49 protein-coding genes (2 of these 49 cut by a window edge) are annotated in these 57,541 nt (G+C 71.4%); 31 read left to right on the plus strand and 18 right to left on the minus strand.

The window, feature by feature from the left end:
• Window positions 1-386, minus strand: partial view of a hypothetical protein gene (locus FHG10_RS01945; RefSeq protein WP_152351642.1) — the 5' portion only. It extends 109 nt beyond the left edge of the window; 386 of the gene's 495 nt are visible here — the first part of the coding sequence; the start codon lies at window positions 384-386; its stop codon lies beyond the left edge, outside the window.
• A gap of 235 nt (window positions 387-621) precedes the next feature.
• Between FHG10_RS01945 and FHG10_RS01950 the strand changes: the two genes are divergently transcribed.
• The 10 genes from FHG10_RS01950 to FHG10_RS01995 all read left to right on the plus strand — a co-directional run bounded on the left by FHG10_RS01950 (window position 622) and on the right by FHG10_RS01995 (window position 16,728).
• Window positions 622-1,542 (plus strand): Bax inhibitor-1/YccA family protein, encoded by a 921-nt coding sequence (locus tag FHG10_RS01950; protein WP_152351643.1) that lies wholly within the window; start codon window positions 622-624, stop codon window positions 1,540-1,542.
• 131 nt (window positions 1,543-1,673) lie between these two features.
• Window positions 1,674-3,158: a cardiolipin synthase gene (gene cls / locus FHG10_RS01955; protein ID WP_152351644.1), complete on the plus strand. Its 1,485-nt coding sequence runs from the start codon at window positions 1,674-1,676 to the stop codon at window positions 3,156-3,158.
• A gap of 822 nt (window positions 3,159-3,980) precedes the next feature.
• On the plus strand, window positions 3,981-6,059 hold the full coding sequence (locus FHG10_RS01960) for an endonuclease/exonuclease/phosphatase family protein (protein WP_152351645.1): 2,079 nt from the start codon (window positions 3,981-3,983) through the stop codon (window positions 6,057-6,059).
• 112 nt (window positions 6,060-6,171) lie between these two features.
• Window positions 6,172-6,468 carry a WXG100 family type VII secretion target gene (locus tag FHG10_RS01965; protein ID WP_152351646.1) on the plus strand — a complete coding sequence of 99 codons (297 nt, stop codon included), beginning with the start codon at window positions 6,172-6,174 and terminating at the stop codon, window positions 6,466-6,468.
• 230 nt (window positions 6,469-6,698) lie between these two features.
• Window positions 6,699-8,282, plus strand: a complete 1,584-nt coding sequence (locus FHG10_RS01970) for a hypothetical protein (protein WP_152351647.1) — start codon at window positions 6,699-6,701, stop codon at window positions 8,280-8,282.
• The gene (locus FHG10_RS01975; RefSeq protein WP_152351648.1) at window positions 8,282-10,081 is read left to right on the plus strand and encodes an AAA family ATPase; all 1,800 of its coding nucleotides are present in this window, start codon (window positions 8,282-8,284) and stop codon (window positions 10,079-10,081) included. Before FHG10_RS01970 ends, FHG10_RS01975 begins: the two co-directional genes overlap by 1 nt.
• Before the next feature lie 2 nt (window positions 10,082-10,083).
• The gene (locus FHG10_RS01980; RefSeq protein WP_152351649.1) at window positions 10,084-10,656 is read left to right on the plus strand and encodes a hypothetical protein; all 573 of its coding nucleotides are present in this window, start codon (window positions 10,084-10,086) and stop codon (window positions 10,654-10,656) included.
• A gap of 8 nt (window positions 10,657-10,664) precedes the next feature.
• Complete coding sequence (locus tag FHG10_RS01985; RefSeq protein WP_152351650.1) at window positions 10,665-11,393, plus strand: hypothetical protein; 729 nt, start codon at window positions 10,665-10,667, stop codon at window positions 11,391-11,393.
• Between the two features lie 2 nt (window positions 11,394-11,395).
• Window positions 11,396-12,292 carry a hypothetical protein gene (locus FHG10_RS01990; RefSeq protein WP_152351651.1) on the plus strand — a complete coding sequence of 299 codons (897 nt, stop codon included), beginning with the start codon at window positions 11,396-11,398 and terminating at the stop codon, window positions 12,290-12,292.
• Window positions 12,289-16,728, plus strand: a complete 4,440-nt coding sequence (locus FHG10_RS01995; RefSeq protein ID WP_152351652.1) for an FtsK/SpoIIIE domain-containing protein — start codon at window positions 12,289-12,291, stop codon at window positions 16,726-16,728. The genes FHG10_RS01990 and FHG10_RS01995 overlap by 4 nt, the downstream gene beginning before the upstream one ends.
• 16 nt (window positions 16,729-16,744) lie before the next feature.
• On the opposite strand, the gene FHG10_RS02000 is transcribed toward FHG10_RS01995, so the two are convergent.
• The 4 genes from FHG10_RS02000 to FHG10_RS02015 all read right to left on the minus strand — a co-directional run bounded on the left by FHG10_RS02000 (window position 16,745) and on the right by FHG10_RS02015 (window position 20,717).
• Window positions 16,745-17,596: a hypothetical protein gene (locus FHG10_RS02000; protein ID WP_152351653.1), complete on the minus strand. Its 852-nt coding sequence runs from the start codon at window positions 17,594-17,596 to the stop codon at window positions 16,745-16,747.
• Window positions 17,597-17,669: 73 nt separating this feature from the next.
• On the minus strand, window positions 17,670-18,092 hold the full coding sequence (locus FHG10_RS02005) for a hypothetical protein (RefSeq protein WP_152351654.1): 423 nt from the start codon (window positions 18,090-18,092) through the stop codon (window positions 17,670-17,672).
• 373 nt (window positions 18,093-18,465) lie between these two features.
• On the minus strand, window positions 18,466-19,395 hold the full coding sequence (locus tag FHG10_RS02010; RefSeq protein ID WP_152351655.1) for a hypothetical protein: 930 nt from the start codon (window positions 19,393-19,395) through the stop codon (window positions 18,466-18,468).
• 83 nt (window positions 19,396-19,478) lie between these two features.
• The gene (locus tag FHG10_RS02015) at window positions 19,479-20,717 is read right to left on the minus strand and encodes a glycoside hydrolase family 3 N-terminal domain-containing protein (protein ID WP_152351656.1); all 1,239 of its coding nucleotides are present in this window, start codon (window positions 20,715-20,717) and stop codon (window positions 19,479-19,481) included.
• 57 nt (window positions 20,718-20,774) lie between these two features.
• Between FHG10_RS02015 and FHG10_RS02020 the strand changes: the two genes are divergently transcribed.
• The 3 genes from FHG10_RS02020 to FHG10_RS02030 all read left to right on the plus strand — a co-directional run bounded on the left by FHG10_RS02020 (window position 20,775) and on the right by FHG10_RS02030 (window position 26,759).
• On the plus strand, window positions 20,775-23,024 hold the full coding sequence (locus FHG10_RS02020) for a prolyl oligopeptidase family serine peptidase (protein ID WP_152351657.1): 2,250 nt from the start codon (window positions 20,775-20,777) through the stop codon (window positions 23,022-23,024).
• On the plus strand, window positions 23,024-24,391 hold the full coding sequence (locus tag FHG10_RS02025; RefSeq protein WP_152351658.1) for an alpha/beta fold hydrolase: 1,368 nt from the start codon (window positions 23,024-23,026) through the stop codon (window positions 24,389-24,391). Before FHG10_RS02020 ends, FHG10_RS02025 begins: the two co-directional genes overlap by 1 nt.
• Window positions 24,392-24,977: 586 nt before the next feature.
• A complete protein-coding gene (locus FHG10_RS02030; protein ID WP_193636163.1) occupies window positions 24,978-26,759 on the plus strand; it encodes an HNH endonuclease signature motif containing protein in 1,782 nt (593 codons plus the stop codon).
• A gap of 86 nt (window positions 26,760-26,845) precedes the next feature.
• On the opposite strand, the gene FHG10_RS02035 is transcribed toward FHG10_RS02030, so the two are convergent.
• Window positions 26,846-28,309 carry a DUF2079 domain-containing protein gene (locus FHG10_RS02035; RefSeq protein ID WP_227487975.1) on the minus strand — a complete coding sequence of 488 codons (1,464 nt, stop codon included), beginning with the start codon at window positions 28,307-28,309 and terminating at the stop codon, window positions 26,846-26,848.
• Between the two features lie 155 nt (window positions 28,310-28,464).
• Here FHG10_RS02035 and FHG10_RS02040 point away from each other — a divergent pair, with 155 nt between their 5' ends.
• Window positions 28,465-29,301, plus strand: a complete 837-nt coding sequence (locus FHG10_RS02040; RefSeq protein ID WP_152351661.1) for an ABC transporter ATP-binding protein — start codon at window positions 28,465-28,467, stop codon at window positions 29,299-29,301.
• A gap of 29 nt (window positions 29,302-29,330) precedes the next feature.
• Here FHG10_RS02040 and FHG10_RS02045 read toward each other — a convergent pair whose 3' ends face one another.
• Window positions 29,331-29,909, minus strand: a complete 579-nt coding sequence (locus tag FHG10_RS02045; protein WP_227487976.1) for an LURP-one-related/scramblase family protein — start codon at window positions 29,907-29,909, stop codon at window positions 29,331-29,333.
• Between the two features lie 41 nt (window positions 29,910-29,950).
• Here FHG10_RS02045 and FHG10_RS02050 point away from each other — a divergent pair, with 41 nt between their 5' ends.
• Window positions 29,951-30,460, plus strand: a complete 510-nt coding sequence (locus FHG10_RS02050; protein ID WP_152351662.1) for an arsenic metallochaperone ArsD family protein — start codon at window positions 29,951-29,953, stop codon at window positions 30,458-30,460.
• On the opposite strand, the gene msrA is transcribed toward FHG10_RS02050, so the two are convergent.
• From msrA to FHG10_RS02095, 9 genes are read right to left on the minus strand one after another with little or no spacing between them, the layout of a single operon-like run.
• Entirely contained in the window at window positions 30,461-31,144 is a 684-nt protein-coding gene (gene msrA / locus FHG10_RS02055; RefSeq protein WP_152351663.1) for a peptide-methionine (S)-S-oxide reductase MsrA, read from the minus strand.
• A gap of 20 nt (window positions 31,145-31,164) precedes the next feature.
• The gene (locus FHG10_RS02060) at window positions 31,165-31,725 is read right to left on the minus strand and encodes a hypothetical protein (protein WP_152351664.1); all 561 of its coding nucleotides are present in this window, start codon (window positions 31,723-31,725) and stop codon (window positions 31,165-31,167) included.
• Window positions 31,725-33,080, minus strand: coding sequence for a DUF58 domain-containing protein (locus tag FHG10_RS02065; RefSeq protein WP_227487977.1), 1,356 nt, complete (start codon window positions 33,078-33,080; stop codon window positions 31,725-31,727). Before FHG10_RS02065 ends, FHG10_RS02060 begins: the two co-directional genes overlap by 1 nt.
• Window positions 33,077-34,090, minus strand: coding sequence for an AAA family ATPase (locus tag FHG10_RS02070; RefSeq protein WP_152351665.1), 1,014 nt, complete (start codon window positions 34,088-34,090; stop codon window positions 33,077-33,079). The genes FHG10_RS02065 and FHG10_RS02070 overlap by 4 nt, the downstream gene beginning before the upstream one ends.
• Window positions 34,087-34,608, minus strand: a complete 522-nt coding sequence (locus FHG10_RS02075; protein ID WP_152351666.1) for a hypothetical protein — start codon at window positions 34,606-34,608, stop codon at window positions 34,087-34,089. Before FHG10_RS02075 ends, FHG10_RS02070 begins: the two co-directional genes overlap by 4 nt.
• Window positions 34,605-35,321, minus strand: coding sequence for a DUF4129 domain-containing protein (locus FHG10_RS02080; protein WP_152351667.1), 717 nt, complete (start codon window positions 35,319-35,321; stop codon window positions 34,605-34,607). The genes FHG10_RS02075 and FHG10_RS02080 overlap by 4 nt, the downstream gene beginning before the upstream one ends.
• Before the next feature lie 5 nt (window positions 35,322-35,326).
• The gene (locus FHG10_RS02085) at window positions 35,327-36,601 is read right to left on the minus strand and encodes a THUMP-like domain-containing protein (protein WP_152351668.1); all 1,275 of its coding nucleotides are present in this window, start codon (window positions 36,599-36,601) and stop codon (window positions 35,327-35,329) included.
• Window positions 36,598-37,578, minus strand: coding sequence for an NADP-dependent oxidoreductase (locus tag FHG10_RS02090; RefSeq protein WP_152351669.1), 981 nt, complete (start codon window positions 37,576-37,578; stop codon window positions 36,598-36,600). Before FHG10_RS02090 ends, FHG10_RS02085 begins: the two co-directional genes overlap by 4 nt.
• 15 nt (window positions 37,579-37,593) lie before the next feature.
• Window positions 37,594-37,908, minus strand: a complete 315-nt coding sequence (locus FHG10_RS02095) for a hypothetical protein (RefSeq protein ID WP_152351670.1) — start codon at window positions 37,906-37,908, stop codon at window positions 37,594-37,596.
• A gap of 245 nt (window positions 37,909-38,153) precedes the next feature.
• Between FHG10_RS02095 and FHG10_RS02100 the strand changes: the two genes are divergently transcribed.
• The 10 genes from FHG10_RS02100 to FHG10_RS02145 all read left to right on the plus strand — a co-directional run bounded on the left by FHG10_RS02100 (window position 38,154) and on the right by FHG10_RS02145 (window position 49,780).
• Complete coding sequence (locus FHG10_RS02100) at window positions 38,154-39,140, plus strand: ABC transporter permease (protein WP_193636164.1); 987 nt, start codon at window positions 38,154-38,156, stop codon at window positions 39,138-39,140.
• A 4-nt stretch (window positions 39,141-39,144) separates the two neighbouring features.
• A complete protein-coding gene (locus FHG10_RS02105) occupies window positions 39,145-40,152 on the plus strand; it encodes an ABC transporter permease (RefSeq protein ID WP_227487978.1) in 1,008 nt (335 codons plus the stop codon).
• A gap of 14 nt (window positions 40,153-40,166) precedes the next feature.
• On the plus strand, window positions 40,167-41,936 hold the full coding sequence (locus FHG10_RS02110) for an ABC transporter ATP-binding protein (RefSeq protein ID WP_152351671.1): 1,770 nt from the start codon (window positions 40,167-40,169) through the stop codon (window positions 41,934-41,936).
• A gap of 218 nt (window positions 41,937-42,154) precedes the next feature.
• Window positions 42,155-43,852 (plus strand): ABC transporter family substrate-binding protein, encoded by a 1,698-nt coding sequence (locus FHG10_RS02115; protein ID WP_227487979.1) that lies wholly within the window; start codon window positions 42,155-42,157, stop codon window positions 43,850-43,852.
• A 186-nt stretch (window positions 43,853-44,038) separates the two neighbouring features.
• Complete coding sequence (locus tag FHG10_RS02120; protein WP_152351673.1) at window positions 44,039-44,947, plus strand: metallophosphoesterase family protein; 909 nt, start codon at window positions 44,039-44,041, stop codon at window positions 44,945-44,947.
• Between the two features lie 254 nt (window positions 44,948-45,201).
• Window positions 45,202-45,498, plus strand: coding sequence for a co-chaperone GroES (groES, locus tag FHG10_RS02125; RefSeq protein WP_152351674.1), 297 nt, complete (start codon window positions 45,202-45,204; stop codon window positions 45,496-45,498).
• Window positions 45,499-45,501: 3 nt separating this feature from the next.
• Window positions 45,502-47,091: a chaperonin GroEL gene (groL, locus tag FHG10_RS02130; RefSeq protein ID WP_152351675.1), complete on the plus strand. Its 1,590-nt coding sequence runs from the start codon at window positions 45,502-45,504 to the stop codon at window positions 47,089-47,091.
• Window positions 47,092-47,349: 258 nt separating this feature from the next.
• Window positions 47,350-48,036: a hypothetical protein gene (locus tag FHG10_RS02135; RefSeq protein WP_227487980.1), complete on the plus strand. Its 687-nt coding sequence runs from the start codon at window positions 47,350-47,352 to the stop codon at window positions 48,034-48,036.
• A 71-nt stretch (window positions 48,037-48,107) separates the two neighbouring features.
• Entirely contained in the window at window positions 48,108-49,019 is a 912-nt protein-coding gene (locus FHG10_RS02140) for a pseudouridine synthase (RefSeq protein WP_227487981.1), read from the plus strand.
• Complete coding sequence (locus FHG10_RS02145; protein WP_152351677.1) at window positions 49,016-49,780, plus strand: hypothetical protein; 765 nt, start codon at window positions 49,016-49,018, stop codon at window positions 49,778-49,780. The genes FHG10_RS02140 and FHG10_RS02145 overlap by 4 nt, the downstream gene beginning before the upstream one ends.
• Window positions 49,781-49,850: 70 nt before the next feature.
• Here FHG10_RS02145 and FHG10_RS02150 read toward each other — a convergent pair whose 3' ends face one another.
• Complete coding sequence (locus FHG10_RS02150) at window positions 49,851-50,489, minus strand: TetR/AcrR family transcriptional regulator (protein ID WP_152351678.1); 639 nt, start codon at window positions 50,487-50,489, stop codon at window positions 49,851-49,853.
• A gap of 76 nt (window positions 50,490-50,565) precedes the next feature.
• On the opposite strand from FHG10_RS02150, the gene FHG10_RS02155 reads away from it, so the two are divergent.
• The 3 genes from FHG10_RS02155 to guaB all read left to right on the plus strand — a co-directional run bounded on the left by FHG10_RS02155 (window position 50,566) and on the right by guaB (window position 54,623).
• A complete protein-coding gene (locus FHG10_RS02155; RefSeq protein ID WP_152351679.1) occupies window positions 50,566-51,786 on the plus strand; it encodes an ABC transporter permease in 1,221 nt (406 codons plus the stop codon).
• Window positions 51,783-53,030 (plus strand): hypothetical protein, encoded by a 1,248-nt coding sequence (locus tag FHG10_RS02160; RefSeq protein ID WP_152351680.1) that lies wholly within the window; start codon window positions 51,783-51,785, stop codon window positions 53,028-53,030. The genes FHG10_RS02155 and FHG10_RS02160 overlap by 4 nt, the downstream gene beginning before the upstream one ends.
• A 93-nt stretch (window positions 53,031-53,123) precedes the next feature.
• On the plus strand, window positions 53,124-54,623 hold the full coding sequence (guaB, locus tag FHG10_RS02165) for an IMP dehydrogenase (protein ID WP_152351681.1): 1,500 nt from the start codon (window positions 53,124-53,126) through the stop codon (window positions 54,621-54,623).
• 14 nt (window positions 54,624-54,637) lie between these two features.
• Here guaB and FHG10_RS02170 read toward each other — a convergent pair whose 3' ends face one another.
• Window positions 54,638-55,063 carry a VOC family protein gene (locus FHG10_RS02170; protein ID WP_152351682.1) on the minus strand — a complete coding sequence of 142 codons (426 nt, stop codon included), beginning with the start codon at window positions 55,061-55,063 and terminating at the stop codon, window positions 54,638-54,640.
• Between the two features lie 104 nt (window positions 55,064-55,167).
• Between FHG10_RS02170 and FHG10_RS02175 the strand changes: the two genes are divergently transcribed.
• The 3 genes from FHG10_RS02175 to FHG10_RS02185 form a co-directional block, all read left to right on the plus strand.
• Window positions 55,168-55,875 (plus strand): exonuclease domain-containing protein, encoded by a 708-nt coding sequence (locus FHG10_RS02175; protein WP_152351683.1) that lies wholly within the window; start codon window positions 55,168-55,170, stop codon window positions 55,873-55,875.
• 25 nt (window positions 55,876-55,900) lie between these two features.
• Entirely contained in the window at window positions 55,901-57,010 is a 1,110-nt protein-coding gene (locus FHG10_RS02180; protein WP_152351684.1) for a GuaB3 family IMP dehydrogenase-related protein, read from the plus strand.
• A gap of 169 nt (window positions 57,011-57,179) precedes the next feature.
• Window positions 57,180-57,541, plus strand: partial view of a biliverdin-producing heme oxygenase gene (locus FHG10_RS02185; protein WP_152351685.1) — the 5' portion only. 292 nt of this gene lie beyond the right edge of the window; the window shows 362 of its 654 coding nt (coding positions 1-362); it begins with the start codon at window positions 57,180-57,182; its stop codon lies beyond the right edge, outside the window.

A 57,541-nucleotide genomic window follows, 5' to 3' on the forward strand; every position in this document is an offset into this window, starting at 1 on the left:
ACGCCGGTCGTCGAGACCAGCGAGATGAGGAAGACGCCGCCCGCCGTGCCCAGCAGGCCGAGGTGGGCGGCCAGTGTCCACGCGCCCGCTGCCGTGCCCGCGCCGGTGACGAGCTCGCGCAGCGAGAGCGAGCGCACGGCGTGCTCGGTGCGCGCGGTGCGCTCCGGCCGCCGGGCGACGTCCGCCCCCGGTTCGGAGGAGGAGTCCTCGTCCACCGTCTGCGGCCCCAGGTCCAGTGCCCTGGTGTCGATCGCGCGCAGGCGCGAGGTCGCCGTCGCGGTCCGACGGGGGCGGTGGCGGGCGGGCGCTGCGGACTGCGCCGTGGAAGGAGACGTGGACGCGGAGGTGCGCGTCGGCAGCGGGGTCTCGAGGGTGGCGGTCGGCATGGGATCCACCCTCGCGTGCGCGCGGCGTGCGCGGGCGGACGATCGGTGGATCGTTCGTGAAGGAATCGCAACACCGGCGCGATCGCCCCGTGCACGCATCCTGTCGGCGCGGAGCGAACATCCATCCCGCGCCCAGGCGCGGGCCCTCGCCGCCCGGTAGGCTGGGTGGAAGCGTCCCCGGGCCTCCTCGCCTGCGCAGGGCGTCCCGGCCATCACGCACTATCGGAGGAGCGCCATGGCACACCACAACATCGTCTTCGGCAAGGACAAGGCCCTCTCGCAGGGCCAGGGCCAGTACGCCCCCTCGCCGGACTTCAGGAGCGACTTCCCCGCGACGGGGCAGGGAGCGCCGCAGGGCCAGTACGGCCAGCAGGCCCAGCAGACTGCGCAGGCGCCGGGCCAGCAGGCCCCGGACCTCGAGTCCCTCTACGCGCGCCCCGCCGCGACCGGCCACGACACCGGCCGCATGACCATGCGGGACGCCCTCAACGCGATCACCGCGACGCTCGGCGTCACGATCGTGCTCGGCGTCGTCTTCTGCCTGCTGCCCGTCGCCCTCGGCGTCGTCGGCGGCGCCGAGGGGGAGAAGCTGGGGTACGGGATCGCGATCGGAGCGATGGTCGTCGGCTTCCTCGGCGGCTTCGTCCTCGCGATGGTGAACTCCTTCAAGAAGCAGCCCTCGGCGGTGCTCGTGCTCGCCTACGCCGCTCTCGAGGGCGCGGCGCTGGGCGGATTCAGCGCCATGATGGAGCGGGTCTACCCGGGCATCGCCCTGCAGGCCGTGCTCGGCACGCTCGCGGTCGCCACCACGGTGCTCGTGCTGTTCCGCATCGGCGTGCTGCGCACCTCGCCGGTGCTCACCAAGATCTTCGCGGTCGCGATGGTCGCCTACCTGCTGTTCTGCCTGGTCAACATCGGCCTCATGCTGGTCACCGGCACTGACCTGCGCAGCGGCCTGCTCGGCCTCGTGATCGGCGCGCTCGCCGTCGTCATGGCGGCCTACTCGCTGGTCATGGACTTCGAGGACGTCCAGCGCGGCGTGCGCGCCGGAGTGGCGCGCAGCTATGCGTGGCGCTGCGCCTTCGGCATCACCGTGACGCTCGTGTGGATGTACATCGAGATCCTGCGGATCCTCTCGATCCTGCGCAACAACTGATGATCTGAGGGGTCGACGGACGGCCTCGACGGACGAGGGCCGACGGACGGGCCCGGCGCACATCTGCCGAGCCCGGACGCGCCCGTCGGCCCTGCCCGTCGACTCGGCCCCTCGGCCCACGAGGAGTGTGTGTGGAGACCTGGACCTGGCTCGTCGAGCACATCGTGCTCGTCGCGCCGTACGTCGCCCTCGTCCTCGACGTCATCCTGCGCGTGACCGCAGTGCTCGTGGTGCCTCGCAACCGCCGCCCCGGGAGCGCCTTCGCGTGGCTGCTGGCGATCATGGTCTTCCCTCTCGTCGGCTTCCCGCTGTTCCTGCTGCTGGGCAACACACAGCTGCCGCGCAAGCGGCGCCGGAAGCAGGTCGTGGTCAACCGCCTCATGAAGGTGCGCGCGCACGACATCCCCGACAGCGACCTCGACGAGGACAGCCCCAGCTGGCTGCAGTCCGCCGTCGCCCTGAACCGCGAGCTCGGCGCGTACCCGCTGACGGGCAACAACTCCGCGGACCTCGAGATCGAGTACGAGGCCTCGATCCGTCGCATGGCGGAGGACATCCGCACGGCGCGCGAGACCGTCCATGTGCTCTTCTACATCGCCGGGCTCGACGAGACCACGCGCCCCTTCTTCGACGCCGTCGCCGAGGCCGCGGACCGCGGCGTGAAGGTGCGCTTCCTCTACGACCACTACGGGTCCATGAAGTACTGGAGCGTCTACCGGCCCATGCGGAAGCTGCTGGACGCCCACGGCATCGAGCACTACCCGATGATGCCGATCAAACCCCTGCGCGACGGCGCGCTGCAGCGACCCGACCTGCGCAACCATCGCAAGCTGCTGATCGTCGACGGAGAGGTCGGCTGGATGGGCAGCCAGAACCTCATCGACTCGGCCTACGCGAGCGCGAAGGGCGCGCGCGAGGGCGTGCGCTGGCAGGAGACGATGATCCGCCTGCGCGGCCCGATCGTCTCCGAGGTCAACCTGCTGTTCGGGACCGACTGGTACCTCGAGTCCGGCGAGTCGATCCCCGAGGACCAGGTGGTCCGTCCGTCGCCGGACACGTCCGGCACCTACGAGTGCCAGATCGTGCCCAGCGGGCCCGGCTTCGTGCTCGAGAACAACCTGCTGCTGTTCAACCAGCTCTTCTACAGCGCCGAGAAGCGGATCACCGCCGTCAGCCCCTACTTCGTGCCCGATGAGTCGATGCTGTACGCGCTGGTCACGGCCGCCAAGCGCGGCGTCGAGGTCGAGCTGTTCGTCTCCGAGAAGGGCGATCAGTTCCTCGTCGACCATGCCCAGTGCTCCTACTACACGGCGCTCCTCGAGGCCGGCGTGCGCATCCAGCGCTACGAGGCGCCGAAGATCCTGCACGCCAAGCACGTCACGGTCGACGACTCGGTGACGGTGCTGGGCTCCTCCAACATGGACATCCGCTCGTTCCTGCTCGACATGGAGAGCTCGCTCATGGTGGGCGGCACGGACTTCATGGAGAAGATGCACGAGGTGGAGGACGTCTACCGCTCGCGCAGCCGCGAGCTCACCCTCGAGGAGTGGCGCACACGCCCCTTCTGGAAGCAGATCCTGGACAACACCTGCCGCCTGGCCTCCGCGATCGTCTGAGACAACCGGGGGCACGGTCTCCCATCAGGAGAGCATTTACCGCGACCGGTATCTCGTCATCTGTTGCTCAGAACGACACCCGGCTGTAAGGTCGCGTTAGTCATCCCTGCCTAATGTCGCATTCGGCGTTGAAATGCGTCCTTCGAATGATCGACCTGCTCTGCAGGACGGGGCATGGGCCCTTGCGGTTCCCCCCTCGACCGTTGTATACGCGATTCTGTGCGCACAGCACAAAGGAGCTTCATGTCCCCCCGACGTATTCCTCGTGCCATTCTGCCCGCGAGTGCCTGTTCGGCCCTCGTCGGCGTGCTCCTGGGAGGCTCTCCGGCGCTGGCCGATGATGCCCCTCCGGAGCAGGGTGCCAGGGGGGTGGAGATCCGCCAGGTGTACGAGCAGGGCACACTTGACCAGGACGTCAGCGTCCAGGGGTTCGTGACCGCCGACTACTCGGACCGGGGCATCGGAGGGTTCTACGTCCAGGCGCCCAATACCGGCGGGCAGCCGGATCCCGGCGTGATGACGCCGCAGGCGGTGCATGTCGCGGGTGCCGACGATGTCCAGGTCGGTGATTATGTCCAGATCACCGGGACTGTGCGAGAAACGAATTCTGGGCGAATTATTGAGACCAGTGCCGATAAAGTCGGGGGAGAGGAAGCGCCGGAGGGGAGCGAGGCACCGAAGCCGATTACCTCTCTGGCGTCCATCAAGGGGTCGTGGAATGATGCGGCGACCCTCGACCGCATTTCGGGCATGTTGGTCATGCCGGATTCTGGGTTTCGTGTCAGCGGTCTTGACCACTATGCGCTCCGGGGTGAGGCCGCGGTGACCGAGGGCGCTCAGTTCGATGCGGCTCGGAAGGACCCGTCGGCGAGCGGAGCCCAGGGTGAGAGGCTCATCCTGGATGACGGCGCCGCTGACGAGTACACGGCGAACGAGGAGACGCAGGAGCGTGTGCTGCCCCGCTGGGCAGGCGATCGCGCACCACGGATCGGCGACGACGCCGAGTTCACGGGCCCGGGCGTCCTGGAGCACGTCGCGGACACCCCGGGGCTCACGGACGGATGGCACGTCCAGCCCACGTCCCCGGTCACCGATCCCGGCACACCCCTGCCTGCACGGGTCGAGGGCACAGCCCCGTCGGCGGAGATCGCCGCACCCTCGGGCGACCTGTCGGTGGCCCAGGTGGATCTGGGCAACTACTTCTCGACGACGGCGGACAGCGCGGACACGAGCGGTGCGGGCTGCTCCACCTCCCGGACCGCTGACGGCACGGCGCTGGCCGTTCTCGGCGGTGGTGGCTGCCCGATCCTGGGGGCCGCCGACGGCGACTCCTTCGCGCGTCAGAGATCCAAGGTCACAGCGCTGCTGTCGGGCATGAAGGGCGTGGACGTCATCGCTGTGCAGGGTCTGCAGAACGATGCGCAGATCGGGAAGGACGGCTCCTCGAGCGCGGAGGAGCTGGCGGGGCTGCTGAACGAAGCCGGGGACGGGGACTGGAAAGCCGTGGCGGCTCCGCAGGGGGCTGTCGGTCCCCGCAGCAACGGCTTCGTCTACCGCGCTGATGCTGTCGAGCCGACGGGCGAAGCCCGCATCTCCGCGGACAAGGCCTTCTACGCCGCCTCGAGCCCCGTCGCGCAGACCTTCCGTGAGCGAGGGGGCACGAAGGCGGAGGCCACGATCGTCTCGACCCGATTCTCCGGGCAGTCCACCTCTGACTACGACGGCGATCTGGGGCAGGACCAGCTGGCGGGCCGGAACGCCGAGCAGCGCAGTGCCCAGGCCGACGCTCTGACCTCGTGGATCGACGGCCTCGGCGAGGAGTCGCTGGTCGTCACGGGCAATTTCGGCTCGCTCGACGGTGACTCTCCCGTGACGACGATCACCCGCGCGGGCTTCACGGATCTGGTGGCCGGTGCCGGTGCGCCCACCAGCCAGGGGACCAGGGCGAGCGGGAACCAGACCCACGTGTTCATGTCTTCGAACCTCGCGAAGAAGGGGAAGCCCGCTGCGAGGGTCTGGGACGTCTCGGCCCAGAGCGCTCCTGCCACGGGCTACGCGGAGTTCGGCCTGAACGGTTCCGACCTCGTGGACCTGGACTCACCTGAGCGCGCGACGTCCGAGAACCCCGTGGTGTTCTCCGTGAACCTTCCTCGGGCGGCGTCCGACGGCGAGGGCTCCAGCTCTCACGCGACGGTCCGGTCCGCGCCCGACTCCGGGGCCGATACCTCGACGACGAAGTCCCCTTCGGACGACACGGAGCAGGTCGACGAGAAGTCGACGGAGAAGACCGAGGCGAAGCAGGCCGACGCGAAGAAGGCGACAGAGGCCGAGAAGACCGAGGCCGAGACGACCGAGGCGAAGACGACGACCGAGGCGAAGAAGAATGACGCGACGCAGAGCGAGCCGACGGACTCCGGCGCGTCTTCCGCGCCCGGCGCCGACTCGACGGCGCAGACCTCGGGCACGAGCGGCGCCGGCGGTGCCGCACCTGCCTCGGGCGGATCCGGCGCGGCCTCGAAGACACAGGTCTCCAGCAGTGCGGGCAGCGGCGGCAACGCCCCGTCCTCCTCGGGAACCGGCGCGACGTCGGGCTCCTCGGGCGAGAAGCGGTCTTCGCAGGCGGATGCGAAGAAGAGATCGACGCCCCCGGTGTCCGACGGCTCGCAGGCCGGCTCGACGGCAGATGCGAAGGGGTCGGGGACGCCCTCCGGCAGCGAGAAGGTCGATCCGGCGCACGCGATCCAGCTGGGTCAGGGCGGCCAGCTCGACAGCGAGGGCGCCCGGGCGTCCGTCGCTCCGGCGGACAGCGCCGTCGTGCGCGCCGGGCTGGTGATCCTGGCGATCGCCCTGGCGGTCGGCGCGGCTGTCGCCATCGCAGTCCGTCGCCGGCGCAGCTCATGAGTCCCCGGGTCGCCGACCCCCTTGAGTTTTCGTGCCGCCCGGCATGGAATCCCGGCCGCTCGCGGTCGGGGCAGCGGTAAGCAGTGAACACACCACCATTGGAGGATTTGTCATGCCGAACCTCAACGTGACCTACTCGGACATGCGAGACGCATCCAGCCGCCTGCGTTCGGGACAGTCCGAGCTGGAGTCGAAGCTCCAGGAGCTCAAGTCCATGATCGACAACCTGGTCTCCTCCGGGTACGTCACGGACAAGTCGTCCGTCGCCTTCCAGAGCGCCTACACCGAGTTCAACGACGGCGCGAGCAAGACCATCCAGGGTCTCGAGGGCATCTCCGCGTACCTCGACAAGGCCGCCGAGGCTCTCGAGAGCACCGACTCCGAGCTCGCCAGCGCGATCGGCAAGTAAGCCCGGCAGGGGGCGCGCCCGTCCACCCGGCGTGCCCGTCGGTGCAGGTCCGCAGCGATCCGCACCCTTCGCGCTGTCGCCCCCTCGGGGGCGACAGCGCGCGACGCAGCGATGCGTGAGCACCCACAGTTCGAGCGAGCGAGGTCAACATGGCGCACGGCGCAGAGCCGCAGGAGCCCGGCACCGAGGAGACGGTGCGGAGCCGTGAGAGGACAGTCGGCCGGAGACCGGTGACGACCTCGCGAAGCGGCTCCGCGATCCCCACGTCGGCCGGTCTCATGCTGGGCGCGGCGGGCGGCATCGGCCTCGGCGTCGCGGCGAACTCCCCGGACCAGGCCCGGGGGACGAAGGACGATCAGGTCCTCCCGGCCGACCGGGGCGAGGTCATCGACACGGGTGACGGCGGCGGCTTCGATGCCGAGGGTTCTCCCTCGGGCTCGTTCGACGCGAACAGCAGCGTGCTCCTGCAGCAGAAGCATCCCGTCCAGGCCCGCGACACGCTGCTGCGCGCCGAGCAGCCCGGCGATTCCGACCAGGGCGGCGAGGACGGCCAGGGCTGGGCAGATTCGTCTCAGCACGAGGCCACAGGGGGTGACGCGGGGGGTTGGATGCCTGCGCAGGACGCGCTGTCCGACGACGGAGGTGGCTTCACGCCCGGCGGTGAGCAGCTGCTGGACTACGACCAGTTCGCCGCGCAGTACGGGTACGGCGACGAGCGCCTCCTGCAGGACCTGCAGGACGCTCCGGAGAGCGACGAGGGCGTGCAGGACGAGCCCCAGGAGACCGAGCCGGCGCACGAGGCCGAGGATGCGGGCTCCGACCCGTCGGATCAGTCGGACGACAGCGAGCTCGACGAGGTCTCCCAGCACGAGGACGAGCTGGACCAGGAGATCCTCTCCCACGAGGGCCAGGTCGACGAGGGCGAGCAGATCGCCGAGGACTCCCTGGCCGAGCGCGACGCCGACGACAGCGGCGGCGACGGCGGCCAGAGCTCGGCGAGCGGGTCCGGGCGCAATGTGCTGCGCATCGACGGCTCCACGTTGGAGACGCTGCGCACCACGGCGCGGAAGGTCGCGGACAACTTCGACAGCGAGGGGATCAGCGCCGCGAAGAACCGGGACCGCGAGGCCGTTCGCGGCTACCCCGATCTCGCGGGCGCCATCAAGTCCTTCTACGACAACTGGTCCGCCAAGCGCAAGGGCATCGTCAAGAGCGTGCAGACGTATGCCGACTGGATGGACAACATCTCCGAGGGGTTCGAGGACAGCGACCGCGACCTCGCCGCGAGCCTCGCCGAGGCGGGTGCCTTCGAGCAGGACCTCTACGGGAAGATCCGAGAGGGCAGGAACTCGGCGGGCGGGGACGGCGAGAAGCCCGACAGCACACCGGAGCGGCACTCCGGCGGTGACAGCGAACGGCTGGTCGCCACCCGGCAGTCCTCACCGGCGGCCCAGTACACCGCGCCGGCGCATTCGACCACGGACGTGCTGCGGACGATCGAGCGGATCGACGGCACGGCGGCCTATGCGGGGTACGTCGCGGACTTCCTGCTCAACTCCTCCGGGTTCGCCACAGCGGGCGGCTACATCGGGGGGAACCTCGGCGAGGACGCGGTCCTGGCCGAGGGGATCACCGCGCTGACCGAGCTCATCATGTCCGCGGAGCGGACGGGCCAGCTGCCTCAGGAGCTGGGCTTCCTGAGCTTCTCCGGGGTCATGGGCGACGGCGGGGCATCTGACGCCGACCGGAACGACCAGAGCGACCAGGATGGAGCGACGTCGGAGACGGCGCAGAACGACGTGGAGGTGGCCTGATGAGTGCACCGGCAGAAGGATGGACCCGGCTCGAGCACCCGGAGGGCAACCCGATCGACGCCGATCCCGACGGCGTCAAGGCCATGGGCGACGACTGGCGTGCGATCTCCGAGGCCATCGGGCGGCTGCACGACACCGCACAGCGCACCCAGGACTCCCAGGACATGCAGTCCGACGCCTTCGACGAGACGAAGAAGAAGGGGGCCGAGCTCGCGGAGAAGCTCGCGGACTACGAGACCCGGTACGACCTGGCATCCCAGGCCGCGCGCACCTTCTCCACACAGCTGGACACGGAGATCGACAAGGCGGAGACGGCTGCGCGCAAGGCGGCGCAGCTCGACAAGCTCGACGAGACGACGACCGAGAAGGGCTCGGACGAGGCCGTCCCGACGTCGGACGCCGAGGACCAGAAGGCCCAGCTCGAGCAGTACAAGCGCGAACTCGAGGAGGCGGTCGAGGACGCGCAGTCCGCGGCCGACTCCATGGAGAGCTCCATCAACGAGGCCAAGAAGAGCGGCAAGGACTCGTGCATGGACAAGTTCAAGGCCTTCCTCAAGAAGCTGCTGAAGGTCCTCATGATCATCGGCATGATCCTGAGCGTGATCGGCCTGCTGATCCCGGGCCTGAACGTCATCATGATCATGGGGCTCATTGTCGACGTCGTGACGATGGTGTTCACGACGATCAGCTTCGCCCTCGGCCAGTCCACCGTGCTGGACCTGGTGCTCGGCATCGTGGGCGTCGGACTCGGCGCCTTCAGCGCCTTCCGCTCGCTCAAGGGCCTGAAGGTCGACGCGGAGCGCGAGGGATACGTGAAGGGGCTCAACGTCCGCAACGGGTCCAAGCCGGGGACAGGGGGCCACCTGCGGCGGCCCATCGAGATGCCGTCGTGGAGCAGGGACCCCAAGGCGGCCCGGCGAGATGCCGCGGACTCGGCATGGGGCCAGCGCTCGAGGAGCCACGACGACCTGACCCGTCTCCGCGCCACCCGCGACCGTCTGAACCGCAGGATGGACGAGCTGCGGAATGAGCCGCTTCCCAGCGTCTCCGACCCGAGGGCCGTGGAGAGGATGGCCCGGAACGAGCGGGCGAAGGGACACGTGGACGCACAGCGCGATCGCGTCTACGACGAGATCGGCACGGCCCAGTCCAAGGTGCGGGGCGCGGACGAGTTCATGGACAGCCTGCGCAGCAGTTCCTCGCCCAGCAACGCGGCGAAGTACTTCTTCACCAAGGACTGGATGAGGCTCGACCATTTCGCCGGCAGGACCGGCTGGGTCCTGGGCGTCGGGCGCAAGCCGGGTGAGGAGATCATGTCCCAGGTGGGAGGCGTCACGAAGAAGTACCCGACGAGTTTCAAGGACACGCTCTGGCATGGCTTCCTCGACCGCATGTCCTTCCGCGAGTCCCGCGGCTTCCTCAGGGACTCGGAGAAGTTCAGGGATTCGATCGGCAATGCGCCCCTGCGGATCTCCGACGATCTCGGCGACCTCAACTTCAAGAGCGACGGGCGCATCCTGCGCGACCCGCTGAGCACCGTGGACGGCGGGAGCAAGGGCGTGCTCCTGGGCGGCCACACGGACAGGGTGGGGTGGTCGTTCGGCAATCACGACTACCTGATGGGCCTCAACGGGCTGGACTCCATCCGCAAGACCTGGGGCTACATCGACAGATTCGGTCAGATGTGGGAGTACGGCGACCCGAGCAACTACTTCGATCCCGCGGGTGAGAAGACGCGTCTGACGCCGTGGAGCGACTGGAAGGCCCAGCACCCCGGCAATCCGAACTATTCCGCATGATCATGTCCCGGACAGAGCAGCCGACCGCCGAGCGGGGCGCTCCGCCCTTCGCGATGGCGCCGCCGATCGTGCTTCGCACCCCGAGCACGCGCTCGCCGCTGCCCGCAGCAGGGGAGTGGGACGACCTGATGGCCGATCTCGCTCAGATGCACGACGTGCGGGTACCGAGCTCGGCGGAGCTCGCGGACATCGACGAGGGGGCGCCGGACTGGGGCGTCCTCGCCGTGCTGATCCCCGGCGCCGTCGTGCTGCTGTGCCTCTTCTCGAGCACCACGGCTCCGGAGGGAGGCCCCGCCGAGGGCGCCGAGGTCGTTCACGAGCTGCTGACGGCCGACATCGACGCGCCCTCCGTGGTGCAGACCCTCAGCAGCTCGGGCGAGAGGATCACCCTGGGCTCCGCGCTCCAGCTCGATCCCCGCGGCACCGTGCTCACCTCGTGCGCGATGGCGCTCGAGCGCTCGCACGACACTCTCGTCCTGATCAGCACGACCGACGATCCGGGGATCGGGGACCTGCTGCCGCGGATCCTGCTGACCCTCGCCGAATCCCCTGACCCAGCTACCCGGAACGACTGAGACCGCGCATGGCATTTCTGCACACGACGACCGCGCCCCACACGTTGATGGTGCCCGAGGGCTGGCACCGACTGGGGCTCGAACAGGACAATCAGACGCTGGTGCAGGAGGCGAAGCGGCTCGCCGCCGCCTCGGTCTCGCAGGAGATACCGCGGGACAGGCGTCCGCTGGCGATCGAGCAGGTGCGCCGCTATGTCGGCGACGCCCTGCAGGATGCCAAGGCGCAGGGGATGCTCGGGGTGACCCTCCCGGTGGGCGCCTATGCGCAGGGCAGGACGATGCCGCTGTCCGTGACCGACTTCGAGTACGACGCGAGCGACGACCGTGAGGGCGGGCTGACCCTGTCGATGCTGCGCGCGGGGATGCTCCGCGGCGGCAGGGACTCCGAGGTCATCCAGGTGACCGAGGGGCTGAGGGCAGTGCGCACCCTGGCCGTCGACCATGCACCGGAGATCGAGGGCGAGGCCCTGCGCGCGAGGGCGACGACCCTCCTGTTCGCGTTCCCGCTCCCCTCCCACCCCGAGCGATGGAAGGGCATCATGTTCTCGTTCACCGTCCCCGCCCACGCGGAGGACACCGTGGACCGGGCGTACATCGCGATCGCGGACGTGATGATCCGGTCGTTCCGGTTCGTCGACGACGGCGGAGAGGAGCCGTCGCGTCTCGAGGAGCGCATCGCCGAGCTCCTCGAACAGGGACGCGCGACGGGGCCGCGGTCGCGGACGGAGGTTCCCTGAGCATGGGCGACTCGCTGTCTGGAATCGTGTTCCTGGCCGTCATCGTGTGCGCGGTCCTGCTGGCCGTGACCGTCGCTGTGGGAGTGATGGAGTTCTTCCGCCGTCGGACCTGGTCACGACGCTTCTGGCTCGAGGCCCAGCCGTCCTCGCGGCTGGGGCTGCGCGCCGGCCATCGCGTCCTCCAGAGCCTCGCCCTCGCCTGCCGGGCCGAGCAGCTGACGATGCCCGCCGTCACGGCCCTGGCGGTGGACGAGCAGCGCGCGCAGGTCTTCCTCGCCGTGCCGAGCGAGCGCGCCCCCGCACCCTGGCGTGCCAGCGACGACGGCGTGCGCTGGACGGCACTGCTCGAGGACGCCGAGGGGCTCCCCGCCGGCGACGGTGGGCCCGCAGCGGATCACGACACGGCGCCGGCCCCTGAGCTCCTCGTCACGGCCGGTCAGACGGTCGGCGCCACGCTCTTCCTCAACCTCGCGGCCGCCCCGGGGCCGATCTCGCTCAGCGGTCCTCATCGGGTGCGGCGCCAGATCGTGCGGCGCTGGGTCGCTGAGCTCACCGAGCCCGCGTGGCGACTCGACGTGAACGCACTGGTGGTCGGCGACCCCACGCTGCTGTCCGGCCGGGCCACCGATGCCTCCGGGACGCTCAGGGCCGATTCCGCCCGGGACTTCCCGGGCGGGCTGCTGCTCGTGGGCCGGGCCGCGGAGGCGGAGCGTCTGGCGTCCGTGCACGAGCGCAGCGTCGTCGACGGCATGAAGAAGGTCGCGGTGGTCGTCGACGGACCGTGGAGCCGCGCGGTGTGGACCCTGCGGGCATCCGACAACGGCACGTTGACCTCGTCGATCTTCCCCGAGGTGGATTGGCGGGAGACTCCCGAGCTCGCGATCAGGGGGATGGCGTGAAAGCGATCGTCACCGTCAGCAGCGGTGCGTGGCGACCCCGCGACGTCTTCGTCGACGCGGACCCCGAGGTCCCCGCGCGGGAGATCGTCGACGAGCTGTCCCACCTGGTCGCCGCGGAGCCCGGGAGCGTGGCGACCATCGACTCGGTCCGCGGCCGCTTCGCCCTGGGCGGGGCCGCCGCCGTCGAGGACGACCCCGCTCCCCAGGCGCCCTTCGACGCCGGGATCGCCGACGGATCCACACTGGTCTTCGGCACGCCCCGGACCCGCAGCGACCCCGAGACGGGCGCGGTGGAGCTGGTGACCGTGAGCGGCCCCGGCACGGGCGCGGTGCAGGCCCTGCAGGTGGGCGAGACCACGCTGGGCGTCGGCCCGGAAGGCACGATCGTCGCGGGCGGCGCCGTGCACTCGCCCCTGGCTTCGCTCACCGTCGCCTACGACGGGACCACGGCCGTGCGCCTCTCCGATTCGGTGGACGGGTCGCGCTACCTCGTGGTCGCCCTCGAGGAGGACTCCGTCACCCACGAGTCCACCACGTGGGACTTCGGCAGCTATCTGCACGTGGGCTCGACGATCCTGCGGCTGCGGCGCAGCCCCGTCGGAGCGGGGCAGCTGCGGCCCGACAACGGCTCGGCCACCCTGATGTTCAACCGGCCGCCCCGGCTGACGCCGCCGCCGGTGCAGAAGCGGTTCACGATCCCCGCCCCGCCGAAGCCGCCCAACCGGGGCGTGATGCCGTGGATCATGGCGCTCGGCCCCCTGGTGATCAGCGTGATCCTGGCGCTCGCGCTGCGCCACCCGTTCTACCTCGTGTTCGGCCTGGTCTCCCCGGTGATGATGCTGGGTTCGTGGTTCTCCAACCGGAAGAACGGGATCCGCACGCACCGCCAGATGCTCGCTGATCACAAGGCCGACGTCGAGGAGATCAGGGAGGCCGTCGCCGCGTCGGTGCGCGCGGAGACCGCGATGCGCCGCGAGGCGTATCCCGATCCGTCCGACCTCTGGCGCGCGGCGACGATGCCCACCCGGCGGCTCTGGGAGCGCCGACGCAGCGCCGAGGACTTCCTGCGCGTCCGGGTGGGCGTCGGCAGCCTCGCGAGCGGGATCGAGGTGACCGACAGCAGCGAGCTGGAGTACAAGCGCCGGGCATTCGACACCCTGCACCACGTGCCGGTCACCGTCGACCTCGCTGCGGCGGGCGTGGTGGGCGTCGCGGGGCCCGGTGAGTTCTCGGCGCTGCTGGGCCGCTGGATGGTGGGACAGGTGGCGGCGCTGCACCTGCCCCGTGACGTGCGGCTGTTCGTCCTCAGCCCGGGATCGCGGTTCCTGCGCTGGGAATGGACGCGGTGGCTCCCGCATGTGCTCACGGGATCCGACGACGATCGGCCGGTGGCGACCGTCGGCCATTCGGCCGAGTCGGTCATGGCCCGGATCGGGGAGCTCACGCAGATCCTGGCCGAGCGGGTGCGCACGGCCGGCGAGGACGATCGGGAGTTCACCGCCCCCGACGTGATCGTCACGGTCCTGGACGGTGCGCGGAACCTGCGCTCGCTGCCCGGGGTGCTGGGCCTGCTGCGCGACGGGCCGCGCATGGGCATGTACACGATCTGCCTCGACGAGACCTCGGCGCAGCTGCCGGAGGAGTGCGCGGTCGAGGTCGTCTCGAGCGCGGAAGGCCGACTGCGCGTCTCCCAGCACCATGCGGACGCGGTCTCTGACGTCGCCGTGGACACTGTCGACCCCGCGTGGTTCGAGACGGTCGCGCGCGCCATGAGCCCCCTGCGCGAGGTGGGCGAGGACGGGCAGGAGGGGCAGATCCCCGAGCGCAGCAGACTGCTCCCGCTGCTGGGGATGGAGACCCCGACCGCACAGCGGATCGCCGACGCCTGGGCGCTCGCGCCCCGCTCCACCTCGGCCGTCGTCGGGGAATCCTTCGACGGCCCCTTCCAGCTGGACATCAGTCGAGACGGTCCGCACGCCCTCGTCGCGGGCACGACGGGCTCGGGCAAGTCGGAGTTCCTGCAGACCCTGGTCTCCTCGCTCGCGGCGGCGAACCGGCCGGACGAGATGAACTTCGTGCTCGTGGACTACAAGGGAGGGGCGGCGTTCGCCGCATGCTCGAACCTTCCGCACGCGGTCGGCTTCGTCACCGACCTGGACCATCACCTCGTGCAGCGGGCGCTGGTCTCGCTGTCCGCCGAGCTGGTGCGCCGCGAGCACCTGCTGGCCCTCGTCGGCGCCAAGGACATCGAGGACTACCAGGCGGCCACGGAGGGCACCCGCACCGAGGGCCTCGCACGGCTCGTCATCGTGATCGACGAGTTCGCGGCCCTGGCCAAGGAGCTGCCGGACTTCGTGACGGGCCTGGTGGGGATCGCCCAGCGCGGACGCTCCCTGGGCGTCCACCTGGTCCTGGCCACTCAGCGGCCCACGGGCGTCGTCTCCACGGAGATCCGCGCGAACGTGAACCTGCGCGTGGCCCTGCGCGTGACAGACAAGACGGAGTCCTCGGACGTGATCGACGCCGGGGATGCCGCGAGGATCTCCCAGTCCACACCGGGCAGGGCCTATGCGCGCCTCGGGCACGCCAGCCTGATCCCGTTCCAGTCTGCCCGGATCGGCGGCAGGCGCGAACACGTCGACGTCTCCGCTCTGCGCCCCGAGGCCTTCGTCTCCCCGCTCTCCCTCGACGGCTTCGCGAGCGCCCCGCCCCGTCGGCCCGAGTCGGGAAGCACGGTCTCGGAGCGCACCGATCTCGAGGCGCTCGTCGAGGCGATCGGGGGAGCGGATCAGGACCTGGCGATCCCTCGTCCGCCCGCGCCCTGGCTGCCGCCCCTGCCCGAGCAGGTGGGCCTGGGCGCACTGCTGCCGCAGTACGCGGACCTCGAGCCGCGGACCGGATCCATGACCCCCATCGCGTGGGCGCTGCGCGACCTCCCCTCGACCCAGAGCCAGGAGCCGCTGCGCTTCGACCTCGACCTCGAGTCCCACCTGTTCGTCGCAGGCTCCCCCGGCAGCGGCCGCACGCAGGCCCTGCGCACCATCGCAGGATCCGCCGCGCTGCTCCACTCGCCCGCGGACGTGCACATGTACGGCATCGACTGCGGGAGCGGCGGTCTCGCCGCTCTGGAATCCCTCCCGCACTGCGGAGGAGTGTCCCGCACGGGCCAGACCGAGCGGACGCGCCGGATCCTGGCACGGCTGCGCAGCATCGTGAGCCGGCGCTCCGAGATCCTCGCGGAGGGCAGCTTCTCGAACCTGCAGGAGCAGCGCGCCGCCGCCCGCGAAGAGGACCGCCTGCCGCACGTCCTGCTGTTCATCGATCGGTGGGAGTCCTTCGTCCAGACCCTGGGCGAGATCGATGCCGGCGCGCTCACGGACCAGGTGCACATGCTGCTGGCGGAGGGCGTGAGCACCGGGGTGCACCTCATGATGGCGGGCGATCGCTCCCTGCTCGCGACCCGCATCTCCCATCTCGCCGCCAACAAGGTGATGCTGCGCTTCGACGACAGGATCGACCTGAGCCTGGGCAACCTCAAGCCGAAGGACATCCCCGACTCCCTGGCGCCCGGACGGGCCTTCCAGGCCGACTCGGGCATCGAATGCCAGGTCGCGGTCCTCCACGAGGCGGCGACCGGCCCGGACACCGCCCTCGACGCCTCCGGCGGCGGCCAGGCCGCCGCGCTGCGCTCGATCGGCGAGCGCTCGCGGGACCTGTTCCCCGAGGCCCGACCGGCCCCGCGCACCATCGTGGAGATGCCCAAGAGCCTGTCGATCGACCGGATGTTCGCCTTCCCCGAGCCGGGCGGGCGCTCCTCACTGTTCGCCGCCCTGGGCGTCGGCGGGGACGACGTCAGCCAGCTGGGGCCCGACCTCGGCACCGACGCCCCGACCTTCGTCGTGGCCGGACCGGCCCGTTCGGGCCGGAGCACCGTGCTGCGTGCGATGGCCGAGTCCCTCCTGCGCCGGGGGACGTCCATCGTGGTGCTCTCTCCCATGGCCTCTCCCGTGAGGGACCTCGAGGGTCGCGAAGGCGTCCTGGGCGTGTTCACGGAGCTGGACGTGCCCGCGCAGGAGCTCGCCGATCTCGTGGAGGGCCGGCCGGGCACCGTGATCGTGATGGACGACGGCGAGATGCTCAAGGAGATGCCGGCCAGAACCTGGCTGCGCGGATTCATCCGCGGCGCGAAGAGCAACGAGCAGGGCCTGATCGTCGGCGGCGACCTGGACGAGCTCGGCACCGGCTTCGGGACGGCGTGGAACGTGGACGTCAAGCGCGCCCGTCGGGGGATCGTGCTGTCGCCCTCGAGCGCGATCGACGGTGATCTGATCGGCGTGAAGATCTCGCGCTCGGTGTGCTCCTCGCGTGTCGTCCTGGGCATGGGCTACGCGCACTTCGGCACCGGCGTCGCCGAACCCGTGCGCCTGGCCGGCTGACAGCGGGCGATGACCCTCAGAGCAGCAGGCTGCGGATCAGGAAGACGATGATCACGAGCGCCCAGGCCACGAGTCCGGAGACCATGAGGGGCATCAGCGCCCGCTGGGGCTTGTGGAAGAAGGCGCGCACGATCTCCATCACCGCCGCCGCTGCCGTGCCCCCTGCGACCGCCACCAGCGGGAACGGTGACATCAGCCAGGCGGAGGCGCCGAGCATGATCACCGCCGCCAGCAGCGGCACCAGGTAGGCGGGACGGCGCAGCGTCATCGTCGCGCCGGCGCCGGCCACGATCAGCCCCGCGATCGCCGCATCGGGACCGAAGACCGCCGAGTACCACGCGGAGCTCCCCGATCCCGTCACCAGAAAGACGGACGCGGATCCCGCGATGCCCGTGGTGAGAGCGGTGACCAGGAAGCTGGGCATCCCGCGCAGGGACTCGACGACCGCCCCGCAGAGGGCGAGTGCGACCACCGCGAGGATCATGGCGGGCACGAGGGAGGCGCCTGCGAAGGACAGCAGTCCGGTGACGATGCGCCAGGGCTCGACGAGCGTGGCGAAGGGCGCATAGGCGAGGTATCGGCTCAGATCGGGGCTCAGCATCTGGGCGATGGCGCACAGGAGCAGCACGAGCGATGCGATGACCGTGCCGATCGGCAGCGGAGGCGCCACGAGCGTGCTGTCCGCGTCGCGCAGCTCGGTCAGGCAGCGCGGGCAGATCTGGCCCAGGCGGGATGCCGTGCGGCAGTCGGCGCAGATGGGGGCGTCGCACCGCCGGCACACCACGTAGCTCACCCGGTCGTCGGGCCCGCAGCAGGTGGGGACGGGGGCATCCAGCGAGACGAGATCACCGTGCTGCGTCAGAGCCATGAACTCAGGTTATCGTGACGGGGACGCCGCTCCGCGCGGCGTCCCCGTCACGCTCCCGCCTGACCCCGTACGCCTACACGACCTCGAGGCTCTTGATGATCTGGTCGAGCCCATCGGCATGCTCGGGGATGTCCGCGGCGACGTCGGCGGCAAGGGCCTGGGGACCGTCGTCGGTGGAGACCACGATCGAGGTCACGATCGAGGCGCTGGTGGCCTTCAGGGGTGAGGAGTCCTCGAAGTGATAGGTGGCCTGGACGATCCATGCGTCGTGGCCGTCGACGGTCGTCCGCTCGCTGCGGCGGTCGGTCGTGCTCGGGTGCTCGCCGAAATCCTCGACGAGCCCGGTGGTGTTCGCGTAGCACTGGAAGATCGTCACGGCCGCATCCTCGTCGCCGGGGTACTTCCCTTCCGACGCCGGCCATTCGACGCTGCCCACGTTCACGGTGCTGTACCAGGTGTCCTCGACCTGGCGCGCGTACCCGTTCACGCTCGTCATGTACGGCAGGGTCCTGGTCTCCCACGGATAGTCCCACCCTTCGGGCCGCGTGAACCGGAGATGCCCCCCGCGCACTGTCGAGCCCGAGTTGCCGCTGTCGTCGCTGGAGTCCGAAGGAGCCGTGCAGTCGGCGGCGGGATTCTGCGTGAAGATGGCGGGGTCCGGATCCTGGGGGGCTCCCCCGAGCGCCGCCCTCACCCCGAGCGTCCCGCCCACGATGAGCACGAACACCGCGAGGAACGAGACCGCCCCTGCGGTGAGGGCGCGGCGCGAACCGGACCGGCCGGAGGAGAAAGCGGACGAGGCGGGAGGGGACGAGGCGGGAGGGGACGAGGAGGGCGGGGACGGCGGGTGCACGGGGCGGCTCCGGGGATCAGACGACCTTGAGGCTCTTGATGATCTGGTCGAGGGCTTCGGCGTGCTCGGGGACGTCGGCGGCGACGTCGGAGGCGACGGCCTGCGGGCCGTCGTCGGTGTCGACCACCATCGCGGTGACGATCGAGGCGCTCGTGTCCTGGAGCTGCGAGGGGTCCTCGAAATGATAGGTGGCCTGGACGATCCATGCGTCGTGGCCGTCGACCGTCGTCTTCTCGCTGCGGTAGTCGGTGACGGTCGGGTTCTCGCCGAACTCGACGAGCACGCCGGCGGTGGTCGCGTAGCACTGGAAGATCGCGACCGCGGCCTTCTCGTCGCCCGGGTACTTCCCCTCGGACTCGGGCCACTGGACGCTGCCCACGTTCACGACGCTGTACCAGTTGTTCTCGACCTGGCGGCCGTACCCGTTCACGTTCGTCATGTACGGCAGCGCCTGATCCGTCCACGGGTACGTCCAGCCGTCGGGCCGCGTGTACTCGAGGTGGCCGCCGCGTACCGTGCGCCCCGAGGTGCTCACGTCGCCGCTGGAGCCGTCGGGGATCGAGCAGTCGGTGGTCGGCTTCTGCGTGAAGATCGGCGGGGGAGGGGCGAGGTCGGGGTCCTCGGGGTCGGGGACGTACTCGCCCTCGCCCGAGCTGCTCCGGGAGGCCGCGGCCGTCGGCGTGTGCGAGTCGTCCCCGGTCATCTGCTTGAAGACGGTCTGGGAGAGGATCAGCGCGATCACGGCGATGAGCACGACGGCGCACACGATCACGGTGATGACGATGACGCGGGCGCGGGAGCGTCCGGTCTCGTCGGGCCGCGCGTAGGGAGCGGTGGCGTCCCGTCCCTGTGCGGAGTAGTCGGGGAGGGACTCGCGCTGCGAGGAGTCGGAGAGGTCGGGCAGGGAAGGGGCGTCCTCCTCCTCCGGTCCCGGGCTCCCCGCCATGTGTGCTCCTCACGCTGCTGTGGTCCGCCGCAGGGATTCTCCCACAGCGGCCCGGCCGCGCACCGTGTGCGCCCGAGGACGGCTCAGACCCCGGCGACGCCTCGGGACCGCTTGACGCGCAGCATCCGCGCCGCGGACTCGCGCACCCGGCGCTCGGCCTTCTCGGAGTCCCGCGCCCAGGCGACGATCGCGTCCACGAGATCGGCGACGAGCGACGGGTCCGCGGTGAGCACCACGTCGCCCCCCGCCTCGAGGAGCCGGGTCGCGCGCTCGCCGAGCGGCACGTCCTGCACGGCCGCCGCGCTGCCCACGTCGTCGGAGACCACGAGCCCGTCGAACCCCAGCCTCCCGCGCAGCACGTCCGTCACGATCGCCGAGGAGAACATCGCGGGGCTGCCCGGATCCATCCGCGGGTACAGGGCGCTCGAGAGCATGACCATGTCCGCTCCGGCGTCGATGCCCGCGCGGAACGGTTCGAGGAAGGGATCGTCCGCATCCGTCGTCTCATCGGTGATGCCCGTCGCCGAGAAGTCGGTGTTCCCGCGCACCCTGCCCAGTCCGGGGAAGTGCTTGAGCGCGGAGGCGGTGTCCTGCCGGTCCATTGCCTTCACGGCCGCGACCACGCAGTCGGCGACCGTGTCCGGATCGGTCCCGAAGCCGCGGTCGATCTTCCCGATCGGCGCGTTCGCCCGTCCCAGCTCCGGGTCGACGGTGTCGGCGACCGGGGCGAGGGCCGCGTGCAGGCCGAGGGCATGCAGGTCCTCGCCGATGCTCCTGTACGCCGCGGTGACGGCGCCGGCCCCCTCGGCCCCGAGATCCGCGGCCGACGGGGTCCGGCGCGCGGCGTCCCCGCGCAGCATGCGGATCTGCCCGCCCTCCTGGTCCACGCTCAGCAGCGGGGCGACGCCTCCGTCGGCCACCTCCCCGTCGATGCCCTCGACCACGGAGCGCACGGCGGCGGCGCCGTCCCAGGTGCCCAGCAGGAAGAAGCCGCCGATGCCGAGCTCGGCGGTCAGCGAGCGCTTCGGGCTCGTGCCGGCGGGGATGCCCGCGAGCACGAGCTGCGCCGCCGCCTGCTCGATCGTGAGCTCCTGGGCGCGCTGCTCCGCGGGATCGGCCGTGGGCGTCGGCGAGGCGGGGGAGGACGAGCCGGAACCGCCGTCGGACGCGGAGCCGCCGTCGGAACCGGAGCCGCCGTCGGAACCGGAGCCGCCGTCGGACGCGCCCCCGTCGGCGCGCCCGCTCCCGGTGCACGCCGAGAGCGCGGCGACCGGGGCGAGCAGCACGAGCGGGGGAAGCAGCAGAGCGGTGCGTCGACGCATGCCATCGAGTCTGCCACGCCCGCCCGGCGCACCCCGCCCGGCCGCTACTGTGGGGCCATGACCGACGAGGACGCCCCGCAGGCACAGCTGCCCAGCCCCGAGACCGGCGAGGATCCCTGGCTCTGGCTCGAGGACGTCACCGGCGAGGAGGCCCTCGCGCACGTGCGCGAGCGCAACGCCCGCGCCGAGGCGGAGATCGACGCGATCGCCGACCCCCGCGCCGGAGGGCCCGTCGACGGTGCCGCCGAGGGCTCCCTCAGCGAGCATCTGCGCTCCGACATCCTCACGATCCTCGACGCGAGCGACCGCATCCCGATGGTCGTCAAGCGCGGGGAGTTCCTGTACAACCTGTGGACCGACGCGGCGCACGAGCGCGGCCTCTGGCGCCGCACCACGCTCGAGAGCTATCGCACCGACGACCCCTCTTGGGACGTGCTGCTGGACGTCGACGCCCTGGGGCGCGAGGAGGACGAGAACTGGGTCTGGCACGGCGCCCAGCTGCTCCGCCCCGCGGAGGGCGAGCCGTACAGGCGGGCGCTCGTCTCCCTCTCGCGCGGCGGCTCGGACGCCGACGTCACCCGCGAGTTCGACCTCGTCGAGAGGCGCTTCGTCCCCGAGTCCGAGGGCGGATTCGTGCGGCCCGAGGCCAAGGGCGACGTGCACTGGATCGACGCGGACACCGTCTGGGTGACGACTGACTTCGGCGAGGGCACGCTCACCACCTCCGGCTACGCGCGCCAGGCGCGGATCTGGACCCGCGGCACCGCGCTCGCCGACGCCGAGCTGGTCTTCGAGGCCGACGAGCGGGACATGTCCGTCTTCGCCTCCCATGACCAGACCCCCGGCTGGGAGCGCGACTGGATCGTGCAGATGCACGCCTTCTACGACACGACGCTCAGGGTCGTCGACCGGGAGGAGGGGGCCGAGCCCTCGCTCACCGTCGTCCCCGTCCCACGGGACATGGAGGCCAGCGCCCACCGCGACCTCGCGATCCTCCTCCCGCGCAGCGACTGGCAGGTCGGCGAGGACACCTTCGCGGCCGGCTCGCTCCTCGTCGCCGACGCCGGCACCCTGTTCGCGAGCGCCCCGGAGGGGCTGTCGGCCTCGGACCTCCACGTGCTCTTCGAGCCCACGCCCAGCACCTCGCTCGCCGACCTCACCATCACCCGCGGCACCCTCGTGCTCACGATCCTCGAGGACGTCGTGCACCGCCTCGAGGTCCACCACCGCACCGAGGACGGCGCCTGGGTGCGCAGCGACCTCTATCCCGAGCTCACGGGGGCGATCGATGCACGCGCGGTCGACGCCGACGAGTCCGACGAGATCTGGGTGACCGTCACCGACTTCCTCACTCCCACGACCCTGCTGCTGGGCGACCTCGGCGAGGTCCCCGAGGGAGGCGAGCCGAGCGAGCTCGAGATCGTGAAGGCCTCGCCCGCGCGCTTCGACGCGAGCGGCCTCGAGGTCACCCAGCACTTCGCGACCAGCGAGGACGGCACCCGCGTGCCGTACTTCCAGATCGGGCGGACCGAGGCGGCCGGAGCGGCGGACGCCGCGGGCGGAGCCCCCGTCGGCCCCGCCCCGACCCTGCTCTACGGCTACGGCGGCTTCGAGATCTCGATGACCCCCGCCTACCTCGGCACGATCGGCAAGGCCTGGCTGGAGCGCGGCGGCACCTACGTGGTCGCGAACATCCGCGGCGGCGGCGAGTACGGGCCGGCCTGGCACCAGGCCGCGCTCAAGGAGCATCGCCACCGCGCCTACGAGGACTTCGCGGCCGTCGCGCGCGATCTCGTCGAGCGCGGCGTCACCGACCGCGATCATCTCGCCGTGCGCGGCGGCTCCAACGGCGGACTGCTCACGGGCAACATGCTCACCCAGTACCCCGAGCTGTTCGGGGCTGTCATCATCCAGGTGCCGCTGCTGGACATGAAGCGCTATTCGCATCTGCTCGCCGGCGCCTCCTGGATGGCCGAGTACGGCGACCCCGACACCTCCGACTGGGAGTTCATCCGCACCTTCAGCCCCTACCACCTGCTCGCCGAGGGCACCGAGTACCCGCCCGTCTTCCTGCTCACCTCCACGCGGGACGACCGCGTGCACCCGGGCCACGCGCGCAAGATGACCGCCGCGCTCGAATCCCTCGGGGCCGACGTCCGCTCGTGGGAGAACATCGAGGGCGGGCACGGCGGCGCCGCCACGAACGAGCAAGCGGCGCGCATGAACGCGCTCATGTACGCCTTCCTGTGGGGGCGGATCGGGGCCGACGGGGGCCGGGAGGGCGCCGTCGGGGGCGCTCGAGCCTGATGCGCTCGGTCCCCGAGCTCCTGCGCCGCACCGGCCAGGACGAGCTGCTCACGGTCCGCAACGACCTGATGACCGTGCAGCGGGAGATCTCGGCCGACGACCGCCGACTGTTCCCCCTGCGCTACGCCCGGGTGGACCCGCCGCGCACCGGCCGACGCGCCGCCGCGGTGCACCGCGACCTCGCCACGCCCGTGGTGACCGTGGTGCCCGACGGACCGGGCGGAGCCTCCGTCGTCCCCTACGACCTGCTGCGACGCTCCCTCGCCTCCCGCGGGCTCGACGTCATCATGCCCGAGCACCGCGGCGTCGGCCTCTCCCGCCTGGACTCCGAGGGACATGACCTGCCGCCCCATGCGATGGACGTCGACGAGGCCGTCGAGGACCTGCGCGCCGCTCTCGACCATGCCCTCGTGGGCCGCACCGTGCTCTACGGCTGCGGGTACGGCGCCTACCTCGCGCTCACCTTCGCCGCGCGCCACCCCGAGCGCGTGGGCTCGTTGGTGCTCGACTCCCCGCTGCTCGCGCCCGACGACGAGCAGATCTCCCAGCGCGCGTTCCGCGCGCGCTACTGGGAGGGGACCGACCTGCGCACCGACACGATCGCCAGCACTCTGCGCCGCCTCGACGACCAGGCCGTGATCGACGCCCGCCGCGCGGGCCCCGTCATCCTCGCCGTCCACGAGTACGGGGGCACCGGGGACGTCCGCGAGCTCGTGGACCAGCTCGCGGTGGGCCGCGGGCAGCTGACCTGGACGAGCGTCTGGCAGGCCCTCACCCAGGAATGGCTGCAGTCCACGCGCTACGTGAGCGAGCCCGATCTGGTGGCCTGCATCGCCCACACGCAGCTCGGCATCGGCGCCCATGCCGACGGCGGCCCCCTGGACCCGCTCCTGATCTCCGGCGAGCAGGCGCGTCAGGTCCCCTCGCCGACCGCGCGCTCCCTCGCCCCCGACCTGCGCGCCCTCGCCTCCGGCGTCACCGCGCCCACGCTCGTGCTCAGCGGCGAGGACGACCTCGTGACCCCTCCGCAGATCGCCCGTGACGCCGCCGACCTCATCCCCGGCGCGCACCTGCTGAGCGTGCCCGGCACCGGCCACGGGATCCTCGACTCGCACTCGCAGCTCGCCCAGATCGCCATGTGGTGGAGCGCCGCCGGGATGGGCGGCGACCTCCTGGAGCATCGCGAGCGCCTCGCCGCGCTCAAGCCCACGCCCACCACCCAGGTCCTCGCCCACGGCCTGCGCCTGGCCCTCGCCGCCGAGCGCTACTCGCCCTGGCGCATGCGCCTCGAGAGCGCTCGCGCGCGGCGCGCGGAGGCGCAGTTCGATCCGTCCTCGGTGAAGGCCGCGCGGGGGCCGCGGCTGTAGCCGTGGGGAGCGACGGCCGCTGGCCGGTCGCCGGGGGATGGGGCGCCCGCCGGGGGATGGGGGCGCCCGCCGGGGGATGGGGGTGCTGGGGGCGGAGCCGGAGTCCTGGCGGAGCGGGGAGGGGACGTTGAACCTCGCGCTCTCGATCCGGGCTCCCGCTCGACGTGTGCTCCGCGCGCGGCTCGTGCGCCCCGCGTGATCCGAGCACACTGGCCGGCCCGCGCATGACCACATCGTCCGAGTGCGCCGGGCGTTGTTGCCGCGACCTTCGCCGGCGACCGTCTGTGCCGACATGCGGTGATCGTCTGCCCCGCTGCACCGCTGCATCGCTGCACCGCTGCCCGCTGCCCCGCTGGCCCGCTGCACCGCTGCTCGGCGCGCGGTGATGTCGGCCAGCATGGGGATGGGACATTCGGGGCGCGGGGTGTGGATGAATGGTGTTCTTGGTGGGGTGTTTGTGGAGAAGTGGGCATTGTGGAGGAGCGGATAAAGTTTTCCACAGATTCCTCCGGCATCTTGTGATGTCCGTTTCGTCGGGTATTCTTGGGGGTATAGAACGTCAGGTCCGATGGAGGGGAGGGGAATCATGCTCGCGAATGATGATGTATTCGGTGATGCCGATGATTCCCTCGAACCCGGGCACAGTGAATGTGTATCGGGTTCCCTGGACGCCGCGGATTCCCTGCCCGCTTCGGATGCATTCGACTCGCCGGGGCAGGGTGCGCGTCGGCCTCCGCGGGTGGCGCGGGGTCCGCGTCCGCGCCGGCCGTTGTCGCGAGAGAACCTCGGTGAGCGGACGTTCGCGGTGGAGGGCCCGGACCTCTCGGAGGAGCTGCGGGGGATCTGGGATCTCGCGGTCCGGGAGTCCCAGCTCGCGGCGGAGTTGATGCGGCGTCTCGCGCCCTTGTGGGTGGACCGGGACGCGGAGGATGCACTGGCGCATGAGGGTGATGTGGAGGATGCGCAGGCGGCGGTGGCTCTGCGCACGACGACCACGGTGTCCTACGGGCAGATCCGTGACGCCCACGAAGCCCTGACCCTGTTCCCGCTGTTGTTCGCGCGGGTGGAAGCGGGCGAGCTGCCGGTCGAATGGCTGCGTCGGGTGATCCACCGGTCCCGTGACCTGCCCGAGGAGGACCGGCAGGGTCTGGACCGCGTGATGGGTGGTTGGGAGTTCGGGGTGACGCCGGAGACCTTCCGCAGGCTGCTGGGGGAGTTGATCACCTGGTTCACGGCACTGCTGGAGCTGTCGCCGGTGGAGCGCGCGCAGAAGCGGCGCCATATCGCGGCCCCGGTGGTGGGTGCGGATGGGACGGCATCGCTGACGGTGACGGGCCCGGTCCCGGAGATCCTCGCCTTCGCCCAGTCCCTGGATGCCGCCGCGGAGACGCTGCAGGCCGCTCAGCGCCACGCCGTCGACGAAGGGCCCGAGAGCGAGGTCCCGTTCGATGAGGACGGGACCGTCCGCGTGTCGGGGAAGACGATGACCCGTGGCCGCCTGCGCTATGAGGCGTTGCTGCGTGGGGAGGTGAACACGGATGGGCATGAGGTGCCCGCGGCCCGGTTCGCGATCCTCGTGACCATCCCGTTCCTGACCCTGCTCGGCCAGAGCGAGGCGCCGGCCCTGCTCGAGGGGAAGCATCCGGTCCCCGCGGACATGGCGCGCGAGCTGGCGGGCGACTGCCCGGAGTGGATGCGGATCCTGACGGATCCTGTGTCGGGGGCTTTTCTTCCGTTGCCGCCGGAGCGGTATCGACCGAGCGCGCAGATGTTTACGCATCTGCGGCTGCGGGGTCCGGAATGTTCCGTCCCGGGGTGTGTGCGTGCGAGTTGTCGTGGGGCGGAGGTGGATCATATCGAGGAATTCGATCACGATCACCCAGGGCAGGGTGGGGTGACTCAGATCGAGAATCTTCATATGTTGTGCTGGTCGCATCATCAGGTGAAAACCTCGCGGGATATCGACCCCGTCAGACTCCGCGACGATGGCGGTGATGCCGGTGAGGGTGTGGAACGCGGAATGCGGGTTCGGCATGGCGGGAGTCCGTCGAGCCCCGTGGGCCCGGGCCCGAGTGGGCCCGAAGCGCCTGCAGGCATCGACGCCCCAGGCACCCCTGTGTCCCGCACGCGGGGTCGCACGCACTGGTCCCTCGGGGACGCGACCGAGCTCACCGTCGAGGACGAGGGTGACCTGATGACCCCGCTGATCGTCCGCGAGCTCGAGACCGCCTGGAACCAGCACCTCGCCACCAGCGCTCGGGCAGCCCAGTCCCCGTCGGACGCTGTCGACGGCTCTGACGCGCACCCCGATGCGTCGCGGGCCCAGCCTCCGAAGAAGTCGGCGTCTCTCGGTGACCCGCCATTCTGAGGGGCTCAGCGCGAGAGGGATCCGCTGGCCAGCGGGGAAGCGGTGCCTCGCAACCAGAGCGCCCGCGATCTCGGGCCAGCTGCCGCCTACGCCACTCCTGGCTGGCACGCGACCTCGAAACCGTCCTGCGCGTACCTGCTCTCGAACGTCGTGCCGTAGTTGCCGCTCGCCCAGCTCGCGGCGTCGCCCGGGTCCTGGCCGCCCCACGAGAACGCCTCCCGGTCCACGAGCACGCACTCCGGCACGCGCGTGTTCGTGCCATGCACCCACTGCACGTCGTCCGACGGCACCACCCGAGCCATCAGCGTGATGTCCGACGCGACCACCACATCGCGGGGCACCGCTGCCAGGGCGCCTTCGGCCGCAGCCGACCGCTGGCTCGGCTCCCACGCGCCCTCGCGCGCAAGGCTCACGAGCGGCATCGCAGATCCGAGCATGAGCGTCACCGCCGCGCTCGCCCCGACCGCAGTCCACCGCACCAGCGCACGCTCAGGACGGCGACCGCTGCGACGCGACCCCCGGGGGCGCGACCCGACCGGGTCCCGCCGGTCCCTCCGATCCCCGAGCGCATCCAGCATCGCCGCCAGCGCGATCGGCATCAGCACCGCGTTGTAGTGCCAGTACCAACCCCAGTAGAACTCGACGTTCCCGGCGAAGCGCCAGGCCAGCGTGGGAAGCATCGCCCAGACGAGAGGGGAGCGCACGCCGATCACCCCCGCGGCGAGAAGCAGCATCCCCACCGTCAGCCATTTCTCCGCCGGCCCCAGCACCTCCAGCGGCGACCCCAGGTTCCCGCCGTAGTCGTAGTGCCCGGCAGGGTTCAGCAGCGGCAGGATCACGAACGTCGACAGCACGAACCAGAGGGCGCCCCAGGCCGCGAGCGCCAGCCCGGCCCGTCGGACCCGCGGATCCCGCAGAGCGATCACCAGCCCCAGCACCGCCACCGTGAGGCCAAGATCCTCCTTGACCAGGACCAGCGGCGCCGCCCAGGCGACCGCCGCCGGCATCCGCCCCCGCACCAGAGCACTCAGCGAGAACGCGAGCAGCGGCACCGCGAAGGCGATCTCGTGGAACTGGACGTCGGCCGCGGCCTGCAGACCGAAGCCGAACAGGTACGCCGCCCCCGCGACGAGCCCCGCGGCCCAGCCCAGGCGATCGATCGCGAGGCGCGTGAGCGGCACCGCCGAGACCCCGAACAGCACGGCCTGCGTCCACAGCAGCGCGAGCGGCGAGGGCCACGCGGCCCAGATCGGCCCCAGCAGCACCAGGATCGGATGGAAGTGATCGCCCAGCAGGTTGAAGCCGTCGCCCTTGATCGGCACGATCGGCGCGCGCAGCTCCGAGTACGCCCGCGCGAGCTGGGAGAAGATCGCCAGATCCCACGAGCTCGCCTCGAGCCCGCGCCACTGCTGCACCCCTCGCAGCCCGTAGGCCGCGGCGCCGAGGGCGCCCAGCAGCAGCGCCGCGACGAGGCGCGCGGGACGGCGCGCCGGGCGGTCGCCCGGGGCGCGGGCCAGGTCGCTCGGGGCCGGGTCGGGGCTGCGGGTCACCGTGCGAGCGTAACGGCCGACGTCGGACGCCCGCCGTGTGATCCGCGCCCATCCGTCGGGCCCGCACGGACCATCGACTGCCCGCCCGGTTAGGCTGTCCTTCGCGCCCGTCCTCACCCGTCCGAGCCCGGCGCGCACGAGAGGAGGGCGACGCCATGTCCGCCGCACCCGCATCCGCCGCCGCACCCGCCGCCGCATCCGCCGCCGACGCTTCCGCCGACGCGCCCCTGCGCGCCGTCGACGTCACCCTCGGCTACGGGGAGCACACCGTGAGCAGCGGCCTGGACGTCGGGATCCCCGAGGGCTCCTTCACGGTGATCATCGGCCCGAACGCGTGCGGCAAGTCGACCCTGCTGCGCTCCCTCTCGCGCCTCCTCCAGCCCACGAGCGGCTCCGTCGTGCTCGACGGCAAGGACATCCACGACTTCTCCTCGAAGCAGGTCGCCCGGCGCCTGGGCCTGCTCCCGCAGACCTCCGTGAGCCCGCCCGGGATCACCGTCCGCGACCTCGTCGCGCGCGGCCGCTACCCGCATCGCGGCCTGCTCTCGCAGTGGTCATCGGCCGACGACGAGGCCGTCCAGCGCGCCCTCGCCGCGACCGGCTCCACCGATCTCGCCCACCGACTGGTCGACGAGCTCTCCGGCGGGCAGCGCCAGCGCGTGTGGATCTCGCTCGTGCTCGCCCAGGAGACCCCGCTGCTGCTGCTCGACGAGCCGACGACGTTCCTGGACATCACCCACCAGCTCGAGGTGCTGAACCTGTGCCGGGAGCTGCACGCCACGGGGGAGTACACGCTGGCCGCCGTGCTGCACGACCTCAACCTCGCCTTCCGCTTCGCGACACACCTCATCGTCATGAAGGACGGCGAGGTCGTCGCGCAGGGGGCCCCGCAGGACGTGGTCACCTCCGCGCTCATCGAGGAGGTCTACGGCATCGGCAACCTGTGCGTCGAGGACCCGGTGACGGGTCGGCCGATGATCGTCCCGACCTGAGCGCGTCCTCCCTTGCCGGAGGGCCGGGCTCAGCCGTTGTTCTCCTGCTTCCTGCGGATCAGGTCCAGCGTGATGGTGCCGCCGATGATCGCCAGCCGCAGATCCGGGGGCACCGAGGGGTCGATGGCGAGCACGTAGCGGCTGTGTCCCAGGATCCCGCGGCCGATGCCGGCCCAGCTGCGGGCGACCGTCGCGGCGACCGCTCCCTGCATCGCGAACTGGAAGTCGAAGCCGAGCACGTTGCCGGAGAGCTCGAGGACGCGGCCGTCCGCGAGCGTGAGATCGACCTTCGTCCGCAGCATCGAGAAGCGCTTGCGCACTGCGGCGATCTCCGCGCCGTCGGGGCTGCTCAGCTCGAAGCGGTCGAAGCCGATGCCCACCGGGTCCTGGACGTGCAGCAGCGGGGTGCCGTCGGCGTCGGACACGTCCAGGGACCTGCTGCCCGCGACCAGCCGCGAGAGGCCGCCGCCGGTCGTCGTGACATGGCCGACGGCCTGCTGTCCGGAGGCGTCGAGGATGTCGAAGTCGTTGGACATGAACCCGGTGATCTGCTGCATCACCAGGGCGTCGTGGGAGAGGAGCGCGGGCTTGGCGGCGGAGGAGTCCATGACGGGAGTCTGCCAGGCATGCGCCGACTACGGTGGTGGACATGACTGACGCGGATGCCGCCGCCGAGCAGGCGCCCCTGGACATCTTCCTGCCCTCCCCGCCGCCCGACGCCGAGGCGCAGGAGACGTTCCTCGACGAGGCCGCGGCGCTCGCCCTGGACGGCCAGCCGATCACCGTCTACCTGCAGGACGAGGACGCCTGGGCGTTCGAGGAGTGCGAGCCCGTGCGCTCGCTGCTCGAGTCCGCCGGGGACGGCGTGCTGCCGGTGACGCTCCTGGGCCTGGACATCGTGGTCAGCTCCGTCTACCCGACCTCGGCGCAGATGCAGCGCTTCGCCGCGGAGGGAGGGGCTCCCCGCGAGAGGCGCAGCGCCGCGGCCTCGGCCTGCGGACCCGTCGGCGAGGGCGCCGCCCCCATTCCCCGGAAGGCCGGAGGATTCGCGGCGCAGCTGATGGGCGCCGTCCCTGCGCCGAACCTGCCGGCGGGCGGGCCGGACATCGGCCGACGCCGGAACCTCATGGGCGGCGACGTCGGCGAGGGCCTGCCCTGATCACCCCAGCGAGCAGGCCACCCCGTTGAAGCCGTGGTTGCAGTACCCGCCCGGGTTCTTCGCGAGGTACTGCTGGTGCTCGGGCTCGGCCGGGTAGTACCGGCCGTTCCCGGCCTCCGCGAGGGGCAGCAGCTCGGTGGTGATCGCCCCGCGCCCGGCGGCGTCCAGGGCCTCCTGGTAGCGGCGGGCGGAGTCCCGCACGATCTCGCCCTGGTGGGGCGTCGTCCAGTAGACGGCCGAGCGGTACTCGGTGCCCACGTCGTTGCCCTGGCGCATGGGCGTGGTCGGGTCGTGCTGCTGCCAGAACTCCTCGAGCAGGCGGCGCAGCACGGCGTCGCGCTCCTCCTGCGTGGAGCCCTGGACGACGACGCGCACGGCCTCGGTGTGGCCGGTCTTCGCGGAGAAGACCTCCTCGTAGGTGGGGTGCGGCGTGAAGCCCCCGGCGTAGCCGGATGACGTCGTCCACACGCCGGGGATCTGCCAGGCGATGCGCTCGATGCCCCAGAAGCAGCCGCCCGCGAGGATGATCTCCTCGGCATCGGGCGGGGTGTCGAGCATGTCCGTGCCGAGGACGGCGTGCTCACGGGCGAGCGGGTAGGGGGAGCGATCGCGGCCGGGCAGGGCGTCCTCGGGGGCGACCATGTCCTTCTTGTGGGCGTTCAGCATGTCCATGATCTGCCACATGCGCGCCACGCTACGCCCGCTCAGCGGCCCCGGCGCGGGGATGTGCCGTGGGGCACGAGCAGCAGGGCGACCAGGGCGATCACCGCGAGGATCCCGAGCACCATCGTCCAGGCCGGGGTGCTCACCCCCGCGAGGGGGAGGACCACGCCGAGGCCCGCGGCGAGGGCGAGCAGGGCGGCCGCCGCGGCCCACCGCACGGCGGTGGCGAGGGCACGACGGCCGATCGTCCCGTGCGCGGGGACCATCGCGGCGAGCGACCAGCACACGTGGGTGACCAGGACCAGCACGGCGACACCGGCGAGCATCGGGACGTCGGCGGACGCGCATGCCGCGACGACCGCCCCGGCCAGGGCGAGGGTCCCGATCGAGGCATCCGGTCGGATGCTCTGGATCAGTCCGCCGATGAGCACGGCCGCCGAGGTGAGCGCCTCGAGCACCCCGTCCAGGGGGTGTCCGCCACACGCGAGGAGCTGGGCGGCGACGAGCGAGAGCGCGGCGAGCAGCCGCAGCGACCACTGGGCGCGCGAGACGTGGCCGAGGTCGGCGAGGAGCTGGGCGATCGACTCGAGGGTGCTGCGCATCAGGCCCTCCTCATCCGCGGGGCGCTCGCGGCGCGGGAGAGCGAGAGCAGGACCGGGGCGAGGGATCCGGGTCCCTCCCATGCGGTCACGGGGACTCCCTGCTCGCGCAGCGCCCGCACGGTGGACTCCCGCAGCAGGCGCCGCAGCGCCCACGCCTCCGACCAGAAGCGCTGGGGATCGCGGGCCGTCCCGGCGGCCGGCGCGGCGAAGGGGTCGCCGACGCTCGGGGGCAGGGTGTCCACCACGATGACGTCCGCGCCGCGGGCGCGCAGCTCGCCGATCTGGGCGACCACGCGATCGTCGAGCAGCGGCGAGCACACCACCACGAGCGTCGAGCCGCGCAGCGCGCCGACCTTCTGCACCCGCGTGACGGGGCCGGACGTGCGGCGTGCGCGGGCGAGGGTGTCCACGATGATCCGCAGCTGCCGCGGCCCCGTGCCCGCGCGCAGGGTGCCGATCCTGCTGCCCAGGTCGTGCAGTCCCACACGGTCGCCGATCCCCAGGTAGTGCCGGGAGACGGCCGCGATCGCGCGCACCGTGAGGTCCAGGCTGGTCTCCGCAGTGGCCTCGAGGCCGGGGGCGACCACGTCCTGGAGGGTGTCGGCGACCACGAGCACGTCGGTGTCGCGCTCGGCGAACGTCGCGTTGGTGTGGAGGGTCCCGGTGCGCGAGGTCACGCGCCAGTTGATGCGGTGCAGGCGGTCCCCGCGCTGGAAGGGGCGCACGTCGGCGAGGGCCGTGCCCTGCCCCCGTCGGGCCGAGAGGTGCACCCCCGCCACGCCGATCGGGGCCGGCAGGTTCGGCGGCGCCTCGAGCAGCGAGGAGTCGGGCGAGACCTGCAGCAGCACGGGGTCGAGCCGGGTCTGGGTGCGGTAGGCGCCGAGGGGATCGGCGAGCGCGACGTGGATCGGGCCGATCTCGTACCGGCCCCAGCGGCGGGCGGTGATGGTGAGCGGGACGCTGCCGGCGTCGGCCCGCGAGCCGAGCGGCGGGGTGAGGGCCGCGTGCGCGGGCAGCGGCACGGTGACGCCGAGCAGGGAGCCGCTCGACCCCGATGTCGGGGCCTCCGCGGCGTCCGGGGCGGTCGGGGCCTCCACGATGATCCGCACGGTCCCGCCCTCGGCGATCGAGCGCTCGGTGCTGCGCACGCGCACGGACGCGAGGTCCGCGCCCTCGGCCCCGGCGCGCGCAAGGCGTCGCACGGACGCGAGCACCGCCCAGGCCAGCAGCGGGAGGCCGAGCACGAGCAGCTCGGGCCGGCCCGCCATCACGGCGAGCACCGCGCTGAGCACGCCCACCACGACCGCGCGCAGCAGCGCGGGCGTGGGGGCGGAGGGTGGGAGAGCTGTGGTCATGCCCGCTGGGGCTCCTGCCGGCCGTCGTGGTCCTGACGCGCGGCGGGGACGGGCGTCTCGGCGAGCACGGCGTCGACGATCGAGGCCGCGGTCACCGACTGCAGCCAGAGCTCGGGCCGCACGATCACGCGGTGGTCGAGGGCGGCGTGGGCGAGGTCCTTGACGTCCTCGGGGAGCACGAAGGCGCGGCCGCGGATGACCGCGAGCGCCCGGGCGCAGATCACGAGGGCGAGGGTGCCGCGGGGCGAGGAGCCGACGAGCGCGTGGGCGTGGCGGCGGGTGGCGCCGACGAGCGCGACGGCGTAGCGGCCGATGTCGTCGCTCACGTGCACGGACTCGACGGCGGCCTGCACGCCGAGCAGCTGCTCGGCGTCGATGACGCGCGGGACGCTCTGGTCCTCGGTGCGGCGCTCGAGGCGGCGGGCGAGCACGTCCCACTCCTCGTCGGCGCTCGGGTAGCCGAAGGACAGCCGCAGCAGGAAGCGGTCCAGCTGCGCCTCGGGCAGCGGATAGGTGCCCTCGTGCTCGACGGGGTTGGCGGTGGCGAGCACGTGGAAGGGACGGGGCAGCGGCCGGGTCGTGCCCTCGACGGTCACCTGTCTCTCCTGCATGGCCTCGAGCAGGGCCGACTGGGTCTTCGGCGGGGTGCGGTTGATCTCGTCGGCCAGCAGCAGGCCCGTGAAGACGGGACCGGGACGGAACACGAAATCACCCGTGCGCTGGTCGAACACCTCGGCTCCGGTGAGGTCCGCCGGCAGCAGGTCCGGGGTGAACTGGGCGCGCGTGAACGGCAGGCCGAGAGCCTGGGCGAGGGAGCGGGCGGCGAGGGTCTTGCCGAGGCCCGGCAGGTCCTCGAGCAGCACGTGCCCGCCGGCGAGGACGCCGGCGAGCACGGACTCGAGCACCTCGCGCTTGCCGACCACGGCGGTCTCCACCGCGTCGAGCACGCGTGCGGCGATCGCGGAGGCCTCGCGGGCGTCCAGTGGGGGTGTCGGGTCGGCCTGTGTCATCGGTGCTCCTGGGGTGAGAGTGCCAGCAGCCAGCGCTGCAGGGCGGGGCGGGTGACGGCCGGGACGGAGCCGGCGTCGGGGTCCTCGCAGGCCCGCAGGAACCTCTGCAGGTCCTCGGGCAGCGGCGGTGCCTGCCCGGTGTGGTCGGCGTGGACGCGCTGATCACGGTGCTCGCGCTCGGCGGCCGCCAGTGCGAGCATCCGGCCGAGCGAGCGCCCGGTCATGCGCCGGCGGGGTCCGGCGCCGTGCATCATCTCCTCGATCCGGCGCACGGAGACGTCGGCGGCGTAGGGGCTGACGGCCTCCGGATCGTCGTCCAGCAGAGGAGTCTCGAGGGCGTCGGCGCCCGCGAGCTCGGGGGAGAGCAGCCAGGAGACGAGGGCGACCACGAGGGTCGCCGCGAGCGGCAGCCACGGGTGCAGGAAGTGCCCGAAGATCCCGAGCACGCCCATGAGCACGGCGGTCGCGCACACGGCGAGGGCGAGGCGCACCAGCAGGGAGCGCAGGACCCGGCTCATCGGGCGGTCACCTCCCGCAGCCGGTCCGCGAGGCGCTCGAGCGCGCGGCGGGCACTGGACCGCGTGCCCTCGTCGAACGCCTCGGCGTCGGCCGCGCGGTCGTCGAACAGGGCGCGCCCGTAGAGGCCGGCCAGGATCCGCAGGTCCGAGTCCGGGAGGTCGATGTCCCGCAGCACGGTGACCACGTACTCGGTGGTGGTCTGCTCCGGCCGACGGACGATCCCGGCCTCGGCGATCCCGCGCTCGAGGGCGAGCCAGGCGTCGATGATCGCGCCGCGCGGAGTGGCAGCGTACTCGAGGGACTCCCGGGCACGGGCCAGGGCGCGGTGGGCGTCCTCGACCTCGAGCAGCTCGGCCTGCGGGTCGCCCGCCTCCGCCTCGGGCCGACGGGTGCTGCGCAGCATCCGGGCCCGTCTCAGCACCCAGATCACGAGCACGAGCACCACGAGGCCGGCGAGGATCGCGAGCACCAGGAGCACGGTGGCGGCGACATGCCCGGTGCCGTGGTCCGGGGGCATCGGCGGTGTCTGCGACGCCTGCGTGGGAGGGGGCGCGGTCTCGGCCTCGCGGTCCACGTCGATGTCGAAGAACCAACCCCTGCCCTCGAGCACCGGCCCCAGCACTCGGCCCGCCCCGAGCACGACGCACACGAGCGCCACGAGGGCGATCAGGGAGGTCGCGGCCGCGGCGCTGCGGGGCGGGAGTCGGTGCATGCGGATCAGTCTCCCCGCGGCCGGGGATGCGGGGAGGCGACGATGACGTGCTGCTCGCCGCCGATCCGGGTGAGCACGAGCGTGGCCCGCTCCTCGCCGAAGCGGCGCGGACGCAGCTTCCTGCGCAGTTCGTCGGGCTCGACGGCGGTGCCGCGCTTCTTGATCTCGAGGATCCCCAGCTGGTGCTCGCGCAGGTAGGAGGAGAGGCGCTTGAGGGAGAAGGGCATCACGTCGCGCACGCTGTATCCGGACGCGAACGGAGTCGAGACCCGCTGGTCGCTCGTGAGATAGGCGATCGTGGGGTCGAGCGTGCGGGCGTCGAGATCGCGGGCGACCTCTCCCAGCAGGCCCGCGCGGATGACGGCGCCGTCGGGCTCGTAGAGGTGCGCGCCCAGCTCCCCGCTGCGCGGGTCGGCCTCGGGGGTGCCGCGGGGCGCGAGGCGGTGCGCGCCCCCGCGATCGATGACGAGCGCGCTGCGCTGCGTGCCCGCGGACGCGAGCGGACCGAACCAGCAGGTCGCCTCGAGGACCTGGCCGTGCCAGGACAGCCACTGGGTCTCGGTGCCCGCGGGCAGGGCGTCGTGGTCGATGCCCGGGCCGAGCTTCGCTCCGAGCGCGCCGGCCCCGTCGGCGCCGCCACGGACGGATCCGGCCTGCCCGAGGCGGCGGGCGAGGTCCACCACGGTCGAGAGCGGAGGCGAGTACTCCTCGGGGTCGCGCAGGCGCACGCTCCCGGAGGCGCGGCCCGCCGCCGGCCGACGGCGGGCGGGGTCCAGCCAGATGCCCTCGGTGCGGGCGGGGTCGTGGTCCTGCGCCTGGCCGAGCTCGGCACGGGCGCCGTCGAAGGGCATGAGGTTCGCGGTGGCGACGGCGACCGTGGCCGGATCGCGGTCGACGGCGAGCACCTCGAGGTCCAGGGCCGCGGCGGCCATCGCGTCCCCGCCGATCCCGCAGCCGAGGTCCGCGAGCGAGGAGATGCCGGCGTCGCGGAAGCGCCGCGCGTGCAGCGCGGCGATCGGCAGGCGCGTGGCCTGCTCGAGACCGTCGGCCGTGAAGAGCATGCGATCCGCGAACTCGCCGAACTTGTCCCTGCCCTTCGTGCGCAGCTTCGCCTGGGTGAGCACCGCGGCGACGAGCTCCGGGGCATGCCCGGCCTCCCGAAGGCGCGCGCCCAGGGCGAGCGCCTCGCGCTCGTCGTAGGGCGGCAGGGACTGCAGGAGCTTCCAGCCGGAGGGCTCGAGGACCTGCTCGAGCTCATGGATGCCGGGGCCCTCGGTCACGCGGCCTCCCGCAGGTCCAGGACGATCTTGCCGCGCGTGTGGCCGTCCTCGAGCATGCGGTGCCCCTCGGCGATCTGCGCGGGGGCCAGGACGGTGCTGACCTCGACGTCCAGGGTGCCGTCCGCGACGGCGTCGGCGAGCGCGGCGAGACGCTGGGGGCTCGGGGCCATCTTCGTCACGCGCGCGTCGATGCCTCGCTCGCGGGCCGGGGCGACGTCGGCGAGGCTCGGCAGGGCGACGATCCTGCCGCCGGGCGCGAGATGGCCGAGGCTCGGCACGAACGTGTCGAAGTAGTGCGCGTCGATGATGCGGTCGACGCCGCGGCCCTCCGTCGCAGTGTCGATCGCCTGCTCCCAGTCCTCGGTGTCGTAGGCGATGGGCTGTGCGCCGAGGTCCCGCAGTCGCTGCGCGTTCGCGGAGCGGCCCGTCGCCCAGACCATCGTGGCGCCGGCGCGGAGGGCGAGCGGGAGGAGCATCTGGCCGACGCCGCCGCTGCCGCCGTGGACGAGCAGCGTCATGCCGGGCGCGAGCTCGGCGTCGTCCTCGAGGGCGGTGAGCGCCGTGGAGCCCGCGAGAGCGAGGCCTGCGAAGACGGGCAGCTGGGCCTCGGGAACGCCGACGGGGACGGGGGAGAGGTCGGCGACGGGGATCGCGACCTGCTCGGCATAGGTGCCGCGCATGTCGCCGAGGTCGCGGACGCCGAACACCCGCGTCCCGACGGGCATGCCCAGGGCCTCCAGGTCCACGTCCTCGCCGGCGCTGATCACCTCGCCGACCATCTCGCGGCCCAGCACGGTGGGCAGGGTGAGCGCGGAGGCGCGGCCGGAGGAGCCGTCGCGCAGCTTGTAGTCGAGGGGATTGAGCCCGGCGAAGGCGACGCGGACGAGGACCTCGCCGGGGGCGGGCTGCGGGGCGGGGGCGTCCTCGAGGCGGAGCACGTCGGGATCGCCGAACGCGGGAAGGGTGATCTGGCGCATGGGACCCATTGTGGATCAGGGGGACCCGTCGTTGCGGTCAAGCATCGACTCCGTCGCGGACTTCCGTGCTTCGCGGGCTTCCCGGACGAGGCGCCGCTCGCGCATCAGGCTGCGTACTCGCGTTCCCAGCAGCATGATCCCTGCCCCGAAGGCGAGCCCCAGGGAGAGTGCGGCGACCCACGCGCTAAAGAAGTATCCGGCGACCGGGACGAGCACGAGGGCGAGGAGGCCGACGGGCCAGGCCCCGATGCCCCGGTGTCCCAGCAGGTCGGAGACGACGATCGCGGCGACGATGCCGGCCACGAGCACGAGGACGTGGATCGCAGTCATGACAGGAGCATAACGATTCGGGTACACGGACCCCTGACTGTGCACGGGATCACCGATGCGCGCCACTATGGTGGGGCCGAGCGCCGTTGAGGCGCTGAGGAGTGGTCGCCCGGGAGGGGTCGGCGACCCGCGCGGCACAGGTGCCGCGCCGCGTGCGGCGGAAGCGCCTGTCGCCCTCACCGGTCGGCCCACGGGCAGTGAAAGGAATTGCTGGCAGATGACGACGTACGTCCCGAGGAGCATCCGTGGTTAGGTTCATCTCGATACGGGTGCTCACGTACGTGATCCTCGTGTTCCTGGCGACGAGCTTCGCCTACCTGCTGGCGGCGTCGCTCATGCATCCCGAAGAGGTGCTGTACCCGCCGATCGCCACGAAGCCGATCCCCGAGGCCACTGCCGAGACATACCTCAACGTTCGCAACATCAACCCGGACGTGCCTGTCTTCCAGCGGTACGCGAATTGGCTGGGCGGGCTCGTGCGCGGCGACCTGGGCGTCACCACGGGTACGAACAAGGATCTGAGTCCCGTGCTCGAGGTACTCAAGCAGAGGATCCCGATCAGCCTTCGGCTCGTGGTGCTCGGCACCGTGATCGGTACTGTCCTGGGCGTCGCAGTCGGGATGCTCACTGCGGTGCGTCGCCACTCGCTCGGCGACCGCGGCGCGACGCTGCTGTCCTTCGTGATCGTCTCCCTCCCGACGCCGGTGGTCATCCTGGTGGTCCAGCAGATCAACCAGGCGATCCAGAACCGCACGGGCTTCGGGCTGCCGGCGATCAATCCGGTCAATCCGCTGCTGCACGGCTGGGATGCGTTCCTCTACGAATCCAAGGCGATCGTGATGCCCACGATCGTGCTCGCAATCTTCGCCGCCGCGAGCTATTCGCGGTACATGAAGGTGACCACGCTCGATGTGCTGGGCAGCGACTACCTGCGCACGGCCCGCGCCAAGGGCCTGACCCGCGGCAAGGCGATGAACCGCCACGGGCTGCGGATGGCACTGATCCCCATGGGCCAGTACTTCGCCTTCGCGGTGGGCAGCGCCTTCACGGGCTCGCTCTTCGTGGAGCTGATGTTCAACTGGCAGGGCGTGGGTCGCTATGCGGTCTCCGCCGTGGGCATCGCGGACATCAACGGCACGGCCGGTGTCGTGCTCTACACCGGCATTCTGACTCTTCTCTCCGCGACGTTCGCGGACTTCCTGCAGGGCATTCTCGACCCGAGGATCAGGTGATCACATGATGACGAATCCTTCGGACATGCGCGGCACGGACGACGCCTCCGCCCTGCAGGTCGAGACCGACCATCGCGCGAATTCGGTGCTCGAGGGGATGCCGCCCAGCGAGGCCGAGCCTCCCGAGGGCGATGCCCGGTCGCTCGAATCCATCGGTCGCGGCGAGCTGCTGCGTCGTCGCTTCCTGCGCAACCCCGGCGCCCTGATCGGCATGGTGGTGGTGCTGCTGCTGATCCTCGGCGCGATCTTCGCCCCGATGGCCTACCAGTACGAACCGTTCGAGCGGGACCTCCGCAATGCGCTCACGGGCCCCTCCCAATTCCACTGGTTCGGGGTCGACGAGAACGGCTATGACATCTTCGCGCGCACCATGGTGGGCCTGCGGATCTCGCTCGTCATCGGCGCGGGCACCGCGCTCCTGACCACGGTGCTCGCCCTGATCGTGGGCACCGTCGCCGGGTATGTCAGCTACAAGGGCCGATGGGGCGCCTTCGTCGACGGCGCACTGGTGAACCTCATCAACCTGTTCCTGGTGATCCCGTCATTGCTGCTGCTGATGCTGTTCAGCCCGGTGCTCCAGCAGGCGAGCTGGCTCTGGCTGATCCCGCTGCTCGCGGTCTTCTCGTGGATGCTGACCGCCCGTGTGCTGCGCGCGATGACCCAGCAGCTCGTGCGCACGGAGTACGTCGAGGCCTCGCGCTTCATGGGCGTGAACCCGGTGGTCACGATCGTGCGCCATATCATCCCGAACATCGCCAGCTGGATCATCATCGACACCACGCTGGGCGTGAGCGCAGCGATCCTCGGGGAGACCGGGCTGTCGTTCATCGGCTTCGGCATCCAGTACCCCAACGTCTCGCTGGGCACAGTGCTGCAGGCCTACAACATCGCCGCCCCCTGGACCTGGATCCCTCCGGCCCTGGTGCTGGCGGCCCTCGTCATCTCCGTCAATCTGATGGGCGAAGCCCTGCGCGACGCCCTCGACCCGACCAGCGGCTCGAGCCGGGTCTGAGAGGAACAGCAGGAATGAGCGACCCCATCCTGACCGTCACGGACCTCAGCGTCGGCTTCGAGACCGAGGCGGGCCATGTCCAGGCCGTCCAGAACCTGAGCTACGAGGTCCGCCCCGGCGAAGCCTTGGCCATCGTCGGCGAGTCCGGGTCCGGCAAGTCCGTGAGCTCGCTGGCCGTCATGGGCCTGCTGCCGGGCTCAGCCCAGATCAGCGGCGACATCGAGCTGATGGGCAAGAAGATCTTCACGATGAGCGACCGTCAACTCTCCCAGTTGCGGGGCGACACCATTTCGATGGTGTTCCAGGACCCGCTCTCGGCGCTGACACCTGTCTTCACCGTGGGCGATCAGATCTCCGAGGTCGTGCGCATCCACCACCCTGAGGTCAGCAAGCAGAAGGCGGCCGAGCGGTCGATCGAGCTGCTGGAGGCCGTGGGCATCCCGGAGCCCCGGCGCCGTGCCCAGCAGTACCCGCACGAGTTCTCCGGCGGCATGCGCCAGCGGGTCATGATCGCGATGGCGATCGCCAACGAGCCCGAGCTGATCATCGCCGACGAGCCGACCACCGCTCTGGATGTCACCATCCAGGCCCAGGTGATGGAGCTGCTGAAGTCTGCGCAGGAGATGCTGGGCGCGGCCACCATCCTCATCACGCACGACATGGGCGTGGTCGCGGGCTTCGCCGATCGGGTGCTCGTGATGAAGGACGCGCACATGGTCGAGACCGGCGATGTCGAGCAGATCTTCTACGAGCCGCGCGAGCAGTACACGCGGAACCTGCTCTCAGCAGTTCCGCGGATCGATCAGGGTGCCGAGGGCGGCAGCGTCGCCGGTTCGGCGATGCGGAAGGTCGCTGAGGTCGCCACCGCGGAGGACTCCCGGCCGCGTGAGGAGCGGCCCGCCGTGCTCGAGGTCGAGGACCTCCACCGCGTCTACCCGATCACCAAGGGAGCCGTGGTGCGCCGCAAGGTCGGCGAGCAGCGCGCGGTCGACGGCATCTCCTTCGACATCCGCGAGGGCGAATGCATGGCCCTGGTGGGGGAGTCGGGGTGCGGGAAGACCACCACGCTGATGGAGATCATGCAGCTGCGCACCCCGCAGCAGGGCGAGATCCGCATCGACGGAAGGCCCACGGGATCGCTCAGCCGCAAGGAACGGGCGACTCTGCGTTCCGAGGTCACCCTGGTCTTCCAGGACCCGATGGCCTCGCTCGACCCGCGCATGCCGATCGGCGACATCCTGAAGGAGCCCATGCGGGTGCAGGGGTACAGCGCCAAGAGGATGAACGAGAGGGTCGAGTGGCTGCTCGAGACGGTCGAGCTGAAGCCCGAGCATGCCTCGCGTTATCCCACGGAATTCTCCGGCGGCCAGCGGCAGCGCGTGGGCGTGGCCCGCGCCCTCGCCTGCGATCCGAAGCTCATCATCCTCGACGAGCCGACGTCGGCCCTGGACGTGACCGTGCAGGCGGGCGTGCTCGCCCTCCTCGCAGACCTCAAGACCCGCCTGGGCGTGTCCTACCTCTTCGTCTCGCACGATCTCTCGGTGGTCCGCCACATCTCCGACCGCATCTCCGTGATGCGCAAGGGGCAGATCGTGGAGCAAGGGCCGACGGAGCGCGTCTTCGACGATCCGCAGCACGAGTACACCCGGGAGCTGCTCGCAGCGGTGCCGATCCCCGATCCGAAGGTCGCGCGCACGCGCAGCCGGAGCGCGATCGATGCGAGCGCGTTCCGCGGGCAGGGCGCCGGCACCGGTGCGGAGCACTCCGGGAGTGCGCGCGCCTGATTCGGGAGCGGATCGTCGTAAAACGTTGCGAATGGATAACACCCTGTGCAGTGGGGCGACGCCAACGGCCAGCGTTCGTATGCTGGTCGCACCTTGTGCACCACGTCACGTTGACCATCGGAGGTCGGAACGGGCGCCGAGGGGGATTCGACGAGCCGCCCCGAAAGGATCGGGGCGTGCGCATGAAGGAGAGACATATGCGATTTACGCGGCGTTCCATGCTCGGCGCGACAGCGCTGTCGGTGACGGGTGTGGCCCTCGTGGGCTGCAGCCAGGACAACGGCCAGGGCGGCGGGTCCGGTGGGAGCGGCGATGGTGAGGCCATTGCTGCTGACTCCAATGACATGAACCCGAAGGATCGCAGCGAGCTGGGCGAGGGCGGCGCTCTGCGTCTGTCCAACAACGCGTTCCCTGCGAACTGGAATTCCTTCCACGTCGACGGAGCGGAGGCGAACACCTCGGAGATGATGGCGCTCGTGTACCCCTCCCTCATCAAGGCCGACGCCAAGGGCGAGGTCGCCGCGAATCCGCAGTACACCAAGCGCATCGAGCTCACTTCTGAGGACCCGCAGGTCGTCGAGGTGGAGCTGAACCCCGACATGAAGTGGTCGGACGGCACCCCGATCGACTTCAAGTCGATCGAGAACGTGTTCACGATCCAGAGCGGTAAGGATGAGGAGTACCAGGTCGCGTCGACCGAGGGGTACACGCTCGTCGACAAGGTCGAGCAGGGCGACAGCGAGCTGATCGCCAAGATCTCCTTCAAGGAGAAGTACGCGGACTGGATGGGTCTGATCTCCGTCATGCCGGATTCCCTCGCGGAGTCCGCGAAGGCGTACAACGAGGGATGGCTCAAGGAGCCGAAGGTCACCGCCGGCCCCTTCAAGGTGGGCAAGATCGATGCGGCGAACAAGACGGTCCTCCTGGAGCCCGATGACAACTGGTGGGGGGACAAGCCGCTTCTCGACCAGGTCCTCTTCACGACCATCGAAGACCCTTCCGCCTCGGCGACCTCCTTCCAGAATGGTCAGCTGGACGCGCTCAACACCACGGTCCCTGCCCAGTACTCCGTCGTGAAGCCGATGATTGGCAACGGCGCGACCTTGCGAAAGTCTGCCGGGCCGGACTGGACCCACCTGACCCTGAACGGATCGAAGGGGCGGCCGCTGTCGGACCAGAAGGTGCGCCAGGCCTTCTTCCGGGCCATCGATCGCGAAGAGGTCTTCCTCTCGGTGAACTCGACGATGCCGTACCCGAAGAACCCCGAGCAGCTCAACAACCACCTCCTCATGACCAACCAGGAGGGGTACAAGGACAACTCGGGGGATTACGGCAAGTACGATCCCGACGCGGCCAAGAAGCTGCTCGAAGAGGCGGGCTACAAGCTCGAGGGCGAGAAGGCCATGAAGGACGGCAAGCAGCTCGAGCTGACCTACGTCTACAACGACGGCTCGAAGACCAACGAGGCCGTCGTGCCCGTGGTCCAGGAGCAGCTCAAGGCGGTGGGCATCAACATGAAGGTGCAGAAGGTCCCGCCGACAGACCTCTTCTCCAAGTACATCGGCGCCCAGGAATTCGACATCACGCTGTTCGGCTGGATCGGCAACCCGTTCCTCTCCAGCGGAGACTCGATCTGGAAGACCAAGGGCGGACAGAACTTCGGCAAGATCGGCAACGACGCGACCGACAAGGTCATCGATCAGGCCGCCGTCGAAACCGACCACGCCAAGCGACTCGACCTGATCAACCAGGCCGATGCCGGACTGTGGGAGCTGGCCGGCACGCTCCCGCTGTGGCAGTCCTACGACTTCTACGTTCAGAACGACGACCTGGCGAACTTCGGCGCCAAGGGCTTCGCCGACATCGACTGGACCCTCGTCGGCTACGTGAAGGATTCCGACAAGCTCAAGGGCTGATCGCGCTCCGCGCCCAGGGCCGTCCCGCGTCCGTGCGGGGCGGCCCTGCGTCGTGCGCGGTGCGGGCGGGCGAGGAGACTTCAGGCAGGGCAGGGGAGCGCATGCGCGCGCTGATCGCCGCTGCTTCGGGCCTCTGCGACTGACTCCCACGCGCTCATCGTCGACCTCCCCTCGTAGGCTGGCGCCATGCGCATCCTGCAGCTGACGGACACCCACCTCTACGGGGACCCCGCCTCCCGCCACTACGACCGCATCGACACCGCCGCCGCCCTGCGCGCGGTCCTCGCGCGCGTGCGCGGGATGGAGGGTGTGGACGTCGTGGTCCACACGGGCGACGCCTCGGACGACGGCACCGTCGCGAGCTACCGCCTGCTGCACGAGCTCCTCGACCCCTTCGCCGCATCACTCGGTGCGCCGCTCGTGGTGACGATGGGAAACCACGACCTCCCCGCCGCCTACGCCGAGGTCGCGGGCCCCGGAGACCACGGGGGTCCCTGGCAGGACCGGGTCCACGCGCTGCCCCGGGGCGGGCGCGTGATCGTCCTGGACTCGAGCGTCCCGGGCGCCGGCTACGGGCGCCTCGACCCCGAGCAGCTGGAGTGGCTGCGGGAGGTCCTCGCCGCGCCGGCCGCCGGCGGTGCGCCCGCCGGGGGAGTCTCCGCTGGGGGAGAGGTGGACGGGCCGACGGTCTTGGCGATCCACCACCCGCCGCTCGTCGGCGCGACGCCCCTGCTGCGGGGCCTGGACCTCGACGGCCTCGACGCGCTCGCCGACATCCTCGCGGGTAGCGACGTGCGCGCGATCCTCTCCGGCCACTACCACCACCCGATGACGGGGAGCATCGCCGGCATCCCCGTGCTCGTCGGCCCCGGCATCACCAACGTCGTCGACCCTCTCGCCTCCGGCGGCGTCGAACGTGCCGGGGCGCGCTCGGGCGCGCAGCTCGTGGAGATCGACGCCCCCGGCGCCCCCGGGGTCCGTGCCACGAGCGCCGAGTGGGCCAGCGGCGGCGACACCCTCGAGGACCCCGAGCGGCCCGTCTACGAGTTCGGACCCGACGTCGTCGCGCAGATCCTCGGCGCCGCCGGGCGCTGAGCCCGCTCCGTGCCGTCCCGCCGCCCCGGCCCACCTCGCTCTCGGCCCAGGGCGAACAGTCGTCCCGAGGGTTAGCACTCGTGTTGCGCGAGTGCCAGAGCGGGTTCTAGAGTGGCGTCGTTGGCAGTCATCGGCCGAGAGTGCCAGATGGCCGCCGCGACCGGGCTCCCCCGGGTCGGCACCGCGACGACGACCAGGACCGGGAGCCCGTCCAGAACTCAGGTCGAGTCTTAGAACACGAAGGAGTGAGCCGCATGTCGGTCTCCATCAAGCCCCTCGAGGATCGCGTCGTCGTCCAGCCCACCGAGGCGGAGCAGACCACCGCGTCCGGTCTCGTCATCCCGGACACCGCCCAGGAGAAGCCCCAGGAGGGCACCGTCGTCGCCGTCGGCGAGGGCCGTTTCGACGACAAGGGCCAGCGCATCCCGCTGGACGTCAAGGTCGGCGACAAGGTCGTCTACTCGAAGTACGGCGGCACCGAGCTGAAGTACTCCGGCGAGGAGTACCTGATCCTGGGCTCCCGCGACATCCTCGCGATCGTCGAGGCCTGATCCATGGCCAAGGAGATCATCTACGACGAGGAAGCACGCCGCGCCCTCGAGCGCGGGGTCGACAAGCTCGCCGACACCGTCAAGGTGACGCTCGGCCCCAAGGGCCGCAACGTCGTCCTGGACAAGAAGTGGGGCGCGCCCACCATCACCAACGATGGTGTGACCATCGCCCGTGAGGTCGAGCTCGAGGATCCCTACGAGAACCTCGGCGCGCAGCTCGCGAAGGAGGTGTCCACCAAGACGAACGACGTCGCCGGTGACGGCACCACCACCGCGACGGTGCTCGCCCAGGCGCTCGTGCACGAGGGCCTGCGCAACGTCGCCTCCGGCGCCGCCCCCTCCGCGCTCAAGCGCGGCATGGAGTCCGCGGTCGAGGCCGTCTCCGCCAAGCTCGGCGAGGTCGCCATCGAGATCGAGGGCAAGGACCAGATCGCCGACGTCGCCGCCATCTCGAGCCAGGACCGCGAGATCGGCGAGCTGCTCGCCGAGGCCTTCGACAAGGTCGGCAAGGACGGCGTCATCACCGTGGAGGAGTCCTCCACCACGGCGATGGAGCTGGACTTCACCGAGGGCATGCAGTTCGACAAGGGGTACATCTCCCCGCACTTCGTGACCGACGCCGATCGCCAGGAGGTCGTCCTCGAGGACGCCTACGTCCTGCTCAACCAGGGGAAGATCTCGGCCGTGGCCGATATCCTCCCGCTGCTCGAGAAGGTCGTCGAGTCCGGCAAGCCGCTGTTCATCATCTCGGAGGACGTCGACGGCGAGGCCCTGTCCACGCTCGTCGTGAACAAGCTGCGCGGCGCCTTCAAGGGCGCGGCCGTGAAGGCCCCGGCCTTCGGCGACCGCCGCAAGGCCATGCTCCAGGACATCGCGGTGCTCACCGGCGCCCAGGTCGTCACCCCCGATCTCGGCCTGGACCTCAAGTCCGTGGGCACCGAGGTGCTGGGCCACGCCGGCCGCGTCGTCGTCACCAAGGACACCACCACCATCGTGGGCGGTGCCGGTGACGACCAGGCGGTCGCGGACCGGGTCGCGCAGATCCGCTCCGAGATCGAGGCCACCGACTCCGACTGGGACCGCGAGAAGCTCCAGGAGCGGCTCGCCAAGCTCGCCGGCGGCGTGTCCGTCATCAAGGTGGGCGCTCACACGGAGGTCGAGCTCAAGGAGAAGAAGATGCGCATCGAGGACGCGGTCTCCGCGACTCGTGCGGCCATCGAGGAGGGCATCGTGGCGGGCGGCGGCAGCGCGCTCGTGCAGGCGTCCTCCGCTCTCTCCGAGCAGCTGGGCCTGGCGGGCGACGAGGCCGTCGGTGCGCGCGCCGTCGCCAAGGCGCTCGTCGAGCCGCTGCGCTGGATCGCCGAGAACGCGGGCCTCGAGGGCTACGTCGTCGTCGAGAAGGTCAAGGACGCCGAGGTCGGCCACGGCCTCGACGCCGCGACCGGCGAGTACGTGGACCTCGTGCAGGCCGGCATCATCGATCCGGTGAAGGTGACCCGCAGCGCCCTGCGCAACGCGGCCTCCATCGCCGCGCTGGTGCTGACCACCGAGACCCTCGTGGTCGAGAAGAAGGACGAGGACGAGGACGACTGAGTCCCTTCCCGCCCCTCGAGCGCGGCGCCCCGTCGGAGTCCCTCCGGCGGGGCGCCGCGCTGTCCGGGGCGGGCGACCACCGGCCCGGGAGGAGCGTTCCACCCGAGGCGCGCGACGCGATGCGGAGTGCTCCCAGGGACGGGGGAGCGGGACCCTAGAATCAGAACCCGTCGGCGCGTCGGCAGAGCACCCCAGCATGCCGCCGCCACCCACGCATCATGCACGCCGCAGGCACAGAGCAGGGACGAAGGGAGCGCCGTGGACCCCATCAGCTCGGACGCCCCCGAGGCGATGCCCGAGCGCGTCTACGGGCCCGCCGCGAGCGGCGTCGTCGGCACTCTCATCACCGCCGCGCTCTGCGCGGGCGTGCTCGAGTTCCTCGTGCTCACGAGCTTCCTGGGCCAGCACCTGTGGCACGACGCGCGCCTCGGCCACGACGCCGTCTTCACCCTCCCGCTGCTGATCTGGGTCATCGTGCTGGTGGTGACCATCGCGTGGGCCCTGCGCACACTCACCATCTGGCTGCAGGTCGACGAGCACGGCTTCCGCCTGCGCGGCCTGTGCCGCCGCACCCGCACCGCGGACTGGGACGAGGTGGGCAGCGTGGTCGCGATCCGCGACATCAGGCGCCCCGGCCGTGCCGCCGAGCTGCTCGACTCCGGATCCATGTTCGACGCCCTCGAGCTGCTGCGGCCCGACGGCACGCGCCTCGCCGTCGTCTCCGGCCGCGTGTTCGGCCCCCGCGCCCAGCTCGAGACGCTGCGCCGCGCCCGCGGCGCCGGGGTCCCCATCGAGCAGATCGCGTCCATCGGCGTCGAGGAGCTGCGCCGCACCCACCGCGACTGGATCTCCCTCGCCGAGGCCCACCCCAACCTGCTGCTGGCGATGCTCGTGCTCTTCTACATCGCCCACAACGCGGTGACCTTCGCGATCTGGGGGCTGTGATGGGCCGCGCCGCCCGGCGCCGGGCGCGTCGCGCAGCGCCGCCCCTGCCCCAGCGGGACGGGCTGGATCCCGTGCGCTGGAAGGTCGGGCCGACGGACGGGGCCGATGCGCCGTACGCCCTCGACGCCCTGGCTGCCCGCTTCCCCGCGCTGCTCGATCCTGCGGCCACGGCGCTCGCCTCCCGCTTCGACGCGGGCGACGTGGTGGGGGCCGACGGCCGTGCGTGGTCGGCGTCCGATCCCGTCGTGCCCGGCGACGAGCTCTGGTTCCACCGCGAACTGCGGGACGAGGAGATCGACGGCCCGGACCCGCGGATCATGCTGCACGACGACCATCTGCTGGTCGTCGACAAGCCGCACGACATGGCGACCATGCCGCGCGGGGCCCATGTGCTCGCGAGCGCCCTGGTCCGTCTGCGCCGCGCGACGGGCATCGAGACCCTCGCCCCGCTGCACCGCCTGGACCGGCGCACCGCGGGCGTGCTCGCCTTCGGCATCGTCCCGGCCGAGCGCGCCGCATACCAGGGGCTCTTCGCCCGCGGCGCGGTGGACAAGACGTACCTCGCGCGGGTCGAGGCGAGCGGGGCCGCGCAGATCCCGCGGGGTGCGGGGGAGCGCTTCACGATGCGCGACCGGCTCGAGAAGACCCACGGACAGCTCCAGACCTGCGTCGTCCCCGGAGAGCCGAACGCTCTCACCGAGGGGGAGGTGCTCCAGGTGGTGGACACCGAGGTGGGCCCCGCGGTGGGCGGCGCCGGGGCGCGCGGCGGGAGCCTCGTGCTGCGCCTGCACCCGCGCACCGGCCGCACACACCAGCTGCGCGCACAGCTCGCCCATCGCGGCGCCCCGATCGCGGGCGACGACCTCTACCCGCACGCCGTCCCCGCGACCGCGCCCCTCGCCCTGCTCTCCCAGGAGCTCGCCTTCACCGATCCCGTCACCGGTCGGGCCCGCGCGTTCCGCAGCGACCAGGACCTGCCGTGAGCACGGCCCCCGGCCCCGTCGCCACCCCCCGTCCACGTCGCAGGCGCCGCGGCCTGCTCGTCGTCGGCCCGACCTTGGGCTCCCGGTACGTGCCCGGAGCCCTCGTCGGGCTGCCGCTGCTCGCACTGCTGCTGGGTGCGTTCCCCGCCGCCGGCATCCAGGCGTGGAGGTTCGCGCGTCTGCGGGCGGGGGAGGATGACCTGCTGGTGCGGCTGCTCGCGCCCGGCATCGTGCAGTACCTCGTGGGGGTGCTCGCGGTGTGGGCGCTCGTCGCCCTGTGGGCGCTCGTGCCGCTGCTCGTCGTGCACCGCACCGTCCTCCTCGATCCTGCGAGCGGGACGCTGCGCCGGGTCCGCGGGCTGCGCACGGCAGGGGTGCGGGCGAGTGCGGACGTGATGCGGGTCGAGGCCGACGCCGTGCGCGGCGGGATCGGCGTGATCGCCTTCGCGGACGGCGAGGAGTGGGTGGTGCCCGAGTCCGGCTGGGACGCGGCCTCCTTCGACGGCTTCCGCGCGCTGCAGGAGAGGGCCGGCCTGCCCGTGCAGCCGCCGCGTGCGGTGCTCGTCGCCGCACACCGCCGAGCCCACCGCATCGAGCGCGACCGGGAATCGGCGGCCCGGATCGGCATGCCCTGGGAGCAGGTCTACGAGGCGGATCCGGCGGCGTTCCTCGCCGAGTTCGATCGCCGCCGGCGGGTCCTCGGCGGCAAGGAGCCCGCGCGGCCCGGCGACGTCACGCGCGAGGAGCTGCGCCGCCGCTGACCGCGCAGGGGCGGAGTCGTCGTCGGCCCGGGGCCGGGTGCGATCCGGGAGCGCGCGAGAGGCTGCGCGCTCAACTCCGCAGCGGATCCAGCACCGCCCTCATCGCCTCGCGCACGACGGCGGCCTCCTCGGGAGACTCCATCCCCCCGTCGGCGCGCAGATACCGCGACCCGAGAACGGCCATCAGCCCGCCGACCGCAAACTCGATCCGGCGGCGCTCGGCGGGAGCGAGGCCGCCGGGCTCCGTGCCGAGGACGCTCCGGGCCACGCGCTCGCACAACCAGTCGAAGACGACCGAGCGAGCACGGGGGAGGGCCCCGCGCGCGTCGAGCGCCGGCGAGGCCTCGATCTCCCCCTGCCGGAGGCGTTCGAGGAGGTCCTTGAGCGGGTCCTTGTCCGGCGCCTCCCGCGCGAATCGCTGCTCACCGGCCTCGAGGCGGTCGCGCACCACGGAGGCGTAGACGTCGTCGATGTCCGCGAAGTGCTGGTAGAAGGTGGGTCGCGAGATGCCGGCCGCCTTGCACAGCTGCGAGATGGAGATGGTCGCCAGATCCTGCGTGCGCGCGAGCTCCTCGAACGCGTCCTTCACGGCGGTGCGCGAGCGCAGCACGCGTGCGTCCTCGACGCCGTGTCCCGCGGCGGCGAGACCTGTGGCGTGTCGGTCCCCGCGATCGCGGCCTGTCGTCACGGGCTGCTCGCTGCTGTCCATCGTCCCAGGCTACCAGCGCGTGACGACGTTCACTAACGGTTGTCAAGTAGGATTACGGTTGTAAACAATCGTCCCTATGTCCATGCCATCACTCGCGGGCTCCGCACGTCGCGCCCCGCTTCCCATGATCCTCATGGCGATGCTGTTCCCCGTCTTCATGGCCTTCGCCTACCCCGGCTCCTATCTCTCGGCCATGCTCCAGCCCGCTCCCGACCACATGCAGCTCGCGGTCGTCGAGAGCACGGAGGAGGCGCCGCAGATCGCCCAGCAGCTCCAGGCCGAGGGCGGCGACGCCGTCGACGTCACCACGGTCCCGGATGTGAAGTCCGCGAAGAGCGACGTGACCCATCTCGATGTCCGCGCCGCGTACGACCCGGAGACCGGCGACCTGTTCACGGCCTCGGCCGGAGGAGCGCAGGCGACCTCCGCAGCCCAGAGCATCTTCCAGAAGGTCGCCGACCAGACCGACCAGACCCTCGCGGTCCACGACCTGAAGAAGCCCGTGGACGCCGACTCCACGGGCACCGGGTTCATGTACATGCTCACCGCGAGCCTCGTGGCCGGATACGTCACCGCGACCATGCTCACGAGCCTCGCCAAGGGGGCCAGGCTGCGCACCAAGCTCGCCGTCCAGGCCCTGATGGCCGTGATCGCGGGCGTGCTCACCGCCGGGGTCTGCTTCGGCTTCTACGGCGTCTACGACCAGCACCTGGTGGGAGCCGCACTGATCAGCTCCGCGCTCTTCCTCACGGCGACCGTCGTCCAGCTGGGCGTGGCCGGACTGCTGGGGCAGGCCTCGACGCTGGTCGGCATCACCCTGTTCGTGATCCTCGGCGTCCCGGCCTCCGGCGTCGCCGCCACCGCGGACATGCTCCCAGGGTTCTTCCGCGTCCTGCACCGCCTGCTGCCCTCCGGGGCGGGCGGCGAGCTCTTCCGTCGTGTCCTCTACTTCGACTCCCATGGCATCGGATCCTGGGTCCTGCTGCTGGTCACCTGGTTCCTGCTCGGGCTGGGAATGATCTGGCTGGGCACGCTGCGCTCGCCGCACAGCGACCCCTCCACGAGCGTGGTCACCGAGGAGCGCGAGCATCTGCGCGCCCACCCCGACGGCGGCATGTTCACCGCCTATGACGAGTCCTCTGCCCCCTCTGCCCCCTCTGCACCGTCGGCCGACGAACCGGCTCACGCCCCCGCCGCGACCACGGACCGCACCGACGTCGCAGAGGCCGCCGCCATCGAACACGAACGAGCACCCCTCGCCCCGCGCCACCGCGCCCAGGAAGAAGGTCTGGCATGACCGAGTCGCCGAACACCCCCGAGACCCCACGGGCTACCGGGACCCCGCAGCCCCCGGAGCCTGCCGAGACCCCCGCAGAAGCCGCGGCGCCCGGGGGTGCCGGAGATGCCGCGGCGACCGCGACCGCGCCCACCGGCGGTGGTCTGCTGCGCCGCATGGCGGCGACCCCCGCAGCCTCCGCGATCGGCGCGATGAGCGATCCCACGAAGCCGCCGAAGCCGAAGGTCGACGCGAAGCTGACCACCCGCCGGATGGTCACCGTCGGCATGCTGCTGCCGCTGTTCATGCTGTTCGTGATGCCCATGATCATGACCGGGATGACCACGAAGACCGCGCCCCACCACATGGAGGTCGCGGTGATCGGCAGCGGGGAGTCGGCCGACGAGCTCACGGACCAGCTCTCGAGCTCCTCCGGTGACTCCTTCGACGTGTCGCAGGTGAGCAGCGTGCAGAATGCGAAGACGAAGCTCGCCGAGCACGATCTGCGCGCCGCCTATGACCCCGAGAAGGCGACCGTGTACGTCGCGGGCGCCAACGGCCGGCAGGTCACCGCGACGGTCACGACGTACTTCGAGAACGTCGCCCAGCAGCAGGACCAGGAGCTCACCCAGAAGGACGTCGTTCCGCTCGAGGACGACGACCCCTCGGGGACCGCGGCCCTGTACCTGTCCCTGGGTGCGATCCTGGGCGGCTTCATGACCGGCATCATCCTCAGCCTGATGCCCGCGAGCTCGAAGGTCCGCCTGGTGCTCGGGCTGGTGATGCCCGCCGTGTTCGCGACCGGCATGATCGTCTACGGCTGGGCGCTGTTCGGCATCTTCAGCGGGGTCGCCGTGATGCCCTGGGTGATGCTGTACCTGCTGAGCCTCACCGCCTGCGCGGTCACCAGCGGTCTCATGCTCGCCATCGGCCCGGCCGCCATGCCGATCGCCATCGTGCTGATCCCGCTGCTGGGCATGTCCAGCTCCGGCGTCGCCGCGCCGCTGGACATGATCGGCGGCTTCTACCGGGGCATGCACACCTGGGTCTTCTCCGCGCAGGGCATCTCCGGAGTGCGCGATGCCCTGTACTTCGACGACGCCCCGCTCACCGCGCCCGTGCTGGTGCTGTGCGCCTGGCTCCTGGGCGGCATCCTGCTGGCCGCGCTCGGCACGATCCGCCAGAAGCGCCGTCATCTGTTCGCCATGCTCAGCGAGCGGGAGGAAGCCCAGACCGCTCTCGCCGTCGGCGCCGCCACGGCCTGATCGATCCTCGCACGTCCGTCAGGGCGCGGGCCGTGGTCAGCGCCACGTCCCGCGCCCTGACGCTCGTCTTCGACTCCCGAGTAGCATCGGTGCATGACGAGTGCGGACCCCTTCGGTTTTGTCGGCCTGACCTATGACGACGTCCTGCTGCTGCCGGGCGAGACGGATGTGATCCCCTCCGAGGTGGATACCTCGAGCCGGCTCACCCGCGGGATCACCCTGCGCGTGCCGCTCGCGAGTGCGGCCATGGACACCGTCACCGAGTCGCGGATGGCGATCGCGATGGCCCGCCACGGCGGCATCGGCATCCTCCACCGCAACCTCTCCATCGAGGACCAGGCCCACCAGGTCGACCTCGTCAAGCGCACCCAGACCGGCCGCATCTCCAACCCGGTCACCATCGGCCCCGACGCGACCCTCGAGGAGTTCGACGAGATCTGCGGCCAGTACCGCGTCTCCGGCCTCCCCGTGGTCGACGAGCAGCAGAAGCTCCTGGGCATCTGCACCAACCGCGACCTCCGCTTCATCCCCGTCGCCGACTGGGCGAGCACCCGGGTGCGCGACGTGATGACCACCGAGCTGTTCACCGCGCCCAGCGACGTCTCCCAGGAGGAGGCGACCGCGAGGCTTCGCCGCAACAAGCGCGAGCGCCTTCCGCTCGTCGACGCCGATGGCCGCCTGACCGGCCTCATCACCGTCAAGGACTTCGTGAAGTCCGAGCAGTTCCCCGACGCCTCGAAGGACGCCCAGGGCCGCCTGCTGGTCGGCGCGGGCGTCGGCTTCTTCGGCGACTCCCTGGATCGGGCGGGCGCCCTCACCGACGCGGGCGTCGACGTGCTCGTCGTCGACACCGCGAACGGTCATGCGCGCCTCGCCCTCGAGATGATCCGTCGCATCAAGAGCGATCCCGCCTTCGCCGGCGTCCAGGTCATCGGCGGCAACGTCGCCACCCGTCCGGGCGCGCAGGCGCTCGTCGATGCGGGGGCCGACGCGGTCAAGGTCGGCGTCGGCCCCGGCTCCATCTGCACCACGCGCGTGGTCGCGGGCGTCGGCGTCCCCCAGGTCACCGCGATCCACGAGGCCTCCAAGGCCACGAAGCCCGCGGGCGTCCCGCTGATCGGCGACGGCGGCCTGCAGTACTCGGGCGACATCGCCAAGGCGCTCGTGGCGGGCGCGGACTCCGTCATGCTGGGTTCGCTGCTGGCCGGCACCGAAGAGTCCCCGGGCGAGATCGTGCTGGTGGGCGGCAAGCAGTTCAAGTCCTACCGGGGCATGGGGTCGCTCGGAGCGATGGCCTCGCGCGGCAAGAAGTCCTTCTCCAAGGACCGCTACTTCCAGGCCGACGTCGAGAGCGACGACAAGATCGTCCCCGAGGGCATCGAGGGGCGTGTCTCCTACCGGGGCAAGCTCGGCACCGTGCTGCACCAGCTCGCGGGCGGTCTGCACCAGTCGATGTTCTACGTGGGCGCGAACAGCGTGGACGAGCTCAAGGAGCACGGCCAGTTCGTGCGCATCACCCCGGCCGGGCTCAAGGAGTCCCACCCCCACGACATGGCCGCGATCATGGAGGCGCCGAACTACTCGGCGCACTGAGCGCGCCGCGACCCTCACTCCGCCCGGGCGGCGGGGTCCGTGTCGCCGCTGTGCTCGTAGCCGATCAGCCAGAGCACGCCGAATCGGTCCCGGACCTGCCCGTCGGACGCTCCCCACGGGCGCCGCTGCAGATCCTCGACGACCTCGCCGTCGGCCGCGAGATGGGCGAACCACGTGCGCAGGGTCGTGGGGTCCGCGGCGCCCAGCAGGGCGAGCATGAGGCCCTCGAGCCGCAGCGGGGCGTCGCCCGCGGAGTCCGAGGCGTACAGCGCGACCGGGCCGCGCAGCTGCGCGTGGGCGACGGCGTCGCCGGGCAGGTCCTCGCGGCCCATCTCGGCGGCCGTGTGCGTGCTGAGCTCGCCGCCGAACACCCCCTGGTAGAACTCCAGGGCCTCGCGGGCGGTGCCGGGGAAGTGCAGGTAGGGCGCAGGAGCGTTCATGCGGACCGAGCCTACGCCTCGCGTCGGCCCTCCCCACACCCCCGCCGCCCACAGTCCCGAGGGCGCGGTCTCGGACGTCGGGGAGCGCGCATAGGGTTGATGCCATGAGCACCTCCTGGACGCAGGCCCCGCTGCTGGGCTTCGACACCGAGACCACCGGGACCGACGTCGCGCAGGACCGCATCGTCACCGCCGCCCTCGTCCACTCCGCCGGCCCGGGCCGCGAGAACGAGACGATCGCGACCTGGCTGATCGACCCGGGAGTCGAGATCCCCGAGCCCGCCCGGAAGGTGCACGGCATCTCCACCGAGCACGCGCGCGAGCACGGCATGCAGCCCGCGGAAGCGCTCGAGGAGGTCGCGAGCATGCTGGCCGACGCGCTCGCGAAGGACGTCCCGCTCATCGCCTTCAACGGCGGCTTCGACCTCCAGATCCTCGAGAACGAGCTGCGCCGTCTGGGGCTGCCCACCCTGGCCGGGCGCCTCGGGCACGACGTCGCCCCGATGCTCGACCCGCTGGTCATCGACCGCGGCGTGGACCGCTTCCGCAAGGGCAAGCGCACCCTGAGCGCCCTCATGGAGCACTACGGCGTGGTCACCGACGGCAGGCTGCACACGGCCGATGTGGACGTCTCCGGCACGCTCGACGTGCTTCGCGCCCAGGTCGCAGCCTTCCCGCAGCTGGGCGGGACGACCCTCGCCGAGCTGCACCAGCAGCAGATCGCCTGGCACCTCGACTGGGCGAAGAACTTCAATGAGTTCCTCCAGAAGAAGGGCAAGACGCCCGACGTGCCGCTGAGCTGGCCGCTGTGAGGAGCCCCGGTAGACTGTCACGGTGATGAGCGAGATCGAGATCGGCCGGAACAAGCGGGGACGCCGCGGATACAGCTTCGACGACGTCGCGGTGGTGCCCTCCCGGCGCACACGGGACCCCGAGGACGTCTCCACCGCCTGGCAGGTGGACGCCTACCACTTCGACATCCCGATCTTCTCGGCCCCCATGGACTCGGTGGTCTCCCCGGAGGTCGCGATCGCCCTGGGCCGCGCCGGCGGTCTGGGCGTGCTCGACCTCGAGGGCCTGTGGACCCGCTACGAGGACCCGGCTCCCCAGCTGGACCGCATCACCTCGGCGAGCGAGGACGAGGTCGTCGGCGTGCTCCGCGAGGCGTACGAGGAGCCGATCAAGCCCGAGCTGATCACCGAGCGCATCCGCCAGCTGCGCGAGGCCGGGGTCACGGCCGCGGGCTCCCTCTCGCCGCAGCGCACGCAGGAGCACTGGCGCACCGTCGTCGACGCGGGCGTGGACCTCTTCTTCATCCGCGGCACGACCGTCTCGGCGGAGCACGTCTCCTCGGGGCGCGAGCCGCTGAACCTCAAGCGCTTCATCTACGAGCTGGACGTCCCCGTGATCGTGGGCGGCTGCGCGACCTACACCGCCGCCCTGCACCTCATGCGCACGGGCGCCGCGGGCGTGCTCGTCGGCTTCGGCGGAGGCGCCTCCCACACCACCCGCGAGACCCTCGGCATCCAGGTGCCGCTCGCGACCGCCGTGGCCGACGTGGCCGCCGCGCGACGCGACTACATGGACGAGTCCGGCGGCCGCTACGTGCACGTCATCGCCGATGGCGGCCTGGGACGCAGCGGCGACCTCGTCAAGGCGATCGCCTGCGGGGCCGACGGCCTGATGGTCGGCGCGGCCCTCGCTCGCGCCGAGGAGGCCCCCGGCCGCGGCTACCACTGGGGGAGCGAGGCGCATCACCCGACGCTGCCGCGCGGCCACCGCGTGGAGGTCAGCACCGTCGCCCCGCTGGACCAGATCCTCTTCGGTCCGGGCCTGAGCGCCGAGGGCACCACGAACCTCGTGGGCGCCCTGCGCCACGCGATGGCGACCACCGGCTACACGGAGCTCAAGGAGTTCCAGCGCATCGAGGTCGTCACCACCCGCTGAGCCCTGGACCCCAGAGCCCGCGCCCCGGCTGCACCCGGGGTGCGGGCTCTTCGTCGTGTGAGGGTCCTGTCCACCGGGTAAGGGTCCCCTTGCGTCCAGCCGCGGCGCATGATCCACTTGTCCTGACGCGACGTCAGAACGACGTGGCACGCACCCCAGGAGTCGCACGATGACAGCTCTGGACACCCCGATCGCCCCCTTCGCGCAGCGCCTGCGCGAGGCCACGCGCGCCGAGCACTCGGACGCGGAGAGCAAGGGCTTCATCACTGCGCTCATGGGCGGTGAGCTGGGGGAGCTCGACTACTGGCGCCTGCTGGGCCAGTACCTGCCGCTGTACATCGCGCTCGAGGAGGCCATCGGCGAGGCCGCCGGGCGCTCCGAGCTCGCCGCGTCCTTCCACGACGAGCGCCTCGCCCGCGCCGACGCGATCCGCGCGGACCTCACCGCCCGCTTCGGGACCGTCGACCCCGTCGTCGACGGCGTCCGCCTCGCCGCGCCGCTCGCCGCGACCCTCTCCTACGCGGAGCGGAT

The sequence above is a fragment of the Brachybacterium subflavum genome (assembly GCF_009299795.1).
GTDB classification, from domain to species: Bacteria; Actinomycetota; Actinomycetes; order Actinomycetales; family Dermabacteraceae; genus Brachybacterium; species Brachybacterium subflavum.

Coding starts and splice junctions, on each gene's coding strand:
- FHG10_RS01980 (WP_152351649.1), top strand. CDS start 10,084: ATGTCCCGGACAGAGCAGCCGACCGCCGAGCGGGGCGCTCCGCCCTTC.
- FHG10_RS01985 (WP_152351650.1), top strand. CDS start 10,665: ATGGCATTTCTGCACACGACGACCGCGCCCCACACGTTGATGGTGCCC.
- FHG10_RS02015 (WP_152351656.1), bottom strand. CDS start 20,717: ATGCGTCGACGCACCGCTCTGCTGCTTCCCCCGCTCGTGCTGCTCGCC.
- FHG10_RS02065 (WP_227487977.1), bottom strand. CDS start 33,080: ATGACCACAGCTCTCCCACCCTCCGCCCCCACGCCCGCGCTGCTGCGC.
- FHG10_RS02110 (WP_152351671.1), top strand. CDS start 40,167: ATGAGCGACCCCATCCTGACCGTCACGGACCTCAGCGTCGGCTTCGAG.
- FHG10_RS02095 (WP_152351670.1), bottom strand. CDS start 37,908: ATGACTGCGATCCACGTCCTCGTGCTCGTGGCCGGCATCGTCGCCGCG.
- FHG10_RS02170 (WP_152351682.1), bottom strand. CDS start 55,063: ATGAACGCTCCTGCGCCCTACCTGCACTTCCCCGGCACCGCCCGCGAG.
- FHG10_RS02160 (WP_152351680.1), top strand. CDS start 51,783: ATGACCGAGTCGCCGAACACCCCCGAGACCCCACGGGCTACCGGGACC.
- FHG10_RS02040 (WP_152351661.1), top strand. CDS start 28,465: ATGTCCGCCGCACCCGCATCCGCCGCCGCACCCGCCGCCGCATCCGCC.
- FHG10_RS02180 (WP_152351684.1), top strand. CDS start 55,901: ATGAGCGAGATCGAGATCGGCCGGAACAAGCGGGGACGCCGCGGATAC.
- FHG10_RS02000 (WP_152351653.1), bottom strand. CDS start 17,596: ATGGCTCTGACGCAGCACGGTGATCTCGTCTCGCTGGATGCCCCCGTC.
- FHG10_RS02070 (WP_152351665.1), bottom strand. CDS start 34,090: ATGACACAGGCCGACCCGACACCCCCACTGGACGCCCGCGAGGCCTCC.
- FHG10_RS02090 (WP_152351669.1), bottom strand. CDS start 37,578: ATGCGCCAGATCACCCTTCCCGCGTTCGGCGATCCCGACGTGCTCCGC.
- FHG10_RS01965 (WP_152351646.1), top strand. CDS start 6,172: ATGCCGAACCTCAACGTGACCTACTCGGACATGCGAGACGCATCCAGC.
- FHG10_RS02005 (WP_152351654.1), bottom strand. CDS start 18,092: ATGACGAGCGTGAACGGGTACGCGCGCCAGGTCGAGGACACCTGGTAC.
- FHG10_RS02105 (WP_227487978.1), top strand. CDS start 39,145: ATGATGACGAATCCTTCGGACATGCGCGGCACGGACGACGCCTCCGCC.
- FHG10_RS02025 (WP_152351658.1), top strand. CDS start 23,024: ATGCGCTCGGTCCCCGAGCTCCTGCGCCGCACCGGCCAGGACGAGCTG.
- FHG10_RS02010 (WP_152351655.1), bottom strand. CDS start 19,395: ATGGCGGGGAGCCCGGGACCGGAGGAGGAGGACGCCCCTTCCCTGCCC.
- FHG10_RS02075 (WP_152351666.1), bottom strand. CDS start 34,608: ATGAGCCGGGTCCTGCGCTCCCTGCTGGTGCGCCTCGCCCTCGCCGTG.
- FHG10_RS02175 (WP_152351683.1), top strand. CDS start 55,168: ATGAGCACCTCCTGGACGCAGGCCCCGCTGCTGGGCTTCGACACCGAG.
- FHG10_RS02050 (WP_152351662.1), top strand. CDS start 29,951: ATGACTGACGCGGATGCCGCCGCCGAGCAGGCGCCCCTGGACATCTTC.
- FHG10_RS01975 (WP_152351648.1), top strand. CDS start 8,282: ATGAGTGCACCGGCAGAAGGATGGACCCGGCTCGAGCACCCGGAGGGC.
- FHG10_RS01950 (WP_152351643.1), top strand. CDS start 622: ATGGCACACCACAACATCGTCTTCGGCAAGGACAAGGCCCTCTCGCAG.
- FHG10_RS02115 (WP_227487979.1), top strand. CDS start 42,155: ATGCTCGGCGCGACAGCGCTGTCGGTGACGGGTGTGGCCCTCGTGGGC.
- groL (WP_152351675.1), top strand. CDS start 45,502: ATGGCCAAGGAGATCATCTACGACGAGGAAGCACGCCGCGCCCTCGAG.
- FHG10_RS02020 (WP_152351657.1), top strand. CDS start 20,775: ATGACCGACGAGGACGCCCCGCAGGCACAGCTGCCCAGCCCCGAGACC.
- FHG10_RS02120 (WP_152351673.1), top strand. CDS start 44,039: ATGCGCATCCTGCAGCTGACGGACACCCACCTCTACGGGGACCCCGCC.
- FHG10_RS02030 (WP_193636163.1), top strand. CDS start 24,978: ATGCTCGCGAATGATGATGTATTCGGTGATGCCGATGATTCCCTCGAA.
- FHG10_RS02060 (WP_152351664.1), bottom strand. CDS start 31,725: ATGCGCAGCACCCTCGAGTCGATCGCCCAGCTCCTCGCCGACCTCGGC.
- FHG10_RS02155 (WP_152351679.1), top strand. CDS start 50,566: ATGTCCATGCCATCACTCGCGGGCTCCGCACGTCGCGCCCCGCTTCCC.
- FHG10_RS02150 (WP_152351678.1), bottom strand. CDS start 50,489: ATGGACAGCAGCGAGCAGCCCGTGACGACAGGCCGCGATCGCGGGGAC.
- FHG10_RS02080 (WP_152351667.1), bottom strand. CDS start 35,321: ATGCACCGACTCCCGCCCCGCAGCGCCGCGGCCGCGACCTCCCTGATC.
- FHG10_RS01990 (WP_152351651.1), top strand. CDS start 11,396: ATGGGCGACTCGCTGTCTGGAATCGTGTTCCTGGCCGTCATCGTGTGC.
- guaB (WP_152351681.1), top strand. CDS start 53,124: ATGACGAGTGCGGACCCCTTCGGTTTTGTCGGCCTGACCTATGACGAC.
- groES (WP_152351674.1), top strand. CDS start 45,202: ATGTCGGTCTCCATCAAGCCCCTCGAGGATCGCGTCGTCGTCCAGCCC.
- msrA (WP_152351663.1), bottom strand. CDS start 31,144: ATGTGGCAGATCATGGACATGCTGAACGCCCACAAGAAGGACATGGTC.
- FHG10_RS02045 (WP_227487976.1), bottom strand. CDS start 29,909: ATGGACTCCTCCGCCGCCAAGCCCGCGCTCCTCTCCCACGACGCCCTG.